Consider the following 50,423-nt stretch of genomic DNA (forward strand, 5'->3'; position numbering starts at 1 on the left):
ACCCGCGTGCGCGATCACCGCCATCAGCTCGGCTTTCGAACCGGCTTCCAGGCCCAGCGGCTCACCGGAGTTGACCAGTGATTCAATCACGCGCTTATGCTGGTTAACCTTGATCGGGTAAACCAGGAAGTAGTCACCTTTGTAGCCGTAGGATTCGCGCGCACGTTTGAAGGCGGCGTTAATCGAACGCAGGCGATGCTGTAAAATCTGCGGGAAGCAGAACAGCGCAGGCAGACGCTGACCATCGGCTTCACGCTCTTTGACCAGCTTGGCAAGGTCAACGCGCACTTCCGGCTGATCCGGATCCGGACACACGCTGATGTGACCCAGCTCGTTGACGTCATAATAGTTATTACCCCACCAGGCAATATTGTAGGTACGCAGCATTCTGCTCGCTTCCTGATCGTTCATCGCCACCTCCTGCATGGAGCGGAGTACACCCTGTTCGCCAGCTGACGAACCCTTGATATTCTTCATGTCGTCAGACATCGCGAACCTCAATTTTCCGTTGAAATATGAAACAGTTGCCGGGTCTTGCTGTTGTGAGTCTGGGTAAACATTTCCCCATCCTGCTGAGCTCCGATTATCGGGTTGCCGTGCACGTTGCTGACTCTAAGTGTAAAACACCACGCCGTAGTCAGTAAAAAACGGGCCAGAAGCCAACGCTTTTCACCGCCAAAGACGAGTGAAACACAGCGACAGAAATGAGGGAATAGCTTAGCCGGCGCTCGTGTCGGGATAATTACCGCAACGCGCAAAACTTCGACGAGAGAAAAGAATAAGACTGGATTGGGAAAGGATTGCCAGCGCGCCCGTTGAGCGCAGTGAACCGAAAAGAAGAGAAGTGTGGTTCATTACTTTTATCACCTCCAACGCCTGCAAACAGCAAACGAGAAACGGCCTGGGTGAAAATCAGAGAATAGCTCTGACGGCGCGACGCACGGTGGCGTCATCCTTTTGTACTGTGGTCGACAGCAGCGGCGTTTTATACAGTCTGCAGGGTAAAAAAGCAAAATCTTTGTCTGGGATCTGTGGAAGGTGTCAGGAATTTCTTCCATTTGCTCACTTGCGTAAACGTGCGGAATCAGAAAAAGCACTGGAAAAGTGCTCACTGTGTAACCTAGAATAGCCGTCCAGATGGTTTTCCATCTAAACTGGTTAACATCCAGGCGGTGTCGGCGATTACGCCAATACTCCCTACTGCTCGCGGCTTTGCCTGAAGGGGCGTCGAGTCGGCCTGGTCCACTTACGCTATGCAGTCGAATTCAAACCATTTGTAAGGTAAAGAACAGAATGGCTAAACACCTATTTACATCTGAGTCCGTATCAGAAGGACATCCTGATAAAATCGCTGACCAAATTTCCGATGCCGTGTTAGATGCGATCCTTGAACAGGATCCTAAAGCACGCGTGGCCTGCGAAACTTACGTTAAGACCGGTATGGTGCTGGTTGGCGGTGAAATCACCACCAGCGCATGGGTGGATATCGAAGAGATCACCCGTAATACCGTACGTGAAATCGGCTATGTCCATTCCGATATGGGCTTTGATGCGAACTCTTGCGCCGTACTGAGCGCGATTGGCAAGCAGTCTCCTGACATCAACCAGGGTGTTGACCGTACCGATCCGCTGGAACAGGGCGCGGGCGACCAGGGCCTGATGTTTGGCTACGCCACCAACGAAACCGACGTGCTGATGCCTGCTCCGGTAACCTACGCCCACCGTCTGGTGCAGCGTCAGGCTGAAGTGCGTAAAAGCGGCTCACTGCCGTGGTTGCGTCCGGATGCGAAAAGCCAGATCACTTTCCAGTACGATGGCGGCAAAATTGTCGGTATCGATGCGGTTGTCCTGTCGACTCAGCACGCTGAAGAAATTTCGACAGCCGATCTGCGTGAAGCGGTGATGGAAGAGATCATCAAGCCGGTACTGCCTGCAGAGTGGGTGAATGCCAGCACCAAATACCATATCAACCCAACCGGTCGCTTCGTGATCGGCGGCCCAATGGGCGACTGCGGTCTGACTGGTCGTAAAATCATCGTTGATACTTACGGCGGTATGGCGCGTCACGGTGGCGGTGCGTTCTCTGGTAAAGACCCGTCTAAAGTTGACCGTTCTGCAGCTTACGCAGCACGCTATGTGGCGAAAAACATCGTGGCGGCTGGCCTGGCTGACCGTTGCGAAATCCAGGTTTCTTACGCGATCGGCGTGGCTGAGCCAACTTCCATCATGGTGGAAACTTTCGGTACTGAGAAAGTCCCTACCGAGCAGTTGACCCTGCTGGTGCGCGAGTTCTTCGACCTGCGTCCTTACGGCCTGATTCAGATGATGGATCTGTTGAAGCCAATCTACAAAGAGACCGCCGCTTACGGTCACTTTGGTCGCGAACACTTCCCGTGGGAGCAGACTGATAAAGCTGCTCAACTGCGCGAGGCTGCGGGCCTGTAATCTTACAATCCTGCAAAAACGAGCCCGCTTATTGCGGGCTTTTTTATGCCCGTTAACCAGCCTGCACATTTTTCCCCGCCGTCTACACTTCATTTTCGATGCTTACAACAAAGTGTTAACGATTACATTTTGAAAATCTTTTGTAATCTGTCATTTAGAGAATTTTCAGCGTAGTTATTCATATGAAAATGCGTTATTTTCAGCGTCGTCTGATAGCCGATATTTAGAGAGATGTCAGAAACTTAAAGGGTGCTATACCTTACTGGTTACGTAACTATTTCAGGCGGAAAATGCTGGATTGCAGGGTTTCAGCGTGTGTAACCGATTACACTGATGTGATCACCCTCACTTTTTTCCGTCGGCAGGTTTCATAACATTGATAAAAACAACGATAGATAAACTTCGGAGGCATTATGCCTGGTAATACTCATAAGAGCAGAACATCGAACAAGATGATGACCTTGTTTGTCTGCTTCTTAGCGGCTCTGGCCGGCCTGCTGTTTGGTCTGGATATCGGCGTTATCGCTGGTGCCCTGCCCTTCATCGCAAAAGATTTCAACGTCACTGCACATGAGCAAGAGTGGATTGTGAGTTCAATGATGTTTGGTGCGGCTGTGGGTGCGATTGGTAGTGGCTGGATGTCTTCACATCTTGGCCGTAAAAAGAGCCTGATGGCAGGTGCGATTCTGTTCGTGATCGGTTCACTGTGGTCAGCCATGGCGGTTAGCCCGGACATGCTGATTGCTGCACGTGTAGTACTCGGCCTGGCAGTCGGTGTCGCGTCTTACACTGCTCCTCTGTATCTTTCTGAAATCGCACCGGAAAAGATTCGTGGCAGCATGATTTCTCTGTATCAGCTGATGATCACCATCGGTATCCTGGGCGCGTATCTGTCTGACACTGCATTTAGTGACGCAGGCGCATGGCGCTGGATGCTGGGTATCATCACCATTCCGGCCGTGCTGCTGCTGGTAGGCGTATTCTTCCTGCCAAACAGTCCACGCTGGCTGGCGGCGAAAGGCGATTTCCGCAGTGCAGAACGCGTGCTGGCTCGTCTGCGTGATACCAGCGAACAAGCTAAACGTGAACTGGATGAGATTCGTGAAAGCCTGAAGATCAAACAGTCTGGCTGGCAGCTGTTCCAGAGCAACAGCAACTTCCGCCGTGCGGTGTTCCTGGGCGTGCTGTTGCAGGTGATGCAGCAGTTCACCGGTATGAACGTCATCATGTATTACGCGCCAAAAATCTTTGAGATTGCGGGCTTCGCCAATACCACTCAGCAGATGTGGGGCACGGTCATTGTCGGTCTGGTCAACGTACTGGCGACCTTTATTGCGATTGGCCTGGTGGATCGCTGGGGCCGTAAACCGACGCTGGTGCTGGGCTTCATCGTGATGGCTGCCGGTATGGGTATCCTCGGTACCATGCTGCACATCGGCATTAACTCCGCTTCCGCACAATACTTTGCTGTCGCCATGCTGCTGATGTTCATCGTTGGTTTTGCGATGTCTGCCGGTCCGTTGATCTGGGTACTGTGTTCAGAAATTCAGCCGCTGAAAGGCCGCGATTTTGGTATCACCGTGTCGACCGCAACCAACTGGATTGCCAACATGATCGTCGGTGCCACCTTCCTGACCATGCTGAACACGCTGGGCAACGCGCCGACCTTCTGGGTATACGCAGGTCTGAATGTGTTCTTTATCCTGCTGACCGTGGCGCTGATTCCAGAGACCAAAAACGTCTCGCTGGAACACATCGAGCGCAACCTGATGCAAGGCAAAAAACTGCGCGATATCGGCCAGCAATAAGGTCGATAAGCGATACGAAGGGCTGCCGATTGGCGGCCCTTTTTTTGTGCGTTTCGTCAGGTGCGCATTTGTGCGTACCAGGTTATCCTGCCCGACATGAAAACACCTCGCCTTCCCATTGCCCTGCAACAAGCCGTGATGCGCTCGTTGCGTCACCATTTGCAGCTCGCCAATGAAAAGCTGGAGCGTCACTATGACGAGCCGAAGCTGGTGTATCAGCAGCGCGGCACCGCTGCCGGTACGGCCTGGCTGGAGAAATGGGAGATTCGCATCAACCCGGTGCTATTGCTGGAGAATCAGCAGGCATTTGTGGATGAGGTGGTGCCGCACGAACTGGCGCACCTGCTGGTATGGAAAACCTTTGGCCGCGTGCCGCCGCACGGCAAAGAGTGGAAGTGGATGATGGAGAGCGTGCTCGGCGTTCCCGCGCGTCGTACCCATCAGTTCGAAATCGCGTCGGTGCGCAGCAATACCTTCCCCTATCGCTGCCGCTGTCAGCAGCATCAGCTCACCGTGCGCCGCCACAATCGCGTGCAGCGCGGCGAGAGTGAATATCGCTGCGTGCATTGCGGCACCTTGCTGCAACCTGGTGAATTTTCAGCAGCTTAATCCGTTTATCTGATTTCCCACCCTGCGCCATTCTGTTACCCTGCCGCCTTTTTACGCATCAGGTAATTTTTGGAATATGTCTCGCAAAACGCTGTTGTTACTCTCCTTATTAGTTGCCCCCATTAGCGCCTTCAGCCTCAGCATCACCCACTACAATCAAAACAACTTCCAGCAGGCCAAAGTGGTCGCCGCGCAGATCAATGCCGATGCCCCGGCAGAATTTTACTGCGGCTGTAAAATCAGCTGGCACGGCAAAAAAGGCGTCCCTGACCTCAGCAGCTGTGGCTACAGCGTGCGTAAAAATGCCAATCGCGCAGAGCGTATTGAGTGGGAACATGTGATGCCCGCATGGGAGTTCGGCCATCAGCGCCAGTGCTGGCAAAACGGCGGCCGTAAAAACTGCAGTAAAGATGCCGATTACCGCCGCATTGAAAGCGACCTGCACAATCTGCAGCCGGCGATTGGTGAAGTGAATGGCGATCGCAATAACTTCCAGTACAGTCAGTGGAACGGCGGCGACGCGCAATATGGTCAGTGCGCAATGAAAGTCGATTTCAAGCAGAAGCTGGCGCAGCCACCCGAGCGTGCACGCGGTGCCATCGCCCGCACTTACTTCTACATGCGTGACCAGTATCAGTTGCGTCTGTCACGCCAGCAGACCCAGCTGTTCACCGCCTGGAACAAGCAATATCCGGTAAGCCAATGGGAGTGTGAACGCGACAACCGCATCGCGCAGGTGCAGGGAAATCACAATCCCTATGTACAACAGGCTTGCCAGCGCTAAAAGCGCTACCCTACACTAGCTTTTTTCCGATTGGGCCGTGTCCGAAGACACGGCATAACGCTGGCAGGAACCGCATGCGCATACCTCGCATTTATCATCCCGAACCTCTTGAAGTTAACAGTGAAGTCTTCCTCGACGAAGATGCCGCTAACCACGTCGGGCGCGTGCTGCGCATGACCGCCGGTCAACAAATTGAGCTGTTTGATGGCAGTAATCTGACTTTTAACGCCGAAATCACCCAGGCTGATAAAAAGCGTGTAAAAGTAAGGGTCCTTGCCAGTCAGCCTGATGACCGTGAATCTCCGCTCCTTCTCCATCTTGGGCAGGTGATGTCGCGCGGCGAAAAGATGGAATTCACCATCCAGAAATCGATCGAACTCGGCGTGAACGTAATTACACCCTTGTTTTCGGAGCGCTGCGGCGTAAAGCTGGATGCTGAACGACTGGCGAAGAAGATTCAGCAATGGCAAAAAATTGCGATTGCCGCCTGTGAACAGTGCGGCCGTAATCGTGTGCCGGAAATCCGTGAAGCGATGACGCTGGAAGCCTGGTGTGCCGAGCAGGAAAGCGGTTTAAAGCTCAATCTGCATCCGCGTGCCAGCCACAGTATTAACACTCTGCCGCAGCCGGTTGAACGTGTACGCCTGCTGATTGGTCCGGAAGGCGGCTTATCCGCAGACGAAATTGCCATGACCGCGCAGCAGGGTTTCACCGATATTTTGCTGGGCCCACGCGTGTTGCGTACAGAAACTACCGCACTGACGGCCATTACGGCACTTCAGGTGAGGTTTGGTGACCTGGGTTAAGGGATACTTTTAGGGTTTTAAAACTACGCACGTGAAAAGCCGCAGCGCTGTCACGGAACGGGGCAATAAATTCCCCCTTTGAGGAGAGAATAATGATTAAGCTTGGCATCGTTATGGACCCAATTTCGTCCATCAACATTAAAAAAGACACCAGCTTCGCCATGTTGCTGGAAGCACAGCGCCGTGGTTACGAAATTCATTACATGGAGATGGGCGATCTCTCCCTGCGCGGTGGCGTCACCTACGCCCGCACGCGCCTGCTGAGCGTGGAGCAGAACTACGACAAATGGTACGAGTTCGGCAGTGAGCAGGTAATCCCGCTGGCCGATCTCAACGTGGTGCTGATGCGTAAAGATCCGCCGTTCGATACCGAATTCATCTATGCCACCTACCTGCTGGAGCGCGCGGAAGAGCAAGGTACGCTGATCGTCAACAAACCGCAGAGCCTGCGTGACTGTAACGAGAAACTGTACACCGCGTGGTTCGCCGACCTGACGCCAGACACGCTGGTGACCCGCAATAAAGAGCAGCTGCGTGCCTTCTGGCAGGAGCACGGTGATGTGATCCTTAAGCCGCTGGACGGCATGGGCGGCGCCTCGATTTTCCGCGTGAAGCAGGACGACCCGAACTTTGGTGTCATCACCGAAACCCTGACCAATCACGGCCAGAACTTCTGCATGGCGCAAAACTACCTGCCGGCGATCAAAGAGGGCGATAAGCGCGTGCTGGTGGTGGATGGCGAGCCGGTGCCGTATTGCCTGGCGCGTATCCCACAGGGTGGCGAAACCCGTGGTAACCTTGCAGCTGGTGGCCGCGGTGAAGCACGCCCGTTGAGTGACAGCGATTGGGAAATCGCCCGTCGCGTGGGTCCAACGCTGAAAGCTAAAGGGCTGATTTTTGTCGGTCTGGACATCATTGGTGATAAACTCACCGAAGTTAACGTAACCAGCCCAACCTGCGTGCGTGAAATCGAGGCTGCATTCCCGATCTCGATCACCGGCATGCTGATGGATGCCATTGAGAAACGCCTGGGCTGATGTCAACGGCGTGTAAGCGCCGTGAGAACCCAAAACCGACGTGGCTGCGGCCGCGCCGGTTATTTTTGGTATACGAGTGAGAATGAATTTACAGCACCATTTTTTGATTGCGATGCCGTCGCTGCAGGACCCGCTGTTCAAACGCTCGGTGGTGTATATCTGCGAGCACAATGAAGATGGCGCCATGGGCTTGATCGTGAATAAGCCGATGGAAAACCTGACGGTCGAAGGCATTCTGAAGAAACTTAAAATCAGCCCATCAGAACGTGATCCTGCCATTAAGCTGGATAAGCCGGTGTTCGCTGGCGGCCCGCTGGCGGAAGATCGCGGCTTTATCCTGCACTCTGCCCAGAAAATTTACTCTTCCAGCATCCGTATCTCTGATAACACCGTGATCACCACTTCACGGGATGTGCTGGAAGCGATCGGCACCTCAGAACAGCCCGATAACGTGCTGGTGGCTTTAGGTTATTGCGCCTGGGAAAAAGATCAGCTGGAGAACGAGCTGCTGGAAAATGCCTGGCTGACCACACCCGCGAACAGCAATATTCTGTTCCAGACGCCAATCGCCGAGCGCTGGCGCGAAGCCGCACGCAGCATGGGCATTGATATTCATAATATGACCAGCGATGCAGGGCACGCCTGATGGCCAGTGAAACCTTGCTTGGCTTCGATTTCGGCACCAAAAGCATCGGTGTGGCGGTCGGTCAACAGTTGACCGGCACCGCTCGCGCTCTGACCGCGCTTAAAGCGCAAGATGGCACGCCGGACTGGAAGCTGATCGAGAAGCTACTGAAAGAGTGGCAGCCTGATTACGTGGTGGTGGGCTTGCCGTTGAACATGGACGGCACCGAGCAGCCGTTAACCGATCGCGCCCGTAAGTTCGCCAATCGCATTCATGGCCGATTCGGCGTGCGCGTTGAGCTGCAGGACGAGCGGTTAAGCACCGTGGAAGCGCGCGCCGACCTGTTCGAACGCGGTGGCTTCCGTGCATTGCAAAAAGGTCAGGTCGATTCGCAATCGGCGGTGATCATTCTGGAAGATTGGTTCGATACGCACTGATTGAAATCCAGGTGCGCGTGAATGCGCACCTGACAAATTGCGGCAACAGCTTGCTTGTTATTCGCTCGGCTATAGTGCTCCCGCCATTTACGGCAACCTGCAAACACGCCAATCAATTCTGCCACTTGTATTGACTCACAGGCGCGCAAATCATGCCCCGCCCTGTTGTAACGACTCGCAGGCATTAAAATCATCCCCGCCTCTTTGTATCAACTCGCAGGCACTCAAATCATGCCCACTCCCTTGTATCGACTTGCAAGCATTCAAATCATGCCCCGCCCTTTAGTAGCAACTCGCAGGCACGCAAATCATGCCCGCCCTTTTGAATCGACTCGCAAATTCTCAAATCAATCCCGCCTGTTGTCGCGCCTGTTCGCTCTGCGCGAACGTCTGCATCCCTGACTGCGCGCCGGTTTGCAGCACGCCAGGCAGTTGATGCATCTTGCCCTCACGGATTAAATTGGTCACCGCAGGCGTGGCCACCAACACCTCGAACAAGCCAATTCGCCCGCCGTTTTTTGCCGGCACCAAACGCTGCGCCAGCACCGCTTTCAAACTGCCCGCCAACTGGGTGCGCACCAGGTTTTTTTCCTCGGCAGGAAACACATCCACCAGACGATCCACCGCTTGCGTGGCACCTCGCGTGTGCAACGTTGCCAGTACAAGATGCCCGGTCTCTGCCGCCGTCAGCGCCAGTCGAATGGTTTCGCTGTCACGTAGCTCGCCCAAAAGAATCACATCCGGGTCTTCGCGCAGAGCCGCTTTCAATCCATGCTGGAATGATGCCGCGTGCGTTCCCACTTCCCGCTGCTGAATCAACGAGCGCTGGCTGTGATGCACAAATTCAATTGGATCTTCCAGCGTAATAATGTGGCGTGCCTGTTCGCGATTGAGGCTGTCCACCATCGCTGCCAGCGTGGTGGATTTACCGCTGCCGGTGGCACCCGTAATTAAGATCAGCCCCTCCTCCAGCTGCAACAACTGCTGTACTACGTCGGGCAGCTGTAATTGGTTGATATCGGGTGCCTGGCTGGCAATCAAGCGCAACGCCAGCGATAAACCGTGGCGCTGCATAAACAGGTTGGCACGCAAACGCACGCCGCTTTCCAGAGTGATGGCAAAATCAACGTGCCCGCTCGCTTCCAGCTCATCCTGCTGCACGCCGCTGAGCCACTGTTGCAAAAAGGTTTCCAGCCAGTCGCCATCCAGTGCGGTTTGCTGTGGGATCGGCTCCAGCACGCCCTGTCGGCGCCAGTGCGGTAAATGTCCGCTGCAAAGGTGCAGATCGGCGGCGTTATGCTTTACACTAAGGGCCACAACTTCATCCAAATCCATTTAACTTCTCCTGACTATGACTTCCATTGAGCACAACCTACAGAAAGTGCGTGAGCGTATCGCCACTGCCGCTGCACGCTGCGGCCGCGCGCCAGAAGAAATTACCCTGCTTGCAGTGAGCAAAACCAAACCTGCGAGCGCAGTCGCAGAAGCGATTGCTGCGGGTCAGCAGGCATTCGGTGAAAATTACGTACAGGAAGGGGTTGAAAAGGTGACTGAGCTGGCCGCACATCCTGATCTGCAGTGGCACTTTATCGGGCCGCTACAATCCAATAAAAGCCGCCTGGTGGCGGAGAATTTTGCCTGGTGTCACACCGTGGATCGTGAACGCATTGCACAACGTCTGAACGATCAGCGTCCGGCAGCGTTGCCACCGCTTAACGTGTTAATTCAGGTAAATATCAGTGACGAGAACAGCAAATCTGGCATCATGCTGGAGGCGATTCCGGCGCTGGCGACGCAGATAGCCGCATTGCCGCGTCTGCGCTTGCGCGGATTAATGGCGATCCCGGCGCCGGAGCCAGATTACGATCGACAGTTCGCGGTATGTCAGCAGATGGCTGACGCGTTTCGCGCCCTGCAACAGAATTACCCTGACGTCGATACGCTTTCTCTGGGAATGAGCGACGACATGGATGCGGCAATCGCCGCAGGCAGCACCATGGTGCGCATTGGCACCGCCGTATTTGGCGCGCGGGATTATGCGCGACCTTCACAACAATAATTGAGGAACCTCATGTTAACAATGACGTTTTTAGTCAAAACGCTGATCGACCTGTACGTGATGGTATTGCTGCTGCGCATCTGGATGCAGTGGTCACGCTGTGATTTCTACAACCCGCTGTCACAGTTTGTGGTGAAGATTACACAGCCGATTATCAAGCCGCTGCGCCGCGTGCTGCCAGCGATAGGCCCGATTGACACAGCCTCTCTGGTGCTGGCCTTTGTACTGACCACCCTGAAATATCCGGTGCTACTGTTAATTCAGGTTGGCGTTTTCTCAGTGGATCCCACCAATCTGTTAGTCGGCCTGTTGTCACTGGTGAAATCCGCCGGTTATCTGGTGTTCTGGGTGATTATCATTCGTTCACTGATGAGCTGGATCAGCCAGGGACGTGGCCCGATTGATTACGTGTTGATTCAGCTGACTGAACCGCTGATGGCACCGATTCGCCGTATTCTGCCTGCGATGGGCGGCATCGATTTCTCTGCCATGATTGTGATTCTGGTGCTGTACGCGCTGAATTTCCTCGGCATGGACCTGTTCCCGGGTCTCTGGTATTTGCTGTAATTCGTTAATCTGGAACTGTTATGCAAAAAGTCGTACTCGCCACCGGTAATCCGGGCAAAGTTCGTGAACTGGCCGATTTGTTAGCGGCCTTCGGCCTCGATATCGTGGCGCAAACCGAGCTGGGCGTTGAGTCAGCGGAAGAAACCGGTCTGACCTTTATTGAAAATGCCATTCATAAGGCGCGTCATGCGGCGCAGATCACTGGCTTGCCAGCGATTGCCGATGACTCTGGTCTGGCGGTGGATGCGCTCGGCGGCGCGCCAGGCATCTACTCTGCGCGCTATGCCGGAGAAGACGCCAGCGATCAGCAAAATCTCGATAAGCTGCTGGTGGCGTTGGAAAACGTGCCGGATGGCAAGCGCCAGGCGCAGTTCCATTGCGTGCTGGTTTACCTGCGCCATGCTGAAGATCCGACACCGCTGGTGTTCCACGGCAGTTGGGCGGGTGAAATTACCCGTGCAGCAGCAGGTGAAGGTGGCTTTGGTTACGACCCGATTTTCTATGTTCCTGAACTGGGCAAAACTGCAGCAGAGCTGAGTAAAGATGAAAAGCGTGCTGTTTCTCACCGTGGCAAAGCATTGACGCTGTTACTGGGTGCGATGCGCAATGCCTGAGTTACCTCCGTTAAGCCTGTACATCCACATTCCGTGGTGTGTGCAGAAGTGTCCGTACTGTGATTTCAACTCCCACGCGTTAAAAGGCGAGGTGCCGCACATCGAGTATGTGCAGCACCTGCTCAGCGATCTTGAACAGGACCTGCCGCTAACCGCTGGCCGTGAAGTACGCACCATCTTCATTGGCGGCGGCACACCGAGTCTGCTCAGCAGCAACGCCATGCAAATGTTGATGGATGGCGTGCGTGCGCGCCTGCCGCTGGCGGCCGATGCAGAGGTCACCATGGAAGCCAATCCGGGCACCGTGGAAGCGGATCGCTTCAGCGGCTACCAGAAAGCCGGTATTAACCGTATTTCGATTGGCGTGCAGAGTTTTAGCCCGCAGAAGCTGGAGCGCTTAGGGCGCATTCACGGCCCTGATGAAGCGGTACGTGCCGCCCATCTCGCGGCCGGTCTTGGTCTGCGCAGCTTCAATCTCGATCTGATGCACGGCTTGCCCGATCAGTCACTGGAAGAGGCACTGGACGATTTGCGTCAGGCGATTGCGCTGAATCCGCCGCACCTGTCGTGGTATCAGCTGACCATCGAGCCGAACACGATGTTCAGCTCGCGTCCGCCGGTGTTGCCGGATGACGATGCGCTGTGGGACATCTACGAACAAGGCCATGAGTTGCTGAGTGCCGCCGGTTATCAGCAGTATGAAACCTCGGCCTATGCGAAGCCGGGTTATCGCTGCGAACACAACCTTAACTACTGGCGCTTTGGTGATTACCTTGGCATCGGCTGTGGTGCCCACGGCAAATTGACGCAACCGGATGGCAGAATTGTGCGAACGGTGAAAACCCGTCATCCGCGCGGCTTTATGCAAGGTAAGTATCTCGACAAGCAGCACAACGTTGAGAACGATGACAAGCCGTTTGAGTTCTTTATGAACCGCTTCCGTCTGCTGGAAGCCGCACCGCGTGCAGATTTCAGCCGCTATACCGGGCTGGATGAGCAAGTGATCCGCGCGCAGATGGATGAAGCGATCAAGGCGGGTTACGTGGTGGAAACCGCAGAGCAGTGGCAGATAACCGAAAAAGGGAAGTTGTTCCTGAATTCGCTGCTTGAACTGTTTATGTAGGCCAAACAGTCATATAACCCAGCGGCACGCTACTTCGTCCCGCTGGTTTTTTTTAACCTTTAACGCCCTGCACTAACGCTTTGCGCTGCCCTTCCAGATCCGTCACGCGATTACACACCTCATGACCGAAGTTCTGAAAGTCCTGTTCCTGCTTATTCCATTCCGCCTGAACCGCCTGCTGCAGACCGCCGAGGTTGCCCATGATCGCCTGCAGTGGATTACTGCCGCTGGCGGCCTGGCTGCTGCCCATCTCGTTCAGGCTGTCCTGCATAATACCGCCCAGCGTGCTCTGCACCAGTTTTTCGCCATCGGCGCGCACCTGGTCAATTGCCTGGTGGTGGAAGGTCAAACCATCCGGACGATGCTCAATAATACGGTTCATCTGCTGCTTCAGCTGACCATCCAGCTTGGTCAGGCGATTGCGCACGTTGCTGTTGGCACCGAGCTTTTCCACAATCACTTTATCCAGCGCCACACGGCTGCGTTCCAGACGCGTCGAAGCCCCGTTATCTACCCACGGCAAATCCCGACGTAACGCATTCTGATAGTCGATGGCTTTCTGTCGCGTGGCGTTATCCACGTTGGCTTTCTGCCCGTTAAAGGTCACATCGCCCTGCGGTGAGATTTCAAGATTACCGTTGGTGCCGACCACCTGCACGCTCTGCGGTTTGATGATCACATCATCCTGAGGATTAACGCTGCACTGATAATCAGCCTGCGCCTGTGTCGCTGCGGCCAGCAGCAGTGCGGTAAGAAGCGCCTTACGAACCATGAAATCTCCCTAAAATGAAAAGCCGCCCACGCCTTTGCAGTTAGTACAAGTCAGGCGTAAGCGGCGCAGCGAATTTGGTGACGGTCAGCGCACAGTAATCGGAGCGCGCCTGAGTACATAAGAATGACTCACGTTGCTCGCCCCTTTCGGAGCCGCCCTTTGGGCGTACAAGTCGCTTTCGCAACTTGTGAGCGCACTGCCCGGCGCCAAAAGCGCAAGTGAGCTAGCCTGAAGCGATATCTCAGGCCAGTAGAGTACTTAGTCCCACCAGACGTCAAAGAGTTCAGTTACCTGAACATCTGACAGCTCGCGTTTCTCCAGCCATTTGCGCACCAGCTCACGGTGCTCATCGGTGCACTTACCGGTTTCCTGCAGGCAAACCAGACCTTCCCACACCAGATAACCGCTGCCGTCATACGCCAGGCCATTGGGATCGATCACTTCAGTAATAAACTGATCCAGCGTGGCATCAATCTGCTCCTCGGTGGTGCCTTCGGCAAAACGCCAGGCCACAGAGAAACCTAACTCCTGAAACTCATCGATATGCAGTTTTTTACGTAAACGACGGCTACGCTGTACGGCCATTATTTAATCCTCTCAAACATCAGATCCCAAACGCCATGGCCCAGTCGCTGCCCGCGCTGCTCAAATTTCGTTAACGGACGCGTTTCCGGACGCGGCACGTAATCGTTAGCTTCTGACAGGTTTTTATACCCATCCACGCTGTTCATGATTTCCAGCATGTGTGTCGCGTAATCTTCCCAGTCAGTGGCCATATGGAACACGCCGCCCAGTTTCAGCTTACGCATCACCAGCTCGGCAAAAGGTACCTGCACAATGCGACGTTTATTGTGGCGCGCTTTATGCCATGGATCCGGGAAGAACAGCTGAACCATGCGCAGTGAGTTATCCGGAATCATCTGCTGCAACACTTCTACTGCGTCGTGACACATCACACGCAGGTTTTCCACGCCTGCCTCTTTGGCAGAAGCCAGACAGGCTCCCACGCCCGGCGCATGCACTTCAAGACCGAGGAAGTTCTGGTGAGGATTATTTTGCGCCATGGTCACCAGTGAGGCGCCCATGCCAAAACCGATTTCCAACACCACTGGCGCTTCGCGGCCAAACAGTGCTGCCAAATCCAGCGGTTCCTGCTGGAACTCGACGCCCATCTCCGGCCAGTAATTATCGAGCGCGAGCTGCTGTCCTTTCGTTAAGCGCCCCTGGCGGCGCACAAAACTGCGGATACGGCGTAATGGCCGCCCGTTCTCATCAAATTCCGGGGTGATGACGTCATTAATCATGTTGAAGCCTGCTGGTTAGCCTTTTCTGGGAAACGGGCATTATGCAAAGTTAGATAGCAGAAGCAAGCCTTTGCAATCTTCCGGTTTACACCCCGATGTCTCTGTGCTGGAATTCCTGCCTGATTGTAGAGCAAACACGGAATATTTCCTCAAATGATGCAAGCGCCGCAGTTCGCGCAACAGGTGCTGGAGTGGTATCAGCGCTTCGGCCGCAAAACCCTGCCGTGGCAGCAGGAGAAGACACCTTATAAAGTGTGGCTCTCCGAAGTGATGCTGCAGCAGACGCAAGTTGCCACCGTTATCCCTTACTTTGAACGCTTTATGGCGCGCTTCCCGACGATTGCCGATCTGGCCGCTGCACCGCTGGACGAAGTACTGCATCTGTGGACCGGACTCGGCTACTACGCCCGTGCGCGCAACCTGCATAAAGCGGCGAAGCAGGTGGTGGATAAGCACGGTGGCGAGTTCCCGCGCAATTTCGATGATGTGGCCGCGCTGCCCGGCGTTGGACGCTCCACCGCGGGTGCAGTGCTGTCCTTATCGCTAGGCCTGCATTTCCCGATTCTGGATGGCAACGTCAAGCGCGTGCTGGCCCGGTGTTATGCAGTTGGCGGTTGGCCGGGCAAAAAAGACGTTGAGAAACGTTTATGGCAGATCAGCGAAGAAGTGACACCTGCAGAAGGCGTAAGCCAGTTTAATCAGGCGATGATGGACCTCGGCGCGTTAGTGTGTACTCGCTCACGTCCTAAGTGTGAGATTTGCCCGGTCAGCAGCGGCTGCGTAGCGTATGCCAACAATAGTTGGGCCGAATATCCGGGTAAGAAACCAAAAGTGACCATTCCAGAGCGCACCGGCTGGTTCCTGATGATTCAGCACGGTGATGACGTGTTCCTGGAGCAACGTCCGCCGGTGGGATTATGGGGCGGTTTGTTCTGCTTCCCACAGTTCACCAGTGAGCAAGCGCTAACTGACTGGCTGGCCGAACGCGGCATTCACGCCAAACCACAGCAGCTGACGGCTTTTCGTCATACCTTTAGTCATTTCCACTTAGACATTGTGCCTATGTGGCTGGCGTGGCCTTCTGCCGGGTCGCTGATGGATGAAGCGAGCGGTCTCTGGTATAACTTAGCGCAACCACCGTCAGTGGGTTTGGCTGCCCCAGTAGAGCGTTTACTGCACGAATTGCGCCATCCCCAGCAACTGGCACTGCACACGCGCGTGATCCAAGAGGAAGAGTAATGAGCCGCACCATTTTTTGTACGTTTCTGCAACGCGACGCTGAAGGGCAGGATTTCCAGCTCTATCCAGGCGAGATCGGTAAGCGCATCTACAATGAGATTTCCAAAGAAGCCTGGCAGCAGTGGATGTCCAAGCAGACCATGTTGATCAACGAGAAAAAGCTCAACATGATGAACCCGGAAGATCGCAAAGTGCTGGAAAAGGAGATGATCAATTTCCTGTTCGAAGGCAAAGATGTGCACATCGAAGGTTTCACCCCGCCAGAAAAATAATCGTTCAGGGCCTCCCTTTGAGGCCCTCTTTTTGAATCAGGCACGCATTTACAATGAATAAAAAACTGATAGCGCTGTTAGTGATTGCTCCACTTTTGGTTTCCTGCTCCGGACAAAAAAAATCGCAGTATCACGAAGAATGGGTTAAGGACACCAACGGTTTCGACATCCTGATGGGGCAGTTCGCCGCCAACATTGAAAATATTTGGGGTATCAATGAGGTTCTGATCGCTGGACCGAAGGATTACGTCAAATATAGCGACAGCTATTACACCCGCAGTCACATCAACTTCGACAGCGGTAGCATCACCATTGAGACCATTGCTGGCACCGATCCGATGGCCAGCCTGCGCCAGGCGATCATCACCACGCTGTTGATTGGTGACGATCCGGGTAATGTCGATCTCTACTCCGATGCCAATGATATTCAGATCAGTAAAGAGCCGCTGCTTTACGGCCAGGTGCTGGATAACACCGGTCAGCCGATTCGCTGGCAGGGACGCGCGGCCAATTTCGCCGATTATCTGATTCAGAACAAACTGCAAAAACGTACCTCTGGCCTGCACGTCATCTGGTCGGTAACCATTCCGATGGTGCCAAACCACCTCGACAAACGTGCGCACAAATATCTGCCGCTGGTGCGTAAAGCTGCTGAAGAGTACGGCGTAGATGCATCCCTGATTCTCGCGATTATGCAGACGGAATCGAGCTTCAACCCCTATGCGGTCAGCAACTCCGATGCGCTGGGCTTGATGCAGGTGGTTCAGCACACCGCTGGCGTGGATGTGTTCCGCATGAAGGGCAAATGGGGTAAACCGAGCCGCAGCTATCTGCTCGATCCGGCCAATAACATTGATGCGGGAACGGCCTATCTGTCGCTGTTGCAGAAGAGTTATTTAGGCGGGATTCAGGATCCAGTGTCACGCCGTTATGCGGTAATTACCGCCTACAACGGCGGCGCGGGTAGCGTACTGCGCGTGTTCTCCAGCGATAAAGATCGTGCCTTCGCCAAGATTAACGACATGTCGCCTAATGATGTGTATCAAACGCTGACCACCAGCCATCCATCGGGCGAATCACGTCGCTATCTGTACAAGGTGAATCAGGCACAGCGTAGTTATCATCGGTATTAATCATCAACTGATGAGTTAATGCATTAGTTATTTTAGGGGCAGACAGAGAGAAAAACATTGACTCTGACTGCCTCTTTTTTAATTACCCTTGCAGGGATATATCCCGTCGATAAATTTCGCCTGACCTCACAAAAATAAGAAATCAATATGGTGAAACTTCGCCCATCGCAACGTGTTGTTTTTACAACCACACGCACGACCTGCCTAACATTTATATTCTATATTCTTTCGTTTTCTTCCCATCTCACATTCCCGCCCTGATTGACCCTTTTTTCAATAAGGTGCAATGATTATTTCACGTCTCCACAGATAAATTAACAACGTCCCACATCGCTCTATAAATAATTTCTGGCATTGATTTAAATAATTAAAATATCGATGAAGATCACACTTCATCGCGGAAAATAACATCGTATCGGGCATATCAACATTATTTCATCAACACGGATGCTTGCATCCCGTGGGATATCCAATGTCATGCCTGAATTGCTAAGAGGAAATGTATGAGCCATTCACCCGCAAAACAGGATTCGTTAGGCGACGGCCTTTCAGATCGACAGGTTGGTATGATCTCCATTGCTGGCATTATTGGTGCCGGGTTATTTGTCGGCTCCGCGAATGCCATCGCCACGGCGGGCCCGGCCGTGTTGCTCTCCTACGCGATGACCGGTGTGCTGGTACTGCTGGTGATGCGCATGCTGGGGGAAATGGCCGTGCTGCAACCTGATTCGGGATCCTTTTCCACCTACGCGGCGAAAGCCATTGGTCCATGGGCCGGTTTCACTATCGGCTGGCTATATTGGTGGTTTTGGGTGTTACTGATTCCGGTTGAAGCGATTGCCGGAGCCGATATTCTGCATGCTTATTTCCCTTCCATTGCCTCGTGGCAATTTACCACTGCGATTATCCTGTTGCTCACTGTCACTAACCTTTTTAGCGTTAAAAACTTTGGCGCCTTTGAGTTCTGGTTCGCCATCATCAAAGTGGTAGCGATTATTGGATTTATTGGCATCGGGATTGTGGCGATTTCAGGTTATTGGCCACTGGCGAACGTGAGTGGTGTGGCGCATTTATATAACAGCATTGGCTTTATGCCGCACGGTTTTGGCGCGGTATTAACCGGCATCTTGCTGACCATCTTTTCATTCTTTGGCGCGGAGGTGGTCACCATTGCCGCCGTGGAATCAAAGGACCCCGGTAAAAAAATCAGCCGTGCGATTAATCTGGTGGTTTACCGCATCGCATTATTTTATTTGCTGTCTATTTTCCTCGTGGTGTCGCTGGTGGCATGGAATGATCCGCAGCTGTTAGCCCAGGGCACTTTCCAATATGTGTTATCCACACTGAATTTCCCCGGTGCCAAACTGGTGGTGGATTTGGTGGTGCTGATTGCCGTGTGCAGCTGCATGAACTCCGGGTTATATACCGCTTCCCGTATGCTCTATTCTCTGGGTAAACGCGGTAATGCCCCGGCCTCTTGCGCCACGGTATCCAACGGTGGCGTGCCACGTGTGGCGGTATTGGGTTCCACGCTGGCGGGCTTTGTCGCCTGTATTGCCAACTACGCTTTTCCGGGCGAGGTGTTTGCCTTTCTGATCTCCACCACTGGCGCGATTGCATTGATTGTCTATCTGGTGATTGCCGTTTCACAGCTGAGAATGCGTACGGCGATGGAAAAACAGGGCATCACGCCTGATTTTAAAATGTGGTTGTTCCCGTGGCTGACCTGGCTGAGCATTTTGATGATTGTCAGTGTGCTGGGCTATATGTTCTATCTGCCGCAGTATCGCTACGAGAGCTTAATGACGCTGATGGTGACGTTTATGGTGCTGTGCGTCGGTATTTACATCACCGGTAAACGCCGCAAGCAGGCGACATACCGCACAGGAAGGCTGGCTAAAGAGAAAATTCAGGTGGTTCGTCACTGATAATGTGCTGACGGCGTGCGGTGATTGCACCGCACGCCGTCGGGCAGGTTAGCGCACCATCATATTCGCCACTAAGTGTTTACGTCCGCTGTCATCTTCCTCGGTGTAAACCCCTTGCAGCTCCGGTGAGAAGCCCGGCAACAAGTTGATGCCCTCTTCCAGCGCGAGGAAGTAACGCTGCACCGCGCCACCCCACACTTCGCCTGGCACCACGCACAGCACGCCTGGTGGATAAGGCAATGCGCCTTCGGCAGCAATGCGCCCTTCAGCTTGCGCAATTGCCACCAGTTCCACCTCACCCCGGATGTAAGCCTGATGCGCATCCTGTGGATTCACTTCGACTTTCGGGAAGCAGGCCTCACGGAACATCGCTTTCTGCAGATCTTTCACATCGTAGCTGACGTAGAGATCGTGCATCTCCTGACACAGGCGGCGCAGCGTGTAGCCTTTATAGCGCTCCATGTTTTTGCGATAGACGCTCGGCAGCACTTCAGCCAGCAGCGCATCCTCTTTCACATGGTGTTCAAACTGCTCCAGCATCGCCACCAGATGCGCCATCTTCTCCGGATTCTCCGCTGGCGTCAGCAGGAACAGGATGGAGTTAAGATCGCACTTCTCCGGCACAATGCCGTTCTCGCGCAGGTAGTTCGCCAGAATAGTCGCCGGAATACCGAAGCTGGTGTATTCACCGCTGGCGGCATCAATGCCTGGCGTGGTCAGCAGCAGCTTGCAGGGATCGACCAGATACTGCTCGCTGGCGTAACCCTCAAAGCCGTGCCATTTCTCGCCTGGCGCCAGGCTGAAGTAAGCCGGATCGGCGGCGATAACCTCGGTTTCCGCCGACTGCCACAGCTTGCCGTGCACTTTCTCCGGCAGGAACGGCTGAATCATCTCGCAGCGTTCCAGAATCGCTTTACGTGCATCAATGCCGATGGTGACGCATTCGTGCCACATGCTGCGTCCGGCTTCACCTTTGTGCATGCGCGCATTGATATCCAGCGCGGCAAACAGCGGATAGAACGGGCTGGTTGAGGCGTGCAGCATAAAGGCGTTGTTGAGACGCTTATGTGGACAGAAGCGCTTCTGACCCCGGATGTGGTTGTCTTTCTTGTGAATCTGCGAGGTCTGCGAGAAGCCCGCCAGCTGTTTGTGCACCGACTGGGTGACAAAAATGCCGGGATCGTTCTCGTTCAGCTCCAGCGTCAGCGGCGAGCAGCCTTCCATTAACGGGATAAATTGCTCGTAGCCCAGCCACGCCGAATCAAACAGGATGTAATCACACAGATGGCCGATGCGATCCACCACCTGGCGAGCGTTGTAGACGGTGCCATCGTAGGTGCCGAGCTGGATAATTGCCAGGCGGAACGGGCGCTGATCTTTGGCGCGATGTGGCGCGACTTTCTGCACCTGTTCGCGCAGGTAGGCTTCATCAAAGCAGTGCGCATCAATGCCGCCGATAAAGCCGAACGGATTACGTGCCGCTTCCAGATACACCGGCGTAGCGCCCGCCTGAATCAGCGCACCGTGATGGTTGGATTTATGGTTGTTGCGGTCAAACAGCACCAGATCGCCGCGCGTCAGCATGGCGTTGGTCACCACTTTGTTGGCGCTGGAGGTGCCGTTCAGCACGAAATAGGTTTTATCGGCGTTAAACACTTTCGCTGCGTACTTCTGTGCATGCTTGGCCGAACCTTCATGGATCAGCAGGTCGCCCAACTTGACGTCTGCGTTGCACATGTCGGAACGAAACACGTTCTCGCCATAGAATTCATAGAACTGACGCCCGGCCGGATGCTTACGGAAAAACGCCCCGCCCTGATGGCCCGGACAGGCAAAGGTGCTGTTCTGCATATCAACATAGCGCGTCAGGGTATCGAAGAACGGCGGCAGCAGGTCAGACTCATACGCCTGCGCGGCTTCTTCCAGCGCTTCCCACTCTTCCGGTGCACCGTTGATTTCCCCGGTCACGCCCGGCAGCTTCAGCACTTCTTCATCGAACGCGTTGGCGACAAACACCGGCAGATTAAAACCGGTCTGGCGCAACAGCGTTAACACGCCACTGCGTGTATCCGCCAGTGAGACGACCACCGCCGCCACATCGGTAAAATCAGTATTGTCGAGCGTCACCACATCACGCGCGGTGTTCAGGCTCAGGCTTGGCGCTACCGCAACGCTGGCAGCGATTTTCAATGGATTCATAACACAAATCCCCGTAATGAAGGATGAGTGGGTGCCAGTGGCACAGCAATGAGGAAAATTCCCCGGCGAATAACGTCTTCGGGCGGATCAACCGCCGCAACCGATAGACATCAGTAAAGTCAGATCGCGTCTGTCTTTAGTCATGTCCAACAGCATAGCGCGTTAAGCTGGCCTCACCGCATGGTGAGCGAGAATTGCGAACAACAGATGACGGAGGGCCGCTTATCGTAAAGCGAACGGAGACAAGTGCAAAAGCGCATTGTACCGAGCATGGCGGCGTCCTCAGGGTGGATGGAATCAGTGGAAAACTGCGGCGCAATGATGGCATCTTTTTTTTACTGGAACAACCCGTTGCAACGAGATTGATACGCATAAGCAACATTCATCAACCATCTGATTAATAAGTAAATATCAAATCAACCCATGATAAAAACGCTTAAATATCTTTATGTTATGCGAATTTATGCAAGGTGTGTCCGCCTTCGTGTTGCTCCCTGTTTCCAGAGGAGTAATATGGCCCGCACTTTCCTCAATCAGCCGGAGGCTGCATGTTTAAGGCATTAGTCATTGAAAATGATGAGCAGGGATACCGCACTTCCCTGCAGGATCTGTCAGAACAACAGTTGCCCGATCAGGATGTCTCCCTCGAAGTTAGCTACTCCACCCTCAACTACAAAGACGCGCTCGCCATCTGCAATAAAGGGCCGATTGTGCGTCAGTTCCCGATGGTGCCGGGTATCGATTTTGTCGGTCGGGTGATCAGCAGCCGCCATCCAGAGTGGCAGCAGGACGATGTGGCACTGCTAACCGGTTGGGGTGTGGGTGAAAAGCATTGGGGCGGACTGGCGCAGAAGGCCAGCGTTTCTGGTGACTGGCTGGTGAAAGTGCCTGCGGCTTTAAGCCCGTTGCAGACCATGGCGATTGGTACCGCCGGTTTCACCGCGATGCTGTGCGTGCTGGCACTGGAAAAACAGGGCATCACGCCGCAGCAGGGTCCGGTGCTGGTGACGGGTGCCAGCGGCGGCGTCGGCAGTTTCAGCGTCAGTTTGCTGGCCCGTTTAGGGTATGACGTGGTGGCCTCCAGCGGACGCGCCAGTGACAGCGATTACCTGATCAACACCCTCGGCGCCTCCTCGATTATCGATCGCGCTGAACTGAGTGCGCCCGGCAAACCCCTGGCGAAAGAGCGCTGGGCTGCGGCGATTGATAGCGTCGGCAGCCATACGTTGGCCAACGTGCTGGCGGGCATCAAGCGTGATGGCGTGGTGGCTGCGTGCGGCATGGCGCAAGGCCTGGATCTGCCTACCAGCGTGGCACCGTTTATCCTGCGCGGCGTGGTGTTAGCCGGAGTGGATAGCGTGATGTGCGCTAAGCCGTTGCGTGAGCAAGCGTGGCAGCGTCTGGCTGAACTGGTGGATGGCGCACTGCTGGAGCAGTTGACCAAAGTGATTCCACTGAGTGAAGCACGTGAAGGTGCTGAAGCCTTGCTGGCGGGCGAAGTCCGTGGCCGTCTGATTGTCGATTGCCGGTAACTTTTTGGGCGCCATCAATGGCGCCCCACTTCTACGCCCGCAGCTGAATTTGCGGCCTGCCCTGCTCTTGCGGCATCACCACGTGCAGTTCCGCCTGATACCAGCGCGTCAGCGTAGTTTCCGTCATCACTTCTTGCGGTGAACCCTGCGCCACCAGCTTGCCCTGATGCAACAGCAGAATGCGATCGGACCACAGCGACGCCAGATTGAGATCGTGCAGCACGGTACAGACGCTAAAGCGGCCGTTGCGCGTCAGCTTATGCAGCAATCGCAAACTGTACTGCTGCCAATACAGGTCGAGTGCGGAAGTCGGCTCATCAAGAAACAGCCAACCGCGTGGACCATCATCATGCCATAACTGCGCCAGCACTCGCGCCAGCTGCACGCGCTGCTGTTCCCCACCGGAGAGCGAGCGATAATCACGCTTCGCCAGTTCCAGGCTGCCAGTGATGTGCATCACCTCTTCAATCACCGCTTTGGATTTGCTGGCAGGCCAGGGCGCACGGCCCATCGCCACCACCTCTTCAGCAGGCAGCGGAAAAGTCACGCTGTTTTGCTGGCGCATCACCGCACGACGTTGCGCCAGCGGTTCACGCGGCCAATCGTTTAACGGGCGATCGCCGAGCCAGCACTCCCCCGCTTCAGGCGCCAGAAACCCAGTTAACAGGCGCAACAGCGTGGACTTGCCTGCGCCGTTGGGGCCGATTAAGGAAATCATCTCACCAGGCTGCAAGGTAATAGAGACATCATCAATCAGCGCACGCGTGCCATGACTAAAGCGCAGGCCGCGAGCCTGCATTGAATCACTCATTCATCCCCCTTTTCTGACGCAGAATCAGCCAGAGAAACCATGGTCCACCGATCAGGCTGGTGATCAATCCCACCGGCATTTCCGCCGGGATCACCACCGTGCGCGCCAGCGTATCCGCCAGCAATAGCAAGATGGCTCCCGCCAGCGCCGAACCCGGCAACATCCAGCGATGATCACTCCCGACACAGAAACGCATCACGTGCGGCACCACCAATCCGACAAAACCGATAATCCCGCTCACCGACACCGCCGTGCCCACCAGCAGCGCACTCAGCACCAGTAACTCACGCTGGGTGCGCTTCACATCAATGCCCATGTAATGCGCGTCTTCCTCACCGAGTTGCAGCAGGTTAAGACGACGCGCACGGGTCTGGATGGCAATCAACGCAGGAAGAATCAGTACAGCACACACCACCAGACTCGGCCATTGTGCCGCGCTCAAACTGCCCATCCCCCACAGCGCCAGCTGGCGTAACTGCTGATCATTACTGAGCCAGGAGAGCACACCCACCGCCGCACCGCACAAGGCGTTGATGGCAATACCGATCAGCAGCAAACGTGACAGATTCCCCAGCGCCAGCCGACTAAAACTAAAAATAAGCAGTGTGACGATCAGGCTGCCGATAAACGCAGCAATCGAAGGCAGCCACAGCGCCAGCAACGGCGGCAAACTGAGCGGCACCACAATCGAAACCGCTACTGCTAGCCCCGCTCCACTGCTGATCCCAAGCAATCCCGGATCGGCCAGCGGATTGCGGAACAGGCCCTGCATCACCGCGCCAGAGACTGCCAATGCCATACCGAGCAACACCGCCAGTAACACGCGCGGCAGGCGGATGTTCAGCCAGATTTGCCACGCCATATCGCTGAGCGGCGCATGGAACAGCGTGCGCATCGACAGCGGCATGGCACCAAAATTGGCAGCCATCAGCATGCAAATCACCATGCTGATGCCCATCAATAGCAGCCAGCGCATCACGGCGGTGTTAGTCATGTTTTAGCGCTTCGGCGGCCTTACGCAGCTTCACGATGGTCTCCGGCGTATCAAGACCAAAGCCCAACATGGCCATCTCATCGACCACCAGCAAGGCGTGATGCTGGCCTGCAGGTGTTAACGCCAGACCCGGCAGCGACCAGATTTTCTCTTCGCCACCCAGCGTGCGTAGGCCATCTTCACCCACCACCACCAGATCCGGCGCGGCTGCGACCACACCTTCCTGTGACAACTGCTGATAATGCGGGATCGCCGCCATGGCGTTGACCAGACCGGCACTGCGGATTGCAGCATCAGCGCCGGTTTGGTTACCTGCCGCCTGAGTGCGCATGCCACCGTGCGCCATCACAAACAGCACTTTGACTGGCAGTGGCTGCTGGGGAATCTGCGCGCGCTGCTTGTTCACTTTCTCAATCAGCGCTTTCGCTTCGGCATCACGATGGAGCGCTTTACCGATGGTGGCGATCTTTTCCGGGATGGCGTCGAGGCCGGTTTTGCCGGTGACATCCACCACTTTCACGCCAGCGCTCTCAACCTGTTGCAACACCAGCGAGGGTTTCGCCAACTCGCTGGTCAGCACCAGCGTAGGCTTCATCGCCAGAATGCCCTCGGCATTAAGCTGGCGCATATAGCCGATGTCCGGCAACTTGTTAGCCTGCGCCGGATGCTGGCTGGTGCTGTCGCGCGCCACCAGATCGGCCTGCGCATCCAGCGCATAAATGATTTGTGTCACATCACCGCCGATCGAGATCACCCGTTCAGCAGCAAATGCCGGCAGCGCCAGCGCGCCCAGCAGTAATAGGGTCAGACGTTTCATGCTGTCGCTCCCAACGCGGTGACTTGCTCACGCCAGCGCGCCTGCTCTGGCGTGCCTTCGCTACGCTGTCCATAGAGCTGCGCGATCTGCGTGCCATCGGCAGCAAAGAGTTCGAGGCTGGTGACAAAGCCATCGCCACTCGGTTTGCGCGTCACCCAGCTCTCGGCAATGTGGTCCGCCATCAGGTGCAGCGTGAAGGTTGGGTTGAAGATGTTGACCCAGTTGTCCATCGGCATCAGCTTCTCCACCGCACCGGTGAAGATCTGCGTGCAACCCCGGTTGCCGATAAAGATCATGATTTCGTTGCCATCCTGCTGCGCCTGCTCCAGCAGTTGAGCCAGCGAATCGTTGCTGACCTGACGCGCCAGATCGTCCGGCACCGCGTGAAACGCCTGCTGGCGAGAGATATTATGGCGCTTCAGTAAGCCAAAGAACTGATGCACATCGGTGATGGCGCGCCATTCGGCTTCCACTTTATCGGCATCAATGGCGCGGCTGTGTTCTGGTGCGGCGGCAGGTTGTGGATCGAGTGCCGCAGCGGCTTCGATCGTGAACTCAGCGATCAGCGCATCCCATGCCGCCATCTCGGTATTGTCGGTGGTGTAGATTTTCAGTACCGCATCCGCGTGGCGATCAAAAATCTGAATACTTTGACGTTCGCCGCGCGCTGTCTGCTCACGCAGGAAGAAGGCGCTGTGCCACTGTGCCGGGAACAGACGCTGATCGAGCGCACGTGGGTTAAGGATCAGCCCGGCATGTTCGCCGAGGTGCAGGTTCTCATATTTGCCGACCTGCTCATGCACCGCATATTCGTTGCGGGTGATGCTTTTGGTTTCGCCAACGGCTTCCAGTGCCTTCAGCAACGCCGGGAAATCTGCTTTTAACGCTTGCGCATCCTGGCCGACGCGCGCTTCACACAGCTGCGCTTCGCCAATGCCCATCAGGGCCGCCAGATCGCGGGCATACTTCTTCGGATGTTCGCCTTTCAGCGCCAGGTAGTGATCGTAACGTGGGTTCATTGCTCTTGCTCCATGAAAAGGCCCTGCGCGAACGCAGGGCGAAAAAATGATTAGAAGTCGACGTTCACACCGAGTTGGAAGGTGCGGCCTGGCTGAGTTGCCAGTGCGATATCGTTGCGATCCTGTGCGGTATCGCTGGTCATTTCGCGGCTGCTCAGGTAATCCCAATATTTACGATCTGTCAGGTTATACACGCCACCGCTCAGCTTGACGTTCTTCGCCACCTGCCAATAAGCCGTCAGATCGACCATACCGTAACCCGGCACGCGCTCGTAATCGGTGGTGGAATCGGTCAGTGCAGAACCGGTATTGGTGTAGCTCTGGCGGTTGGTCGCCGTGGCTTTTTTGGCCTTCACGAAGGTAGCCGTCACAGCAGCACCGTACTCGTCCTGCGGCGCATCCCAACCCAGGCCCAGCACCGCTTTCATTGGCGGTACGCTCTCCAGATCGACATAACGGTCACCGAGGTAGCTCGACTTCGATTTACCTTCGTTGTAGCTAAAGGCGAAGCGTGCGCTCAGGCCCTGCACATCTTGATACCAGGTGCCGAAATTCACTTTCCCACTCAACTCAGCACCATAGATATAGGCTTTATCGCGATTCTCTGACTGATAAGTAGTGTAAATGTTGCTTGGAACGTTGGTGAATTTCTCCGGGCTACCGGCACGGGTGTAACGGTTATAGGCAATGAAGTTTTTGTAAGCGTTGTAGTAAACCGCTGTGTTCATCACCACGCCTTCGGTCGGCTGTCCTTTCAGACCCCATTCGAAGTTGTTGCTGGTTTCGGTTTTCAAATCCGGGTTACCAATCAGCGCATATTGCTGACTACCCGCATAGCTGGAACCGAGGTTCCATGAACCATACAGCTGGCTGGCGTTCGGGAATTGTGCGCCGCGCTTGTATTGCAGATAGGTCATCAGTGTTGGCGTGAGCTCATACTGGAATGCCAGTGATGGCAGAACCTGCGTATCGCTATTGCCTGAGCCGTAAAGCGTTTCAACTTCTGATTCGGTTAGAACGGTGCTGCCGCTGGTCAGGCTGCTGAGGTTATCAGGTTTGGTATTTTGGTACGCCACACGCACGCCCGGCACCACCGCAAAGTTGTGACCATCCAGGTCGAAGTTGATCTTATCCTGCACAAAGCCGCCCAGCGTGTAGCTGCGGCTGTCTGCTTCAGGCTGCATGATCACACTGAAGGTACTAGGCGTCGGTGACTGGCGGAATGGGCGCTCGGTTTTTTCCAGACGTCCATTTAAACCGGCAGTCAGCTCATGACGACCCAGTGTTTTAGCCAGGTTGGTTTCAAAGCCGTAGCTGTCAGTGTTGTAGTCCGAGTAAACCGTTTCATAGGCTGACGCACTCGAAGGCATATAGGTGTTGTCATGCGCTTCGGTGTGCTGCCAGTAGACACGCGTGCTCAGGCTGTCGATGAAGTCGTTGTAAGGCGTGTACTCGTCCGCCAGGCTCAGGCCGAAGCGACGGGTATCGCTCTGCTGCTGTGCGGTGCCGTAAACGGTATTGCCTGAAGTATCCCAGCTGTCGTAATGGGTGTGATTGGTTTTATGGTAGAAGTCGGCGGTACCGGTGATTTTATGCGCGTCATTCGGCTCCCACACCACGCTACCCAGCAGTGCGTCAGAGTGCCAGTTGGCAGGATAGGCGCCACGGCTCGCATCATTGTTTTGCGTTTCCTGTCCATCGCGACGGCTGTAAACAAAGATACCGCGCAGTTCCTGATCGCCTGCTGCGGCAGTGATGCCGTTGTGCCAGCTGCGGTTTGAGGAATCGAAGTCGCTCTGGTAGCCAAAGTAGGTGGTTTTACCGGGATGTAAGTAGTCGTCTGGCGTCTTGTTGCGGAACGATACCGCACCACCAATCGCGGTGTTGGCCTGAGAGACTGAAGTCGCGCCTTTATCAATATCCACGCGACCAAACATGTATGGGTCGATGTAATCGCGGCCAATACCAAAGGTATCCAAACCGGCGCGGCTGACGTAGCTACGGCCAGTGGCATCCGGCAGAGAAACACCGTCAACGTTGATATCGACGCGGTTGCTTTCCAGACCACGGATGTTGTAGCCGGTGTAGCCCGCGCGATCAAAACCACTTTTACCTGCAGAAGAGCCGCCGCTTGCACCAGTTGCCGTCACGCCTGGTTCGTAGCGCATGATGGTGCCGAAATTATTGCCACCATCACGCTGCATATCGGCGGCGGTAATGGTGCTTTTGCTACCGGCTTGATTCTCCAGCTTCGGCGCAGTTACCGTCATAACCGGCTCTGCACTGGTGGATTTGTCAGAAGATAAAGCAAGTGTCGTGTTGTCGCTGGCTGCATAGCTGCAAGCGGCGTGAATAGCGGAAGACAAAATCGCAACTTTAAACAGACGTTGCTGGGTCATTCCCTGAAAGAGTGAAGACATGCGCGAAATACCTGGTTAATTGTTAGTATTCGCTCACTGGATTGCCGCCAAAAAAACGCGATATGCGTTAATAAACCGTAAAATGTGTGGACTTATTTTATGTAATAAATAATTTCGTCAGGAATGTAATGCAATTGGTAATCATTATCAATAAACTTTACACTAAGATGTATCTTAGACCGCACATTTTGTTAACTTGTTTATAATCAATAATTAAGAAGAGGCGCCTGATGTCGCAAAAACCGGCTGTGACGATTTACTACTGCACTCAATGCAACTGGCTGCTGCGTTCGGCGTGGATGGCGCAGGAACTGCTGCACACTTTTGCCGAAGATTTGAGCGCGGTGACGCTGAAGCCTGGCACGGGTGGCGTGTTTGAAATCTCGATTGATGGCACGGTGATTTGGGAGCGTAAACAGGAAGGCGGATTCCCGGATGCGGCCGCGCTGAAACAGCGCGTGCGTGATTTCTGCTGGCCGGATCGCGAGTTAGGGCACGTGGATAAGAAGAAGCCGGGTTAATCCCCGAGCGGAGCAATGCGCATGCCCTTAAGTCGCATCGAACATGACAGAATCGCCAGACATAGTGCCCGACTGCTCAACCCTCAGCCTCTTGTTCTAGCGGCCACAGCAGGCGATCCTGCGCGGTGCTTAGCGTGACGATGGCAGGATGATAAATGGCAAACGGTTCGGCCAGCGGGCACGCCAGATATTTGCCGTGCTGACTCGGCACGAACTCAGAGCGCGGTAGAAAAGCCGCGCCCTCAAAGCCCTGCTCCATCATCTCCAGCACCAGACGCGGTTCTGACACTTTGATGCTGATATTGATGTGGCTTAAGTTGCTAAACAGGGTGTTACGCAGCACTTCATAAGTGCCTTCACCACCAATGCGATGTAGCAAAATTAACGGAATCCCGTTGAGATCGGTAAAGTTGAGGGTTTTTCCCGCCAGAATCGCGCTGTAATGCGCGGAAACCACGGCGATAGTATCAATCGGTTCCAGTTCACGCACAAACCACGCCTGGCGATCGTGTGGCACCTGCATCAGTGCAATATCGACACGCTGATCGACCAGCATCGCTTCCAGATGGCTGGAATCGGACACCACCACGTTGATATCCCAGTCGGGCCGGTTCTGATAATAATCCATCAGGATCGGGGTGAAATAACGCAGATACAGGTAGGAAATACCGATGGTGACGCGGCGCTGTTTGTGGGTAGCAATGGTGACCGTCTGCCGCTTTAAACTGTTCACCTGGCTGAGAATATCGCAGGCACGACGATAGAGAAAACTGCCCGCTTCGGTTAACACCATGGCACGTGGCGTGCGCGTAAAAAGCGGTGAGCCAATCTCCTGTTCTAACTCTTGCAGACGTTTTCCCAACGGCGGTTGTGCGATGTTCAATAGCTTCGCGGCTTTACTGATCGAGCCCTGTTCCGCTATCGTGCAAAAATAATGCAATCGTTTCAGATCCATAATCCCTCCGCGCCCTGTTCGCGCTACTTTACCATGGCCGAAATCGATCCAACCGCGCTGAGCGCAAGCTTAGTGGATATACATGCTCCATAAGTGGCTGATCGGCATCACCAGCACCAGCGCCGGTAACATGTTCGCTACCGGGAAGGATTTGATCCCGGCGATACGGAAGCCCGCCGCTAGCATCACAAACCCACCGGCTGCGGTGAAATCACTCATCATCGGTGCCGTGGTATGCGGCATAATCAGCACTGCCGCCGAGGCCAGCACCAGTTGCACGATCAACTGTGGAATGGCAATCACCGCCACCGCATAACCGAGCAGCGTGGCAAATATCGCCGCCGTGAAGATGTCCATGATGGATTTCACCAGCAGGATATTGGCATCGTGGGTCATGCCTTCGGTCATGGCACCAATAATGCCGGTGCCGCTGGCGCAGAACAGCACCATGATCGCCACATACTTTTCAGTGAACGCTTCACCACTCAATCCTCCTTCTGCTGGCTGGCTTTGAAAACGGCTCACCAGCCCTTTCGCCAGATTTCCCAGTCGACCTATCTTCTGCTCCAGATAGGCATATTCACCCAGCGCCGCACCGAGGATCAGCGCCAGAATTACCGCCGGCAAACTGTGGATCTTGCCGATCAAAACAATGCCGAGGCCCATCGACGACAGGCCGAACGTCATGGGCAACGCGATGCGCAACCTCTCTGGCACTCTGGTGCCAAGAAAGGCGCCCACCAGCCCGCCAATCAGCACCGCGCTGCCGTTGACAAAGGGTCCCACTACCATAATTTACTCCTTACTTATCGTTATGTTTTTCACCCCAGCGTTTGAGGTTGCCCACATCGAGATCGAACAGATCGAGGGCGCGCGCCACGCTGTGATGGACCATCTCATCCACGGACTGCGGCTGCTGATAAAAAGCCGGAACCGGAGGATAAATAATCCCTCCCATTTCCGTGACTGATTGCATATTGCGGATGTGCGCCAGATTGAGCGGCGTTTCTCGTACCATCAGCACCAACCGGCGACGCTCTTTCAGGATCACATCCGCTGCTCGCGTCAGCAGATTGCTGGTCAGCCCATTGGCAATCGATGCCAGCGAGTTCATTGAGCAGGGCGCCACCAGCATGCCGAGGGTTTTAAACGATCCACTGGAGATCGACGCGCCGAGATTGCTGATGCTGTGCACCTCATCGGCCAGATCCACCACATCCTGCCGTTGCCATTGGGTTTCCATCGAACGCGTCACTTCTGCGCCTTTGGTCACCACCAGATGCACTTCCACATCCTGATCGCGCAGCAACTGCAGCGCCTTCATGCCGTACTGAAAACCCGACGCGCCGCTAATGCCGACGATAATGCGCCTTCTGCTCACTGCTACCTCACTTACTCAAAATCAGGAAGAAAACGTTTCACATCCACCTCTTTGAACTTCGAGCGTTCAAAGTGCGCCTTCATGTGCCACGGCACGGTGCAATCAAAGATGGTTTTGCAGGTCACGCCCTGTTGGCTGATGCTGGCGCTGTATTCCGGCACCTGTGAAGGATCGAGCGGATGGCAGCGCACACCGGGAATGGTGAGATGATCGACATCGCCCTGATAGCGGGTTTGCATCGCCCACAAAATGTCGTCGGTATCGAACACATCGACATCGTCATCCACCAGGATCACGTGTTTGAGTTCAGAGAAGGCGGCGAAGGCGATCAGTGCCGCCTGGCGCTGGCGCCCTTCATCCACTGCAGAAGCTTTTTTGAACTGGATGACGGCCAGTAATTTTCCGCCGCCAGAGGTGTGCGCATTGACGTTCAACACGCGACCCGGCATCGCACGATCCAGCATATCCAGAATGCTGGCTTCCGTGGGAATACCCGCCATGCTGACGTGCTCGCCACTCGGGCCCAGGGTTGTTTGCAGAATCGGGTGTTTACGATGGGTGACGGCTTTCACCTTGATCACCGGCAGCGCATCCTTGGCTTCGCCGGTGTATCCCGGAAACTCTGGCATCGCTTTACCTGTATTGGTGTTCTGATCTTCACGCACGCGCACGTTCGGCAGCAGTTCGCCTTCAATCACGATTTCAGCATGGGCGATGGCTTTTTCATTGATGCTCACGCACGGCGTTAACTGCACCGGATAGCCGCGCAGCGCACCGGCAATGCTGAGTTCGTTGTAGCCCAGCGGCGTGGTCGGTGGTTCAAAGCAGGCGGCGATCTCAATCGCCGGATCAACACCAATACTGATCGAGATCGGCAGAGGCTGTCCGGCCTTTTCGGCTTTTTCACGGAAGGCGTCGATGTGACGACCCGGCGTCAGCCACATCGACAGCTCATCACGGCTCTGAATGCACAGGCGATGGATAGTGATATCCGATTCGTGGGTTTCCGGATCCGAGGCGTAGCACATGCCCATGGTGAAATAGGGACCAGCATCTTCTTCAGTGTTGGTAGGTGCAGGCAACAGCGTGCGTAGATCGAAAGCCGGATCTTCCGCATAGTGCACCACTTCCTGGCACAGCGGTTTGGTGCTGGTCACCACCGGAGCAATCGCGTGGTGGACGGAATCTTTCAGCAGGAAGCCTAGCTTTTCAGGCGGGCAGTTGAGCAGATGGCCAACGCGCTCACGAGTCGACATCAAACCGGTGACCACGCGCACATCAGGGAAGCCTTTAACCTTATTGAACATCATCGCCGGACCTTTGCGGGTTGGACGTTCACAGGTGCCACCTGCGCCGACATAGCGATAAACACCAGACAGTTCGGCGTGTGGATCGACTTCAGTATCGGTGCTGACAAACTCGCCTTTCAGGCTGGTGAGTAGCGCGATGGCCGAGCGCAGATCGTGCACGGCTGGGGTTTTATTTTCAGACATACTTCTCTCCATAAACGCGTTAACTGCGATGAAGAAAAAGTAGCGCCAAATAAAAAAGTTAAAAACTACCGTTTATATTCACAGGCTAAACCTTTTTGGTATGCCTGTAATAAAGGATGTTGGGATGTTTTTATTTTATGAATTTCGTAGCAGAAAGGTTAATACCACAGGCAATAAAAAAGGCGCGATAAGACGCGCCCTTAACCTGTTAACTGTTCGAGATTTTTTCTGTCGCTTCGTTCAATGCATTAATGACGATATTCAGCGACTCAGGCGAAATATCTTCCTGGGATAAGCGATGATTCAGCGTGTGTCGAATATGATGAATCGCCTGCTCGACTTCCGGAATACTGCGATTATTCACCAGAATCGCCAGCGAAGTCAGTCGCTCAATAATATTGGCAATATTCTCGCCGTTCTCGGCTAATAATGCGCGACCACCTTCATTGAGTGCGTAGGCTTTACGCGATGCATGTGCATCTACCACGCGGATCGCATCCATCTCTTCGAGCAAAGTGAGGTTAGGATAGATGATGCCAGGGCTGGGGGAATATTCCCCTTTGGACAGCTCTTCCACTGACTTGATCAGCTCATAGCCATGCGCAGAACCGTTGGCGAGGAAATGCATCATCAACAGGCGGATATCACTGGCATCCAGCATCCTTTCCCGGCGCTTTTTACGCGCACCTGCACAGATTGCACGTTGTGCATTATCGGACTGCCATGGAAAATCCCGCTGCTGTTTCATTGCCTTCCCTGAGGTCAATTAAGGGAGGTTGATAGTAGTCTGCCGCCTGGCAAAATTCAACACAGGCGGCAGCGGGCGCGGCGAAGTCAGTTATTTCTGATGCCAGTAAGCCACCGCGCGTACGAAATCAGTGTGCGCACCACGGCGTTGCGTGAAGTAGTCGCTCAGCAGTTTTACCGCTTCACCTTCACCTGTCAGCCAGATGAAATACTCTTCTGTGGGCAGTGAGATCTGATCCAGCTGCGCAATCAGCGGGCCGAGGTTATCTACCTGCATGCTGCCACTGCCGAGCCAGGTCACCTGCACATTTGGCAGATCGCCGAGATAATCGCGTCCGGTGGTTTCATCGGCGTAGGCCAGCAGATGGATCTGCTGCGCCTGCATCTCAGCGTAGCGACGCTTAAAGGCTGGCAGACCGGTCTCATCGCACACGTAAATCTGGCAGGCATAATCCACGGGCACCACACAGGACCCACGCGGGCCGCCCATGGCGATTTGATCACCTGGCTTTGCCTCATTCGCCCAGCTGCTGGCCACGCCGCCATCGTGAATATAGAAATCGAGCGTCAGGGAATCCGTACCGTTAAACGCCAGCGGCGTGTAGTCACGCGCAGCCGGACGTACGCCACCAGGCCAGACGATCCCTTCTTCGGTCATTTGCGGCAAGGCCAAAGCACTGCCAGCGTTGTCCGGGAAGAACACTTTGATGTGATCGTCGAACGATGGCGAATTGAAGCCCGCCAGATCGCTGCCGGTAAACTCGATGCGCCAGAATTCACCGGCGATTAAGGTTTTGCTCGCCACGGTGATATGACGGAAACGTAATTCGTTGCGTACGCGCTTCGGTGCGCGATCGTTAGTGTTTTTTTGCAAGTGTTCTCTCCAGGCAGATGCATCATGCTGACGTCCCTGCCAATCGGTGTATTTAAAGGATTGCCAGTGCTTCGGCGGCCATTTCCGCGACCTGTGAGTCGTTAGCGCCGTGCGCCCCGCTCACGCCAACCGCGCCAATCACTTCGCCGTTAAGCCATAAAGGAATACCGCCTTCCAGCGGGGTGACGCCGGGCGTGGCCAGAAAACTCGGGCTGCCAGCGTTGATGAAGGTCTCAAATTCTTTTGACGGTGCACGCAGCAGTACTGCCGTGCGCGCTTTGCCCAGCGCCACCGTCGGGCTGATGCCAATCGCCTTGTCGCTGCGATCCAGGCTCACTAACTCGCCCGCTCGATCCACCACGGCCACACTGATATGCCAGCCAAATTCTGCTGCGGCCTCGAATGCGGCGTTAATCACCACGCGAGCAGCTGCCAAAGAGATGGTGTGACAAGGGTTTGCCAGCGCACTGCTGGCCGATGCTGATTGTTTATCCATAATTTTGCCCCGTACCGGACGTCAGAAGTCCGCGCATGAATCAAACGTTATCGAAAATCATTCTCATCTGACGTCAGGCAGAATAGCTATGATATATCTTCGTTGCAATGCCGAAAAATGCTATTGGGAAAAGTTGCAGAATTTTCGGTGTGGCTTGGCAGGCATTAACGCTGAAGGGGTTTCAGGAGAGCACCGCAGCGAGTTCTCCCGCACAGGGAATTGAGTTCGACTAGCGGACAACAGCAAGCAACGATCGCGCCGCAACAAACGTGCGGCGTGTCATCGATATTAACGGAGTAAAGCGCGGTAAAACGGAGGTGAAATCAGGCCTGATGGTTACTGCAGTTGACGAAGCTATTGTCATCCTGGCTGTGCTGCGGCAGCGGGTTATCACCCACAATTTCATGCTGCTGGCAGTGAGTCTGATGAGGATGCAGGCCGCCCGGCGGAGAGAAAGGCTCAGCCATCTGTGCACTTGCCAGCGAGGAAAACGCCACAAGCGCTGTCATGAGGAACAACGGTAAAAGTCGCATAATTTTTTCTTTTTCACTTTAGCGGTCCAGAGCGGACCAGGAATGCAGGTGATTATCCAGCCTGATGTGTGGCGGCTGGTGTTTTACGCGGCCAATCAGGTTTCAATGAAGGATTTTACGCCAGTTACGGCGAATATTTTATAAAATCGTGCGGTTAGTCACAGATAACCGCACGATTTATGCATTAGCAGGTGGAGACCGGAATGTAGAAAGTGCCCTGCAGCAAATCGGGCGTGCTGTATTTCAGATCCAGCTTGAGCAGGTCTTTACCGGCCCGGCGCGCCACACCCAGTGCAGGCAAGTGGTTGTAGTAAATCTCGGCGGTAAACGCGTTGATCTCTTCCGGCGTACCGTGCCAGTCAATTTCCGCATATAAACCACTCTCGCCGGTCCAGTTCTGCACATTACGCGGCAGCACATCGGCATACTGACTCTCCAGTGCCTGGAACAAGCTAATGTGCTGCTGATCGGCAGAATTCACTCCCGGACTGAACTGGAAGCCCAGCCAGCCACGGCTGACATGTTTACCGGCAAAGCGGACAAAATCGCGGGTATGCTGCGCGACCACCTGATTATGATGATCGATGTACTCGCCAAAGCGGCACTCCCACTCAATCACTTCACCACACAGCTGCAACTCCGGCTTCTCGGCCAGACGCGCGTTGACCCACGAACGCTGCGTGGAAATACGACTGTGGAAATCCTTCATCAGCATGTCCGGGATGCGACGATAGGCGCCGGGCGTCATGGAGAAGTGGCTTTTGAATACCCTCGTGAAATTCTGCTGGTTATCGAAGCCAAAGCGCACGGCAATATCAATGAGCGGCATGCTGGTCAAACGCAGCGCCATCGCTGACATGGTCAGGCGACGCTTGCGCGTATACGAGGCCAGCGTTTGGCCGGTCATCTCTTTGAACATGCGCTGCATGTGCCACTTGGAGTAACCAGATTTCAGGGTAATCAGATCGATATTGAGCTCATCGGTCAGATTCGCCTCTATCCAGTCCACCAGATCGTTGATGTACTGTTTTTTAAGATTCAGGCTGAGCATGATTTTTTCAATCGAGTGATAAGTGTGAAGGTAATGAATTTGCGCGATTAGTCACATAAATATAACAAAAACGTATTACTTACGTAAGGAAGAGTAAAGGCAGCGAGGCGGGAACAGCATTAATTGCTTAGGTTACTAACGTTTTAGGGTCAATTTTTGCACTGCGATAATGTGAATAAGGTCGCTATTACCAGCGACCTTCACGCAATTTTTGTAACGGGGCGCACACTGTTGCGAAACCGGTCTCTGTGAAGACTCAGTGCGTATGCATGCCTGCCGCGTTCATCATCATACGAAACAGTGATGCCACCACACCCAGTGCCAGCACGCTTGCGCCATAAATAATGACCAGCCACATCACCCGCTTCCACCATGGCGACGGCGTTACCCTGTCTTTCATCTTGCTGACCTGGATTGGCATATCAATGGTACCCCTCATCGGCTTTGATTTTTCCGCGGAACACGTAGTAACTCCAGAAGGTGTAACCCAGAATCACCGGAATAATCAGTAAAGCGCCCACCAACATAAACGCCTGGCTACTGGCCGGAGATGCGGCCTGCCAGATAGTGATCGACGGCGGTACGATGTTTGGCCAGATACTGATACCCAGACCGGAGAAACCGAGGAAAATCAGCGCCAGCGTCAAAAGAAACGGTGAGTAATGCGCCTCACGCTTGATGGCGCGCACAACCCCCCACGAGCACAGCACCACCAGTAGCGGAACCGGCAGGAACCAGAACAGGTTGGGACGTGAGAACCAGCGTTGCGCGATATCCGCGTGGGTGAGCGGCGTCCAGACACTGATAATGCCAACCACCAACAGCAACGTCAGGGTGAGCGGTGTGGCCAGCGCTGACATTTTGCGGTGCAGGTCGTGCTCAGTTTTCATAATCAGCCAGGTGCAGCCCAGCAGTGCATAAGCAATCACTAAGCCAACACCGCAGAACAGCGGGAACGGCGCCAGCCAACTCATTGCTGAACCGACATATTCACGGCCTGATACCGGGAAGCCATTAAGAATGGCGCCCACGGCCACGCCCTGACTAAAGGTCGCCAGCAGCGATCCGGCGATGAACGATTTATCCCAAAACGGACGATGCTCTTCGGTAGCTTTAAAGCGGAACTCAAACGCCACGCCGCGAAAAATCAAACCGATGAGCATCGCGGTTAATGGGATCGATAGCGCATCCAGCAGCACCGAATAGGCCAGCGGGAATGCGCCATACAGCGCTGCGCCCCCTAGCACTAGCCAGGTTTCATTACCATCCCACACTGGCGCCACAGTGTTGACCATCATGTCGCGCTCGATCGGATCTTTGTTGAACGGCAGCAACAGTCCAATACCCAAATCGAAGCCATCCATCACGATATACATCAGGGTACCAAACACGATGATGGCGAACCAAATGATAGAAAAGTCGATCATAATTATTGCTCCCCACGTTTATGGGTATTGGCCGCAGATAGCGGACGAGCCGGAGTGTGTTGCTCGCCCGGGCCACCGTGCGCCACTTCTCTACCTTCACCGGTCACTGGACCTTGTTTAATCAGGCGCATCATGTAGTGATAGCCGACACCAAACACCGAGCAGTAGACCACGATGAACGCCATCAGGCTGATGCTCATATGCAGATTGCCATGGGCGGAGACCGCATCAATGGTGCGCTGCACGCCATATACTACCCACGGCTGGCGACCCATTTCGGTGGTGATCCATCCCGCCAGAATGGCGATCAGTCCCGATGGCCCCATCAGCAAACAGAACCACAAAAACGGCCGCGACTGATACAGGCGCTTCTTCACCCGCAGCCACAGGCTGATCACTCCCATACCGATCATCAACAAACCGAGCGCTACCATCACGCGGAACGACCAGAAAATCACGGTGGAGTTTGGGCGATCCTCTTTCGGGAAGGTTTTCAGTGCCGGGATCTGCTTCTCGAGGCTGTGCGTCAGAATCAGGCTACCGAGATAGGGAATCTCCAGCGCATATTTGGTGCGCTCCTGCTCCATATCCGGCACACCGAACAGAATCAGTGGCGTGGCTTCACCCGGCTTGTTTTCCCAGTGCCCTTCTATCGCCGCGATTTTGGCTGGCTGATATTCCAGCGTGTTCAGGCCATGCGCATCGCCGAGAAACGCCTGAATCGGTGAGACGATCAGTGCCATCCACAGCGCCATCGAAAACATCTTGCGCACGGCTGGGTTGTCATTGCCTCGCAGCAGATGCCAGGCCGCAGAAGCGCCGACAAAGAAGGCACTGGCGAGGAAAGCCGCGGTGGACATATGTAGCAATCTGAACGGGAATGACGGGTTAAAAATGATCTTGAGCCAGTCCTCCGGCACCACAACGCCGTTTTCGATGATGTAACCCTGTGGGGTGTGCATCCAGCTGTTACTGGCCAGAATCCAGAAGGTCGAGAAGATGGTGCCTAACGCCACCATGCAGGTGGCGAAGAAGTGCAGACCAGGACCGACGCGATTCCAGCCAAACAGCATCACACCGAGGAAACCCGCTTCCAGGAAGAAGGCGGTTAACACTTCATAGGTGAGCAGTGGCCCGGTGATACTGCCGGCAAACTGCGAGAAACCACTCCAGTTAGTGCCGAACTGATAGGCCATTACCAGCCCGGAGACCACACCCATACCGAAGTTAACGGCAAAGGCTTTGGACCAAAAATGATAGAGATCGCGATAGGTCTCGTTGCGGGTTTTCAGCCACATCCCTTCGAGCACCGCCAGGAAACTGGCGAGGCCGATGGTGATGGCTGGAAAAATAATATGGAAGGAGACAGTAAAGGCGAACTGTATCCTTGCCAGGTGAAAGGCATCTAATCCAAACATTGCTTACCTCATTGCCACAAAGTGCACTGGAATTTTTACTTATAATGAACAACAGCGTGCGGGGAGTTATTTCGTCTTATCGAATGAAAGGTCGCACTAATGTAAAGGGAAGGCGCCAGAACGAAAATAAACAGAGGAAGTCTGTAAAACTATAACAGTGTTTTTTGATGGCGATCATTGTCTCAACCAGAGACTAATTGATTGATATGACAGCCACAAGGTTAACAACCATCATTTATTGTGACGATATTGTTATTGACCCATAAGGCAGAACTTCAGCGTTAATAGGTAAGCACTTCATTTGATTATTATTAAATGCAGACAACAGAAAGGTTAATTAGCTTTCTCGCCAAATGGCGTGTCAATAATTCCAGACAATATGGTGTTATCCCGATTGTTAATTAAAATGGCCTGTTTTTAATACCAAACGATATATTTTTCCAGACCTGCACTCAGCGCATCGCGCTCTCTTCACTCTTAACGCTTTGCGGCATAGCGTTTGCAAGCATTAACCCGCTGTGCTTTTTTAGAGCAGCAAAGCCATCGGTTAATCAGCGAAGGAGAGGTTATGACCCGTCTTACCGCACAGGATTTTCCCCAGGAACTGCTTGAGTTATATGACTATTACGCGCACGGCAGGATCAGTAAACGTGAGTTCATCACCCTGGCCGCCAAATTCACCATCGCCGGCATGACCGGTGCCACCCTGCTTACCGCCATGAGCCCCAACTATGCACTGGCGCAGCAAGTTGAATTCACCGACCCTGAGATCAAACCCGAATACATCCACTATCCCTCTCCGCAAGGCCATGGCGAGGTGCGCGGCTATCTGGTGCGTCCAGCCAAGGCAACCGGCAAAGTGGGCGCGGTGGTGGTGGTGCATGAGAATCGCGGACTGAATCCGTACATTGAAGATGTGGCACGTCGCGTGGCCAAAGCCGGATATATCGCGCTGGCACCGGATGGCCTGAGCTCAATGGGCGGTTATCCCGGCAATGATGAAGAGGGTCGTGCGATGCAGGCCAAAGTCGATCCCACTAAGTTGATGAACGACTTTTTTGCTGCCGTCGATTTCCTGATGCACCACGAAGAAGGCACTGGCAAGGTGGGGATCACTGGCTTCTGTTACGGCGGCGGCGTGGCGAATGCTGCTGCAGTGGCCTTCCCGGAACTGGCTTGTGCAGTGCCGTTTTATGGTCGCCAGCCCAAAGCGGAAGACGTGCCGCGCATCAACGCCCCGCTGCTGCTGCACTATGCCGCGCTAGACAAAGGCATCAACGAAGGCTGGCCAGCGTATGAAGAGGCGCTGAAAGCTAACCATAAAACCTATGAAGCCTATATCTATCCCGGCGTGAATCATGGCTTCCACAACGACTCGACCCCGCGTTATGACAAAGCGGCAGCAGGGCTGGCGTGGAGCAGGACGTTGGGGTGGTTTGAGAAATACCTGCACGGATAATGCCAGCACCCGGCGGCGGGACGCGCAACGAGGACGGCCCTGGGGCCGCCCTCTTCTCACGGCTACAGTGCGAAATGTCGCAATGCATCGCGATTGATTTCAATGCCTAATCCCGGCCCGTTCGGGATTTGCACCCACCCTTTTTGCTGCACAATGGGCTCAGCAATGATGGCCTGTCGAATCGGATGCTCGGTTTGATCGAATTCAAGCAGCGGCTGAACCGGCTGTAACGACGTGGGCGTATGCGTGGGCACTGTCGCCATCCATTGTAACGAAGCTGCAATACCAATGCCGCTGCCCCAGACATGCGGATTGACGCGCACACCAAACGCCTGCGCCATATCAGCAATCTTCTTGCACTCTGATAAACCACCGGCCGCACAAATATCGGGTTGGATAATATCCATCGCCTGCTGTGTCAGCACTTCGCGGAAACCATAGCGGGTGAATTCGCACTCGCCACCGGCTACCGGGATATCAATCGCGGCTTTCACTGCACGGTAGCCGGCTAAATCTTCCGGCGGCACTGGCTCTTCAAACCAGCCAATATCCAGCTCTTCCACTTCCCGGCCAAGCCGAATGGCGGCTATCGCATCATAGGCATGATTAGCATCGATCATTAGCGCCGCATCTTCGCCAATGGTGTCGCGAATGGCCCGCGTCACGGCGGCATCCTCACTCACGCCAAATCCCACTTTGAGCTTCATTGCCTGGAATCCCTGCTCTATGTAACCCGCCGCTTCTTCGCACAAATAGTGCAGCGGATCCCCACTGTCACGCCGATACAATCCGGTGGCGTAAGCCTGCACTTCGGTTCGCGTGGCGCCACCTAGCAGTTGATAAGTCGGGACGCCAAAATATTTGCCGCGCAGATCCCACAGCGCGATATCAATGCCGCTCAATCCCTGAATCACCACGCCTTTTTGGCCGTGGTCGCGCAGTCTGGCGTAAAGTTCCTGCCAGAGAAACTCGCTGCGCAATGCATCTTCGCCAATCAACATCTGCCCGAGCTCCTCCACCACCGCTTTGGTGATGCGCGCCGGACCGTAGCACTCTCCCCAGCCAACCAGCCCCTGATCGGTCACGATCTCCACCAGCATCGCGGTGCGGGTATCATAACGGGCACGTGAATAGGCGAACGGTTGGCTAAGTTTGGCACTTAGCAGGTGCGTGTTAACCGCGGTGATTTTCATGATTGTGGCTCCTGCGGGGTGTCAAAAATTTCACTCATGATGCGTCCATCGAGATCGCGTGTGTCAAGGCCAAGCCAGTGCGCCAGCGTTGCCGCCGGATCGGTCATGCGGTAAGGCCCTCGCTGCTGGCGCGGATGGTAGTAACCTTGTCGAATGCCTTTGCCCCATGCCAGCATCACGCCATAGTTGGAGCCAAGCGCGGTTTCTGCGGTGGGTTTCTGCGGGCCATGATTTGCGCCTGGCTCCTCTACAGCACAAATATCTTCACCCATCTGGCTAACGCCCCAGACGAAACCGGTGTTGTAGGCAAAGACAATGTCGCCTGCGCAGTCGCCCCAGAATCCCAGAGCCACTGCATCGTCACGTCGCAGCGCGATACTCACCGCGTTACGCACGCCATCGCCCTCCTGCACCTGCCAGCCGCTCAATGCCTGCAGGGTTCGCGCACAGAGATCGTCAACCTGCGCTGGTGCAACGACGTCATGATTCACGAAGATTTCCAAACCACCGCGCTCTGCTTTGAGATAGAGCGGCGAACGGGCCATATCCGGCAAACCTTGCGCGTCCAGCACGGCCAGCGCCTGCTTTTGCAGATAACGATAGATGTCGCACATATAACTGTTGGGCACAGCCCCGTGATCGGAGGCGAGCATCACCAGCGTTTCCTCGTCCGTTTCATCCAGTAAGCGGCCAATGCTGTGATCAAGGATTTGGTAACTGCGACGCATCACCGCGTCGTATTGCTCTGCCTGCTGTGCATCAAAGAACGGGGAATCCGGATCGGTCTGCCCAAGGCAGTTGTGGTGTGACTCGTCCACCAGTCGGTGCACCGTGGCCCACAATGCAAACCCCTGCCGTTGCGTTAATTCCAGCGCGCTATCCACCAGCCACTGTGACTGCTCATCTCCCTCCTGCCAGGTTGCCGCCAGATAAGGGGTATGTGGCGCCGCTTTTGCCACCCATTTGCTGAAGAAAGGTGTTTGCTGCTGTAAATAACGCGCATCACTGCTCAGGGCATTGGCACGCGTTACCTGGCTTTGCAAAATTTCGATATTGCCCTGCGTGTCGCATTCACCGCAGTAAAAACGCACGCTGCCAGGAATGTCATAAGCGGCAAGCGACAGCCAGGCAGACCACTCTCCGATCGGCAGGACAACCCGCTTTTCACCGAGCAGCAGGGAGGGCTGTCCCTGCTCAACCTGCAGCGTTAACGCCAGCTCATCACCCTGCCCGCCGCGTAACCACAGGACATAACCCTCTTCGCTCACCTCAAGCGCCTGCCACGCGCCTTTATTGTGATACGCCAGCGCACTTTTCGGTGGCCAGCCCAGCGTTTGTTGCTTTGCACCGCCCTGGCCTAAACGCTCGGCGAGACGCGTGGTGTGCCCCATCGGACGGAATATCTCGCCCGGCCACGCCTGCGCACGTCCCCAATAGGGCGCAAAGCTGAAGTGGTCGCCATCGGCTTTGACGCTTTCCGGAAAATGCACCAGTGCCGCACGCTGTCCAGCCTCTTGCAGGGTTGCCAGCAAGTTGTGGCTTTGCTGATTGTCGGGCGGCAATCCCTGGCCAATCCAGCTGGTGCCGGGACTCTGCCCGGTCAGAAAGGTCACCCAGTTCACATCGCCCCATGCCGAGATAAAGGGCAGCAACTCCGCTGCAGAACCCTGCTGTAACATGCGGGCAATGTGGGGCAGCGCGCCCTGTGCCACATAGCGTTGCAGCAGCGGCATGGTCAGGCCGTCAACGCCAAAAATAATCGCCTTGCGCATCGTAACTCCTGTCAAAGAGAGGGCGTGAGTCGCACGCCGGGAGAGGGGAAGCCGGGCTGCTGCATCAGCCCTTCCAGAATACTTTGCAGGCTACTGCGGATGTGTAGTCGCATCGCCTGTTCGGCCGCATCGGCATCGCGCGACTGCATGGCCGCTAAAATCTGACAATGCTCGAGCCAGGATTGCCATTTACGGCCTGGCAGATTCATCGCGATAACGTGAAACAGCTGAAGACGATCCAGATAAAGCGTCATGATGCTGCTGATATAAGGATTGTCGGCGTGCGCAAAGATCAGCGTATGAATCTCATCACCGGCATCGGTGGCATTCAGTTCATCGTCACGCAGACCTTGCTCCAGCGCGGCCAGCTTATCCGCCATCACCGCCAGCTCATGATCAGGCGTTCGCTGCGTCGCCTGCCGCGTGGCAATCCCTTCCAGTGCCTCACGAATGACAAACAGCTGTTGAATATCCTGCAATTTGATTTCGCTGACGAACCAGCCTTTGCGTGGCGTCAACTCCACAAAGCGTTCCTGCTGCAGGCGATACAGCGCTTCACGTATCGGCGTGCGACTCATGCCCAACTGGTCAATCAATCCCATCTCTGTCAATGAGCTACCCGGAGCCAGCGTCAGTGACAAAATCATCTCTTTGATACGCCGATACGCTATTTCGCTGAACGAAGGCTTGTAGCCAGGACTCTCCATTACGCTTCCTCCCCAACATCCCGCAGTTCAAAACGTTTGATCTTGCCGACCATGAACAGATAGAAAAGGATCACTGCCACCGCATGTGCGATCACGAACCACAACACGCCGTTGAAAGATCCGGTGAGTTGCAGGATGAAGCCGATGATGATCGGCGTGGTGATGCTCGACGCATTGCTGAAGGTGTTAAGCACGCTGCCGGATAAACCTGCGATCTCTTTTGGCGCGGTGTCAGCGTTGACCGTCCAGCCCATGCCGCCTATGCCTTTGCCGAGGAAAGAGGCCGCCATAATCGCGATAACGGAAGTTTCTGAGTCGGTGTAATTACACATTACCATCACGCAACACAGCAGCATGCCGCAGACAATCGGCAGTTTGCGCGCCAGTGACAGCGACATCCCGCGACGAATCAGCACATCTGACAGGAAGCCGCCCATAATGCCGCCAAGGAATCCGCATACTGCCGGAATGGCAGCGACAAACCCCGCTTTCATGATGGTCATGTGCTTTTCCTGCACCAGGTAAACCGGAAACCAGGTGATGAAGAAGAAGCCAATCGCGTTTAAGCAATATTGCGCAAGGTAGATGCCCAGCATCATGCGGCTACTGAGTAGTTGTTTCAGCCAGCTGAGGCGCGGTTTGTGCTTATCGCCATCCATATTCACCAGCGCCCCACCCTGCTGCATATGATCCAACTCAGCCTGGTTCGTCATCGGATGGGACAAGGGGTCGTGCACCAGTTTGCGGAATAGCGGCAGGAAGGCGATGCCGATCAGACCCAGCACGGTAAACACCGAGTGCCAGCCGTAGGTATGTGCCAGCCAGCCCATCAGTGGGGCAAAAAATACGGTGGCACCGTATTGCGCGGAGGCAAAGATCGCCGCCGCCGTGCCGCGCTCAGAAGCCGGGAACCAGGCCGCCACCAGGCGACTGTTCGCCGGAAATGACGGTGATTCCGCCGCACCGACTAAAAATCGCAGACAAAACACCACCACGACCGCCGCCGCGCCAGTGACAAAGCCCGCGAGGCCGGTCATCAGGGTGAACAGCGACCAGAAAAAGATACTCAGGCTGTAGATCAGTTTCGAGCCGTAGCGATCCAGCAACCAACCACCCGGCAATTGGAACAGCACATAGGCCCAGCCGAATGCCGAAAAGATCACGCCCATGTCTACGGCGTTGAGTCCGAGATCTTTTGCCATCCCCGGCCCCGCCAGCGAGATCGAGGCGCGGTCGGCATAGTTAATCAGCGTGACAAAAAACAGCACGGCGACCACCAGCCAGCGCACGTTCGTTCTGCGTGCACTGATCGCCTTATCCAGCGTTATCGATTTAGATTGTCCCTGTGGCATGACGTACCTCATGACGACAGCATTAACCTTTTGGCCGTGGTGTTTTTGGCCCCGTAACGCATCAAATTCAAGTTGGATGCGGATTGTATACAACGTAGATACAGGCTGGAGAGCGCGCCAGCGGGGTTACGGGTAACCGCTGTTTTTTGGTCATAAATTGTGAGAAGGATCGAGAGATTAAGGGGAAGATCAGGAAAAAATGTGATGATGATCGAAGTGAAAAAAGGTCAGGTCAGCGCCGCGCGCCGACCTCGCGATTCAGGCGGATTGCGCATCCTTCACAATGCGGTGCACATTGCTTTCCAGCCAGTCGGCCAGGCCAATCACATGCCCTTCAACTTCACGCCCGAGCGGCGTCAGTCGATACTCCACATGCGGTGGCACCACTTCATAGGCGATGCGTTCGATAAACCCATCTTCTTCCATATAGCGCAGCGTTTGCGCCAGCATGCGTTCACTGACGCCACCAATCTTGCGGCGCAGTTCGCTAAAACGCAGCGTTTCTTCGCGCAGCGCTAATAATACCAATACGCTCCAGCGGCTGGTGATGCGCTTGAGCACGTCGCGTGAAGGGCAATTGACGTTAAGCAGCTCGCCGCGGATAAATTTATTACTCAATTTTTCAGACATTTATGCTGCCTCTTCCAAACTAACAAATCTGTAAGTACTTACTAAAAGTTAGTTTATCCCTTAGGCTGATTTCATTCCAGCTCAAACTGAAGGAGAACATCATGATTGCGATTACCGGTGCCACAGGCCAACTGGGCCGTTTGGTGATTAACGAGTTACTGAAGAAAGTCCCTGCCAGCGAGGTGATTGCGGCAGTGCGTTCACCTGAGAAAGCAGACGATTTGAAAGCGCTGGGCGTGACGTTGCGCACGGCGGATTACAGCAAGCCAGACACGCTGAAAAGCGCATTCAGCGGCGTCGACAAACTGCTGCTGATCTCTTCCAGCGAAGTGGGTCAGCGTGAAGCGCAGCACCAGGCGGTGATTGATGCGGCAAAAGCGGCGGGCGTGAAGTTTATCGCTTACACCAGCCTGTTGCATGCGGACACCACCACGCTGGGTCTGGGCGTAGAGCATCGCGCCACAGAAGCGATGCTTAAGGCCTCAGGCGTGCCCTATGCCCTGCTGCGTAATGGCTGGTACACCGAAAACTATGCCGCCAGTATTGCCCCAGCGCTGGCGCATCACGCCTTTATTGGCGCGGTGGGTGAAGGCCGCATCTCATCGGCCGCTCGCGTGGACTATGCCGCCGCCGCCGCTGAAGTGATCAGCCGTGACGATCAGGCAGGTAAAGTGTATGAGCTCGCTGGTGATGAGAGCTATACGCTGGCCGAGTTCAGCGCCGAGATTGCTAAACAGTCTGGCGAGCAAGTGGATTACATCAATCTGCCCCCTGCTGAGTTTGAGGCAGCATTGAAAGGCGCCGGTTTGCCGGATGCGTTGGCAGAACTGCTGGCGGACTCCGATGCCGGTGCCGCACAAGGCGGGCTGTTTGATGACAGCCGAGCGCTGAGCAAACTGATTGGTCGCCCGACCACGCCTTATGCCGAGGTGATTAAAGCCACACTGGCAAAATAATGCCTGTTCAGGCCAGCCCGAGCTGGCCTGATTCCCGTCTCGTATGCCATCAAATGATCAAAGCCAAACGCGGTATTTAAGCCAAATAATGGCGATTTTCTTATTTACAGATAATTCTGTGCGCTGATTTGAACCAGTATTTAAAACACTGCTTTCACTTCCTGAAATATAGCTTGTTGTAATCGCTGTAAATTCACTAAAAAGCCGGATCAATCGACAAGATTTATTACGTTCATAGATATTTCGCATTGTTGTCTCAGCTATTCAAAGCTCTATAATTTGTGCTTTGAGCAACCAGGCAATTTCAGGAGGCCGCTATTAATACTAACCACCAGCAACGTCAAGCTTTCGGGGAACACGAAGCCCATGCTGATCTGGGGTATCAATACGATCCTCACGAATTTATCCGCGAAGGCATGGAGGATTCTGAGCCGGAACCGGAGCTGATCCAGGGTCTGCCCGCGCCAGATGCGCTCACCCCTGCCGATCGCTACCTTGAACTGTTCGAGCACGTGCAGATGTCGCGCATATTTCCGGATGGAAAAACATTTCCGGACTGCGCGCCAAAATATGATCCGCTGGATATATTAATCCGCTATCGTCGCACTCGTCGCTCGGCCGAATTCGATCTCGAAAAATTCGTGCACGACCATTTTTATTTACCCCAGGTGAATGAAAGCTTTTATGTTTCCAATCCTGATAAATCGCTAACGGAACATATTGACGAGTTGTGGCCGGTGTTAACCAAAATGCCGCAACAGCATTTACCGCACTCATCGCTGCTGCCGCTGCCAAAACCTTATGTGGTGCCGGGTGGGCGTTTTGGTGAGACCTATTATTGGGACTCCTATTTCAGCATGCTTGGCCTCGCAGATGCCGGGCGTGACGATCTGCTGCGCGATATGGCAGACAACTTCGCATGGCTGATCGATAACTACGGTCACGTGCCCAATGGCAATCGCACCTATTATCTCAGCCGCTCACAGCCGCCGGTGTTTGCCCTGATGGTGGAGCTGTTTGAAGAGGATGGGATTCGCGGTGCCAAACGTTATCTCGACCAGCTGATGAAAGAGTATCAGTTCTGGATGGATGGCGCGGGCGAGCTGATGCCACATCAGGCGTATCGCCACGTGGTGCGCATGCCCGATGGCTCGCTGCTCAACCGCTACTGGGATGACCGCGACACCCCGCGCGATGAGTCGTGGATGGAAGACGTGGAAACTGCCAGCAAATCGAGCCGACCGGCTAATGAGGTGTACCGCGATTTGCGTGCCGGTGCCGCATCGGGCTGGGATTACTCCTCGCGCTGGTTGCGCGATCCGCAACGTCTGGCCAGCATTCGCACTACACAGTTTATCCCTGTGGACCTGAATGCGTTTCTCTACAAGCTGGAGCTGATGATCTCCACCCTGTCGCATGCTAAAGGCGAAGAGCTGACGGCGCTGGCGTGGCAGAAGAAAGCCGACACGCGTAAGCAGGCGATTCATCGTTATCTGTGGGATGACACCGCAGGCGTGTACCGTGATTATAACTGGCGCGACGAACGCTTTGGTGCCTTCACGGCAGCGGCTGTGGTGCCGCTGTTCCTCGGCCTGGCCACGCCGGAGCAAGCGCATCTGCAGGCGGTGGCGCTGCGCCAGTTGCTGCTGACGCAGGGCGGTCTGGTGACATCGATGGTAGAGAGCGGTGAACAGTGGGATAAACCCAACGGCTGGGCACCATTACAATGGATGGCGGTAGTGGGTCTGAATCATTACGGCGAAGAGACGCTGGCGACAGAGATTGCCGTTAACTGGCTGACCACGGTGAAGAACTTCTATTCGCTGCATCACAAGCTGGTGGAGAAGTATGACATCAGCGGCGATCGCGCCCGTCCGGGTGGCGGCGGTGAATATCCACTGCAGGATGGATTTGGCTGGACCAACGGTGTGACCCGCAGGCTAATGTCGATGTACGGGCATCTGCTGGCGGATTAAAACAGAAAGGGCGCATCAGGCGTAATGCTTGTCAGTTAAGATCTTAATGGAGGCCGCAGCGGATAACGTTGCGGCTTCTTTTTTACCGCCCTTGGGTAATGCCGCACTCTTCTTTCCGGCAGCACCAG

The 50,423-nt window shown here is 54.8% G+C and carries 50 protein-coding genes (1 of these 50 only partly in view); 21 read left to right on the plus strand and 29 right to left on the minus strand.

Features of this window, described 5'->3' with window-relative positions:
- On the minus strand, positions 1-489 hold the 5' portion of the coding sequence (gene speA, locus WFP70_RS14500; protein WP_072016983.1) for a biosynthetic arginine decarboxylase. The gene continues 1,491 nt to the left of window position 1, outside the view; only the first 489 of its 1,980 coding nucleotides appear in the window; its start codon is at positions 487-489; the stop codon falls past the left edge of the window.
- Positions 490-1,293: 804 nt separating this feature from the next.
- On the opposite strand from speA, the gene metK reads away from it, so the two are divergent.
- The 8 genes from metK (at position 1,294) to ruvX (ending at position 8,551) form a co-directional block, all read left to right on the plus strand.
- Complete coding sequence (gene metK, locus WFP70_RS14505) at positions 1,294-2,445, plus strand: methionine adenosyltransferase (protein WP_058959339.1); 1,152 nt, start codon at positions 1,294-1,296, stop codon at positions 2,443-2,445.
- A 413-nt stretch (positions 2,446-2,858) separates the two neighbouring features.
- Positions 2,859-4,253, plus strand: coding sequence for a sugar porter family MFS transporter (locus WFP70_RS14510; RefSeq protein WP_034823260.1), 1,395 nt, complete (start codon positions 2,859-2,861; stop codon positions 4,251-4,253).
- Between the two features lie 96 nt (positions 4,254-4,349).
- Positions 4,350-4,862, plus strand: coding sequence for a SprT family zinc-dependent metalloprotease (locus tag WFP70_RS14515; protein ID WP_337023668.1), 513 nt, complete (start codon positions 4,350-4,352; stop codon positions 4,860-4,862).
- Between the two features lie 76 nt (positions 4,863-4,938).
- Complete coding sequence (gene endA / locus WFP70_RS14520; RefSeq protein ID WP_034823262.1) at positions 4,939-5,646, plus strand: deoxyribonuclease I; 708 nt, start codon at positions 4,939-4,941, stop codon at positions 5,644-5,646.
- 74 nt (positions 5,647-5,720) lie between these two features.
- Entirely contained in the window at positions 5,721-6,452 is a 732-nt protein-coding gene (gene rsmE / locus WFP70_RS14525) for a 16S rRNA (uracil(1498)-N(3))-methyltransferase (protein ID WP_337023669.1), read from the plus strand.
- 92 nt (positions 6,453-6,544) lie between these two features.
- Positions 6,545-7,489, plus strand: coding sequence for a glutathione synthase (gene gshB / locus WFP70_RS14530; protein ID WP_034823266.1), 945 nt, complete (start codon positions 6,545-6,547; stop codon positions 7,487-7,489).
- Positions 7,490-7,571: 82 nt separating this feature from the next.
- On the plus strand, positions 7,572-8,135 hold the full coding sequence (locus WFP70_RS14535) for a YqgE/AlgH family protein (protein WP_034823267.1): 564 nt from the start codon (positions 7,572-7,574) through the stop codon (positions 8,133-8,135).
- Positions 8,135-8,551 carry a Holliday junction resolvase RuvX gene (gene ruvX, locus WFP70_RS14540; RefSeq protein ID WP_034823268.1) on the plus strand — a complete coding sequence of 139 codons (417 nt, stop codon included), beginning with the start codon at positions 8,135-8,137 and terminating at the stop codon, positions 8,549-8,551. The genes WFP70_RS14535 and ruvX overlap by 1 nt, the downstream gene beginning before the upstream one ends.
- A 342-nt stretch (positions 8,552-8,893) precedes the next feature.
- On the opposite strand, the gene WFP70_RS14545 is transcribed toward ruvX, so the two are convergent.
- Positions 8,894-9,886, minus strand: a complete 993-nt coding sequence (locus WFP70_RS14545) for a type IV pilus twitching motility protein PilT (protein ID WP_337023670.1) — start codon at positions 9,884-9,886, stop codon at positions 8,894-8,896.
- A gap of 16 nt (positions 9,887-9,902) precedes the next feature.
- Here WFP70_RS14545 and WFP70_RS14550 point away from each other — a divergent pair, with 16 nt between their 5' ends.
- The 4 genes from WFP70_RS14550 to hemW are packed head-to-tail and all read left to right on the plus strand — an operon-like array spanning position 9,903 to position 12,914.
- Positions 9,903-10,610, plus strand: a complete 708-nt coding sequence (locus tag WFP70_RS14550) for a YggS family pyridoxal phosphate-dependent enzyme (protein ID WP_337023671.1) — start codon at positions 9,903-9,905, stop codon at positions 10,608-10,610.
- A gap of 12 nt (positions 10,611-10,622) precedes the next feature.
- Positions 10,623-11,177, plus strand: a complete 555-nt coding sequence (locus tag WFP70_RS14555; protein WP_034823271.1) for a YggT family protein — start codon at positions 10,623-10,625, stop codon at positions 11,175-11,177.
- 20 nt (positions 11,178-11,197) lie between these two features.
- Positions 11,198-11,791: an XTP/dITP diphosphatase gene (locus tag WFP70_RS14560; protein WP_337023672.1), complete on the plus strand. Its 594-nt coding sequence runs from the start codon at positions 11,198-11,200 to the stop codon at positions 11,789-11,791.
- Positions 11,784-12,914 (plus strand): radical SAM family heme chaperone HemW, encoded by a 1,131-nt coding sequence (gene hemW / locus WFP70_RS14565; RefSeq protein ID WP_038644900.1) that lies wholly within the window; start codon positions 11,784-11,786, stop codon positions 12,912-12,914. The genes WFP70_RS14560 and hemW overlap by 8 nt, the downstream gene beginning before the upstream one ends.
- 52 nt (positions 12,915-12,966) lie before the next feature.
- On the opposite strand, the gene WFP70_RS14570 is transcribed toward hemW, so the two are convergent.
- From WFP70_RS14570 to trmB, 3 genes are all read right to left on the minus strand, one after another.
- Entirely contained in the window at positions 12,967-13,686 is a 720-nt protein-coding gene (locus tag WFP70_RS14570; RefSeq protein WP_166932822.1) for a DUF2884 domain-containing protein, read from the minus strand.
- Between the two features lie 258 nt (positions 13,687-13,944).
- Positions 13,945-14,271 (minus strand): YggL family protein, encoded by a 327-nt coding sequence (locus WFP70_RS14575; RefSeq protein WP_034823275.1) that lies wholly within the window; start codon positions 14,269-14,271, stop codon positions 13,945-13,947.
- Positions 14,271-14,990: a tRNA (guanosine(46)-N7)-methyltransferase TrmB gene (gene trmB / locus WFP70_RS14580; RefSeq protein WP_058959332.1), complete on the minus strand. Its 720-nt coding sequence runs from the start codon at positions 14,988-14,990 to the stop codon at positions 14,271-14,273. The genes WFP70_RS14575 and trmB overlap by 1 nt, the downstream gene beginning before the upstream one ends.
- Before the next feature lie 153 nt (positions 14,991-15,143).
- Between trmB and mutY the strand changes: the two genes are divergently transcribed.
- From mutY to WFP70_RS14600, 4 genes are all read left to right on the plus strand, one after another.
- Complete coding sequence (mutY, locus tag WFP70_RS14585) at positions 15,144-16,229, plus strand: A/G-specific adenine glycosylase (protein WP_337023673.1); 1,086 nt, start codon at positions 15,144-15,146, stop codon at positions 16,227-16,229.
- Entirely contained in the window at positions 16,229-16,501 is a 273-nt protein-coding gene (locus tag WFP70_RS14590; protein WP_034823278.1) for an oxidative damage protection protein, read from the plus strand. Before mutY ends, WFP70_RS14590 begins: the two co-directional genes overlap by 1 nt.
- 53 nt (positions 16,502-16,554) lie before the next feature.
- Positions 16,555-17,634, plus strand: a complete 1,080-nt coding sequence (gene mltC / locus WFP70_RS14595) for a membrane-bound lytic murein transglycosylase MltC (RefSeq protein ID WP_058959330.1) — start codon at positions 16,555-16,557, stop codon at positions 17,632-17,634.
- 503 nt (positions 17,635-18,137) lie between these two features.
- Positions 18,138-19,562 carry an amino acid permease gene (locus WFP70_RS14600; protein WP_337023674.1) on the plus strand — a complete coding sequence of 475 codons (1,425 nt, stop codon included), beginning with the start codon at positions 18,138-18,140 and terminating at the stop codon, positions 19,560-19,562.
- 48 nt (positions 19,563-19,610) lie between these two features.
- Here WFP70_RS14600 and WFP70_RS14605 read toward each other — a convergent pair whose 3' ends face one another.
- Positions 19,611-21,761: an ornithine decarboxylase gene (locus WFP70_RS14605; RefSeq protein ID WP_337023675.1), complete on the minus strand. Its 2,151-nt coding sequence runs from the start codon at positions 21,759-21,761 to the stop codon at positions 19,611-19,613.
- Positions 21,762-22,309: 548 nt separating this feature from the next.
- Here WFP70_RS14605 and acuI point away from each other — a divergent pair.
- Positions 22,310-23,293, plus strand: a complete 984-nt coding sequence (acuI, locus tag WFP70_RS14610; protein ID WP_097118067.1) for an acrylyl-CoA reductase (NADPH) — start codon at positions 22,310-22,312, stop codon at positions 23,291-23,293.
- 31 nt (positions 23,294-23,324) lie between these two features.
- Here acuI and WFP70_RS14615 read toward each other — a convergent pair whose 3' ends face one another.
- Genes WFP70_RS14615 through WFP70_RS14635 form a run of 5 tightly spaced genes read right to left on the minus strand, consistent with a single transcriptional unit; the run spans position 23,325 to position 29,354 of the window.
- Positions 23,325-24,104, minus strand: a complete 780-nt coding sequence (locus tag WFP70_RS14615; RefSeq protein ID WP_211728597.1) for a heme ABC transporter ATP-binding protein — start codon at positions 24,102-24,104, stop codon at positions 23,325-23,327.
- On the minus strand, positions 24,097-25,098 hold the full coding sequence (locus tag WFP70_RS14620) for a FecCD family ABC transporter permease (RefSeq protein WP_337023676.1): 1,002 nt from the start codon (positions 25,096-25,098) through the stop codon (positions 24,097-24,099). Before WFP70_RS14620 ends, WFP70_RS14615 begins: the two co-directional genes overlap by 8 nt.
- Positions 25,091-25,915, minus strand: coding sequence for a heme/hemin ABC transporter substrate-binding protein (locus WFP70_RS14625; RefSeq protein ID WP_337023677.1), 825 nt, complete (start codon positions 25,913-25,915; stop codon positions 25,091-25,093). The genes WFP70_RS14620 and WFP70_RS14625 overlap by 8 nt, the downstream gene beginning before the upstream one ends.
- Positions 25,912-26,934, minus strand: coding sequence for a hemin-degrading factor (locus WFP70_RS14630; RefSeq protein ID WP_337023678.1), 1,023 nt, complete (start codon positions 26,932-26,934; stop codon positions 25,912-25,914). The genes WFP70_RS14625 and WFP70_RS14630 overlap by 4 nt, the downstream gene beginning before the upstream one ends.
- A 50-nt stretch (positions 26,935-26,984) precedes the next feature.
- On the minus strand, positions 26,985-29,354 hold the full coding sequence (locus tag WFP70_RS14635; protein ID WP_337023679.1) for a TonB-dependent hemoglobin/transferrin/lactoferrin family receptor: 2,370 nt from the start codon (positions 29,352-29,354) through the stop codon (positions 26,985-26,987).
- A 230-nt stretch (positions 29,355-29,584) separates the two neighbouring features.
- On the opposite strand from WFP70_RS14635, the gene WFP70_RS14640 reads away from it, so the two are divergent.
- Complete coding sequence (locus tag WFP70_RS14640) at positions 29,585-29,875, plus strand: SelT/SelW/SelH family protein (protein ID WP_100703483.1); 291 nt, start codon at positions 29,585-29,587, stop codon at positions 29,873-29,875.
- Positions 29,876-29,951: 76 nt separating this feature from the next.
- Here the strand turns inward: WFP70_RS14640 and WFP70_RS14645 are convergent, their stop codons facing one another.
- The 12 genes from WFP70_RS14645 to WFP70_RS14700 all read right to left on the minus strand — a co-directional run bounded on the left by WFP70_RS14645 (position 29,952) and on the right by WFP70_RS14700 (position 40,250).
- Complete coding sequence (locus WFP70_RS14645) at positions 29,952-30,830, minus strand: LysR family transcriptional regulator (protein ID WP_034823288.1); 879 nt, start codon at positions 30,828-30,830, stop codon at positions 29,952-29,954.
- Between the two features lie 69 nt (positions 30,831-30,899).
- Entirely contained in the window at positions 30,900-31,622 is a 723-nt protein-coding gene (locus tag WFP70_RS14650; protein ID WP_034823289.1) for a DUF554 domain-containing protein, read from the minus strand.
- A 10-nt stretch (positions 31,623-31,632) separates the two neighbouring features.
- Complete coding sequence (locus WFP70_RS14655; protein WP_337023680.1) at positions 31,633-32,211, minus strand: UbiX family flavin prenyltransferase; 579 nt, start codon at positions 32,209-32,211, stop codon at positions 31,633-31,635.
- An 11-nt stretch (positions 32,212-32,222) separates the two neighbouring features.
- Positions 32,223-33,704 carry a UbiD family decarboxylase gene (locus WFP70_RS14660; protein WP_160833034.1) on the minus strand — a complete coding sequence of 494 codons (1,482 nt, stop codon included), beginning with the start codon at positions 33,702-33,704 and terminating at the stop codon, positions 32,223-32,225.
- A 208-nt stretch (positions 33,705-33,912) separates the two neighbouring features.
- Complete coding sequence (locus WFP70_RS14665; protein WP_166932798.1) at positions 33,913-34,452, minus strand: PadR family transcriptional regulator; 540 nt, start codon at positions 34,450-34,452, stop codon at positions 33,913-33,915.
- A gap of 90 nt (positions 34,453-34,542) precedes the next feature.
- Positions 34,543-35,325, minus strand: coding sequence for a siderophore-interacting protein (locus WFP70_RS14670; protein WP_255253265.1), 783 nt, complete (start codon positions 35,323-35,325; stop codon positions 34,543-34,545).
- A 52-nt stretch (positions 35,326-35,377) separates the two neighbouring features.
- The gene (locus tag WFP70_RS14675) at positions 35,378-35,821 is read right to left on the minus strand and encodes a GlcG/HbpS family heme-binding protein (protein ID WP_337023681.1); all 444 of its coding nucleotides are present in this window, start codon (positions 35,819-35,821) and stop codon (positions 35,378-35,380) included.
- A 323-nt stretch (positions 35,822-36,144) separates the two neighbouring features.
- Positions 36,145-36,354, minus strand: coding sequence for a hypothetical protein (locus tag WFP70_RS14680; protein ID WP_034823294.1), 210 nt, complete (start codon positions 36,352-36,354; stop codon positions 36,145-36,147).
- Positions 36,355-36,538: 184 nt separating this feature from the next.
- Positions 36,539-37,405: a helix-turn-helix domain-containing protein gene (locus WFP70_RS14685; RefSeq protein ID WP_034823295.1), complete on the minus strand. Its 867-nt coding sequence runs from the start codon at positions 37,403-37,405 to the stop codon at positions 36,539-36,541.
- A gap of 256 nt (positions 37,406-37,661) precedes the next feature.
- Positions 37,662-37,826, minus strand: coding sequence for a DUF2474 domain-containing protein (locus WFP70_RS14690; RefSeq protein WP_064511324.1), 165 nt, complete (start codon positions 37,824-37,826; stop codon positions 37,662-37,664).
- A 1-nt stretch (position 37,827) separates the two neighbouring features.
- Positions 37,828-38,832 (minus strand): cytochrome d ubiquinol oxidase subunit II, encoded by a 1,005-nt coding sequence (cydB, locus tag WFP70_RS14695; RefSeq protein WP_337023682.1) that lies wholly within the window; start codon positions 38,830-38,832, stop codon positions 37,828-37,830.
- Between the two features lie 2 nt (positions 38,833-38,834).
- Positions 38,835-40,250 carry a cytochrome ubiquinol oxidase subunit I gene (locus WFP70_RS14700; protein ID WP_337023683.1) on the minus strand — a complete coding sequence of 472 codons (1,416 nt, stop codon included), beginning with the start codon at positions 40,248-40,250 and terminating at the stop codon, positions 38,835-38,837.
- A 568-nt stretch (positions 40,251-40,818) separates the two neighbouring features.
- On the opposite strand from WFP70_RS14700, the gene yghX reads away from it, so the two are divergent.
- Positions 40,819-41,709: a YghX family hydrolase gene (gene yghX / locus WFP70_RS14705; protein WP_337023684.1), complete on the plus strand. Its 891-nt coding sequence runs from the start codon at positions 40,819-40,821 to the stop codon at positions 41,707-41,709.
- 62 nt (positions 41,710-41,771) lie between these two features.
- Here yghX and WFP70_RS14710 read toward each other — a convergent pair whose 3' ends face one another.
- The 5 genes from WFP70_RS14710 to WFP70_RS14730 form a co-directional block, all read right to left on the minus strand.
- Positions 41,772-42,902, minus strand: coding sequence for a mandelate racemase/muconate lactonizing enzyme family protein (locus tag WFP70_RS14710; RefSeq protein WP_160833027.1), 1,131 nt, complete (start codon positions 42,900-42,902; stop codon positions 41,772-41,774).
- Positions 42,899-44,674 (minus strand): alkaline phosphatase family protein, encoded by a 1,776-nt coding sequence (locus WFP70_RS14715; protein ID WP_337023685.1) that lies wholly within the window; start codon positions 44,672-44,674, stop codon positions 42,899-42,901. Before WFP70_RS14715 ends, WFP70_RS14710 begins: the two co-directional genes overlap by 4 nt.
- A gap of 11 nt (positions 44,675-44,685) precedes the next feature.
- Positions 44,686-45,381 carry a GntR family transcriptional regulator gene (locus WFP70_RS14720; protein WP_337023686.1) on the minus strand — a complete coding sequence of 232 codons (696 nt, stop codon included), beginning with the start codon at positions 45,379-45,381 and terminating at the stop codon, positions 44,686-44,688.
- Positions 45,381-46,733: an MFS transporter gene (locus tag WFP70_RS14725; protein ID WP_337023687.1), complete on the minus strand. Its 1,353-nt coding sequence runs from the start codon at positions 46,731-46,733 to the stop codon at positions 45,381-45,383. The genes WFP70_RS14720 and WFP70_RS14725 overlap by 1 nt, the downstream gene beginning before the upstream one ends.
- Positions 46,734-46,991: 258 nt before the next feature.
- A complete protein-coding gene (locus tag WFP70_RS14730) occupies positions 46,992-47,363 on the minus strand; it encodes a winged helix-turn-helix transcriptional regulator (protein WP_034823303.1) in 372 nt (123 codons plus the stop codon).
- Positions 47,364-47,464: 101 nt separating this feature from the next.
- Here WFP70_RS14730 and WFP70_RS14735 point away from each other — a divergent pair, with 101 nt between their 5' ends.
- Positions 47,465-48,319, plus strand: a complete 855-nt coding sequence (locus WFP70_RS14735; protein ID WP_337023688.1) for an SDR family oxidoreductase — start codon at positions 47,465-47,467, stop codon at positions 48,317-48,319.
- A gap of 57 nt (positions 48,320-48,376) precedes the next feature.
- Here the strand turns inward: WFP70_RS14735 and WFP70_RS14740 are convergent, their stop codons facing one another.
- Entirely contained in the window at positions 48,377-48,568 is a 192-nt protein-coding gene (locus WFP70_RS14740) for a hypothetical protein (protein WP_337023689.1), read from the minus strand.
- A 68-nt stretch (positions 48,569-48,636) separates the two neighbouring features.
- Here WFP70_RS14740 and treF point away from each other — a divergent pair, with 68 nt between their 5' ends.
- On the plus strand, positions 48,637-50,295 hold the full coding sequence (gene treF / locus WFP70_RS14745) for an alpha,alpha-trehalase TreF (protein ID WP_052127430.1): 1,659 nt from the start codon (positions 48,637-48,639) through the stop codon (positions 50,293-50,295).
- Positions 50,296-50,423 lie beyond the last annotated feature (128 nt).

The organism is Pantoea sp. USMM079 (genome assembly GCF_037153115.1).
Taxonomy (GTDB): Bacteria; Pseudomonadota; Gammaproteobacteria; order Enterobacterales; family Enterobacteriaceae; genus Pantoea; species Pantoea communis.

Excerpts from the sequence above, each read along its gene's own strand:
- metK (WP_058959339.1), top strand. The coding sequence starts at position 1,294 with ATGGCTAAACACCTATTTACATCTGAGTCCGTATCAGAAGGACATCCT.
- WFP70_RS14510 (WP_034823260.1), top strand. The coding sequence starts at position 2,859 with ATGCCTGGTAATACTCATAAGAGCAGAACATCGAACAAGATGATGACC.
- WFP70_RS14515 (WP_337023668.1), top strand. The coding sequence starts at position 4,350 with ATGAAAACACCTCGCCTTCCCATTGCCCTGCAACAAGCCGTGATGCGC.
- endA (WP_034823262.1), top strand. The coding sequence starts at position 4,939 with ATGTCTCGCAAAACGCTGTTGTTACTCTCCTTATTAGTTGCCCCCATT.
- rsmE (WP_337023669.1), top strand. The coding sequence starts at position 5,721 with ATGCGCATACCTCGCATTTATCATCCCGAACCTCTTGAAGTTAACAGT.
- gshB (WP_034823266.1), top strand. The coding sequence starts at position 6,545 with ATGATTAAGCTTGGCATCGTTATGGACCCAATTTCGTCCATCAACATT.
- WFP70_RS14535 (WP_034823267.1), top strand. The coding sequence starts at position 7,572 with ATGAATTTACAGCACCATTTTTTGATTGCGATGCCGTCGCTGCAGGAC.
- ruvX (WP_034823268.1), top strand. The coding sequence starts at position 8,135 with ATGGCCAGTGAAACCTTGCTTGGCTTCGATTTCGGCACCAAAAGCATC.
- WFP70_RS14545 (WP_337023670.1), bottom strand. The coding sequence starts at position 9,886 with ATGGATTTGGATGAAGTTGTGGCCCTTAGTGTAAAGCATAACGCCGCC.
- WFP70_RS14550 (WP_337023671.1), top strand. The coding sequence starts at position 9,903 with ATGACTTCCATTGAGCACAACCTACAGAAAGTGCGTGAGCGTATCGCC.
- WFP70_RS14555 (WP_034823271.1), top strand. The coding sequence starts at position 10,623 with ATGTTAACAATGACGTTTTTAGTCAAAACGCTGATCGACCTGTACGTG.
- WFP70_RS14560 (WP_337023672.1), top strand. The coding sequence starts at position 11,198 with ATGCAAAAAGTCGTACTCGCCACCGGTAATCCGGGCAAAGTTCGTGAA.
- hemW (WP_038644900.1), top strand. The coding sequence starts at position 11,784 with ATGCCTGAGTTACCTCCGTTAAGCCTGTACATCCACATTCCGTGGTGT.
- WFP70_RS14570 (WP_166932822.1), bottom strand. The coding sequence starts at position 13,686 with ATGGTTCGTAAGGCGCTTCTTACCGCACTGCTGCTGGCCGCAGCGACA.
- WFP70_RS14575 (WP_034823275.1), bottom strand. The coding sequence starts at position 14,271 with ATGGCCGTACAGCGTAGCCGTCGTTTACGTAAAAAACTGCATATCGAT.
- trmB (WP_058959332.1), bottom strand. The coding sequence starts at position 14,990 with ATGATTAATGACGTCATCACCCCGGAATTTGATGAGAACGGGCGGCCA.
- mutY (WP_337023673.1), top strand. The coding sequence starts at position 15,144 with ATGATGCAAGCGCCGCAGTTCGCGCAACAGGTGCTGGAGTGGTATCAG.
- WFP70_RS14590 (WP_034823278.1), top strand. The coding sequence starts at position 16,229 with ATGAGCCGCACCATTTTTTGTACGTTTCTGCAACGCGACGCTGAAGGG.
- mltC (WP_058959330.1), top strand. The coding sequence starts at position 16,555 with ATGAATAAAAAACTGATAGCGCTGTTAGTGATTGCTCCACTTTTGGTT.
- WFP70_RS14600 (WP_337023674.1), top strand. The coding sequence starts at position 18,138 with ATGAGCCATTCACCCGCAAAACAGGATTCGTTAGGCGACGGCCTTTCA.
- WFP70_RS14605 (WP_337023675.1), bottom strand. The coding sequence starts at position 21,761 with ATGAATCCATTGAAAATCGCTGCCAGCGTTGCGGTAGCGCCAAGCCTG.
- acuI (WP_097118067.1), top strand. The coding sequence starts at position 22,310 with ATGTTTAAGGCATTAGTCATTGAAAATGATGAGCAGGGATACCGCACT.
- WFP70_RS14615 (WP_211728597.1), bottom strand. The coding sequence starts at position 24,104 with ATGAGTGATTCAATGCAGGCTCGCGGCCTGCGCTTTAGTCATGGCACG.
- WFP70_RS14620 (WP_337023676.1), bottom strand. The coding sequence starts at position 25,098 with ATGACTAACACCGCCGTGATGCGCTGGCTGCTATTGATGGGCATCAGC.
- WFP70_RS14625 (WP_337023677.1), bottom strand. The coding sequence starts at position 25,915 with ATGAAACGTCTGACCCTATTACTGCTGGGCGCGCTGGCGCTGCCGGCA.
- WFP70_RS14630 (WP_337023678.1), bottom strand. The coding sequence starts at position 26,934 with ATGAACCCACGTTACGATCACTACCTGGCGCTGAAAGGCGAACATCCG.
- WFP70_RS14635 (WP_337023679.1), bottom strand. The coding sequence starts at position 29,354 with ATGTCTTCACTCTTTCAGGGAATGACCCAGCAACGTCTGTTTAAAGTT.
- WFP70_RS14640 (WP_100703483.1), top strand. The coding sequence starts at position 29,585 with ATGTCGCAAAAACCGGCTGTGACGATTTACTACTGCACTCAATGCAAC.
- WFP70_RS14645 (WP_034823288.1), bottom strand. The coding sequence starts at position 30,830 with ATGGATCTGAAACGATTGCATTATTTTTGCACGATAGCGGAACAGGGC.
- WFP70_RS14650 (WP_034823289.1), bottom strand. The coding sequence starts at position 31,622 with ATGGTAGTGGGACCCTTTGTCAACGGCAGCGCGGTGCTGATTGGCGGG.
- WFP70_RS14660 (WP_160833034.1), bottom strand. The coding sequence starts at position 33,704 with ATGTCTGAAAATAAAACCCCAGCCGTGCACGATCTGCGCTCGGCCATC.
- WFP70_RS14665 (WP_166932798.1), bottom strand. The coding sequence starts at position 34,452 with ATGAAACAGCAGCGGGATTTTCCATGGCAGTCCGATAATGCACAACGT.
- WFP70_RS14675 (WP_337023681.1), bottom strand. The coding sequence starts at position 35,821 with ATGGATAAACAATCAGCATCGGCCAGCAGTGCGCTGGCAAACCCTTGT.
- WFP70_RS14680 (WP_034823294.1), bottom strand. The coding sequence starts at position 36,354 with ATGCGACTTTTACCGTTGTTCCTCATGACAGCGCTTGTGGCGTTTTCC.
- WFP70_RS14685 (WP_034823295.1), bottom strand. The coding sequence starts at position 37,405 with ATGCTCAGCCTGAATCTTAAAAAACAGTACATCAACGATCTGGTGGAC.
- WFP70_RS14690 (WP_064511324.1), bottom strand. The coding sequence starts at position 37,826 with ATGCCAATCCAGGTCAGCAAGATGAAAGACAGGGTAACGCCGTCGCCA.
- cydB (WP_337023682.1), bottom strand. The coding sequence starts at position 38,832 with ATGATCGACTTTTCTATCATTTGGTTCGCCATCATCGTGTTTGGTACC.
- WFP70_RS14700 (WP_337023683.1), bottom strand. The coding sequence starts at position 40,250 with ATGTTTGGATTAGATGCCTTTCACCTGGCAAGGATACAGTTCGCCTTT.
- yghX (WP_337023684.1), top strand. The coding sequence starts at position 40,819 with ATGACCCGTCTTACCGCACAGGATTTTCCCCAGGAACTGCTTGAGTTA.
- WFP70_RS14710 (WP_160833027.1), bottom strand. The coding sequence starts at position 42,902 with ATGAAAATCACCGCGGTTAACACGCACCTGCTAAGTGCCAAACTTAGC.
- WFP70_RS14715 (WP_337023685.1), bottom strand. The coding sequence starts at position 44,674 with ATGCGCAAGGCGATTATTTTTGGCGTTGACGGCCTGACCATGCCGCTG.
- WFP70_RS14720 (WP_337023686.1), bottom strand. The coding sequence starts at position 45,381 with ATGGAGAGTCCTGGCTACAAGCCTTCGTTCAGCGAAATAGCGTATCGG.
- WFP70_RS14725 (WP_337023687.1), bottom strand. The coding sequence starts at position 46,733 with ATGCCACAGGGACAATCTAAATCGATAACGCTGGATAAGGCGATCAGT.
- WFP70_RS14730 (WP_034823303.1), bottom strand. The coding sequence starts at position 47,363 with ATGTCTGAAAAATTGAGTAATAAATTTATCCGCGGCGAGCTGCTTAAC.
- WFP70_RS14735 (WP_337023688.1), top strand. The coding sequence starts at position 47,465 with ATGATTGCGATTACCGGTGCCACAGGCCAACTGGGCCGTTTGGTGATT.
- WFP70_RS14740 (WP_337023689.1), bottom strand. The coding sequence starts at position 48,568 with ATGCGAAATATCTATGAACGTAATAAATCTTGTCGATTGATCCGGCTT.